We start from the raw sequence: 55,661 nt of genomic DNA, 5'->3' as shown, positions 1-55,661 counted from the left end.
CGATAAAGGGTGTGAAAAGCACCCTCGCCGAAAGCCCAAGGTTTCCTGCGCAACGTTCATCGGCGCAGGGTGAGTCGGCCCCTAAGGCGAGGCCGAAAGGCGTAGTCGATGGGAAACGGGTCAATATTCCCGTACCGATCACAGATGCGATGGGGGGACGGAGAAGGTTAGCTCAGCCGGGTGTTGGACGTCCCGGTTTAAGCGTGTAGGCGTGCTGTCTAGGCAAATCCGGACGGCTTAGCTGAGGCGTGATGACGAGGTCTCTTTGAGATCGAAGTGAGTGATACCCTGCTTCCAGGAAAAGCCTCTAAGCTTCAGTCTGTGACGACCGTACCGCAAACCGACACAGGTGGGCAGGATGAAAATTCTAAGGCGCTTGAGAGAACCCAGGAGAAGGAACTCGGCAAATTGATACCGTAACTTCGGGAGAAGGTATGCCCCGGTAGCTTGTAGGAGAACATCCGAAGGGCGATGGGGCCGCAGAGAATCGGTGGCTGCGACTGTTTAACAAAAACACAGCACTCTGCAAAGGCGAAAGCCGACGTATAGGGTGTGACGCCTGCCCGGTGCTGGAAGGTTAAGTGATGGGGTGCAAGCTCTTGATCGAAGCCCCAGTAAACGGCGGCCGTAACTATAACGGTCCTAAGGTAGCGAAATTCCTTGTCGGGTAAGTTCCGACCTGCACGAATGGCGTAACGATGGCCACACTGTCTCCTCTTGGGACTCAGCGAAGTTGAAGTGTTTGTGAAGATGCAATCTCCCCGCGGCTAGACGGAAAGACCCCATGAACCTTTACTGTAGCTTTGCATTGGACTTTGACGGGACTTGTGTAGGATAGGTGGGAGGCTGTGAGGCGTGGTCGCTAGATCGCGCGGAGCCAACCTTGAAATACCACCCTGGTGTCGTTGAGGTTCTAACCTGGGCCCCTGAATCGGGGTCGGGGACCGTGCATGGCAGGCAGTTTGACTGGGGCGGTCTCCTCCTAAAGAGTAACGGAGGAGTACGAAGGTCTTCTAGGTACGGTCGGACATCGTACTGATAGTGCAATGGCAAAAGAAGGCTTGACTGCGAGACCCACAAGTCGAGCAGGTGCGAAAGCAGGTCATAGTGATCCGGTGGTTCTGTATGGAAGGGCCATCGCTCAACGGATAAAAGGTACTCTGGGGATAACAGGCTGATTCCGCCCAAGAGTTCATATCGACGGCGGAGTTTGGCACCTCGATGTCGGCTCATCACATCCTGGGGCTGTAGCCGGTCCCAAGGGTATGGCTGTTCGCCATTTAAAGTGGTACGTGAGCTGGGTTCAAAACGTCGTGAGACAGTTTGGTCCCTATCTGCCGTGGGCGCTGGATATTTGAGAGGGGCTGCTCCTAGTACGAGAGGACCGGAGTGGACGTATCTCTGGTGGACCGGTTGTGACGCCAGTCGCATCGCCGGGTAGCTAAATACGGAAGAGATAACCGCTGAAAGCATCTAAGCGGGAAACTCGCCTCAAGATGAGATATCCCGGGGACTCGATCCCCCTGAAGGGTCGTCGAAGACCACGACGTTGATAGGTCGGGTGTGGAAGCGCAGTAATGCGTTGAGCTAACCGATACTAATTGCCCGTGCGGCTTGACCCTATAACCTTGAGTTACATTCAACTCGGGTGCAACACGCGCCAATCACCACCCAATTTACTTCTTCCAATTACGCGGCCCGGACCACAAAACCCAGGCCGCTTCCCTTTCAGTCTGGTGCCCATAGCGAGGCGGAACCACCCCTTCCCTTCCCGAACAGGACCGTGAAACACCTCCGCGCCAATGATAGTCGGTTAACCTCCGGCGAAAGTAGGTCAGCACCAGACTCCCCATTCAGGCCCCCTCCCGGCAGATTGCCGCGGAGGGGGTTTTCGTTTGTGCCACTGCCTATCCGGTAGAATTCGCGCCATGAAAACGACTTTTCTGGACTTCGAGCAGCCCATCGCCGAGCTTGAGGAAAAAATAGAACAGCTGCGCTTCGTGCAGGACGATTCCGCAGTCGATATCTCCGAGGAAATCAGCCGTCTCGAGGCGAAGGGCCTGACGCTGACCAAGGATATCTACGCCAAGCTGTCGCCCTGGCAGATCGCCCTTGTCGCACGCCATCCGCAGCGCCCCTACACTCTCGATTACATCCCGCACCTCTTCACCGATTTCGAGGAACTCCACGGGGACCGCGCCTTCGCCGACGACCATGCGATCGTCGGTGGCCTCGCCCGTTTCAACGGCCAGTCGTGCATGGTCATCGGCCACCAGAAGGGCCGCGACACCAAGGAAAAGATTCACCGCAATTTCGGCATGCCGCGGCCCGAGGGATACCGCAAGGCATTGCGGCTGATGAGGCTGGCGGAGCGCTTCGGCATTCCGATCTTCACCTTCGTCGACACACCGGGCGCCTATCCCGGCATCGATGCGGAAGAGCGAGGCCAGTCCGAGGCCATCGGACGAAATTTGTATGAGATGGCTGAACTCAAGGTTCCGTTTATCACGACCATCATCGGTGAGGGCGGTTCCGGCGGAGCGCTGGCGATCGCGGTCGGCGACGCCATGCTGATGCTGCAGTATTCGACCTATTCCGTCATTTCGCCGGAGGGCTGTGCATCCATCCTCTGGAAGAGCGCGGAACGCGCGGCCGATGCCGCCGAGACCATGGGGATTACGGCTGCGCGCCTGAAGACCCTCGGTCTGGTCGATCGCATCGTCAACGAGCCGTTGGGCGGTGCCCACCGCGACCACAAGGCGGCCGCCAATTCCTTGAAGAAGGCACTGCAGGACGCGCTCAAGCAGGTCGCGGCGCTTCCCGCCGACGAGCTCATCGAGCGCCGCTTCGAGCGCCTGATGGGCTATGGCAAGTTCAAGGAACAGCCAATCCACTGACGGCGTGCTGGCGACATGCGCCGCTGCGTTGGCCGCGCAGATCGCGCCGGGACAGCATCTGACGCTCGCTCTCTCCGGCGGCGTCGATTCGGTGACTCTGCTCCATCTATTGGCCAGTCTCGCTCCCATGGCCCAATTCGAACTGGCGGCCATTCACGTGAACCATGGTCTCAGCGAGAATGCCGAGCAATGGGCGGCGTTCTGCGCCATCCTGTGTCAGGCGAAGGGGATCCCCCTGACGATCGAGCGCGTTGTCGTCGATCGAGAGTCGCCGGATGGCCTCGAAGCGGCAGCCCGCCGCGCGCGCCACGCCGCGTTTGCGCATGCGAGCGGGGATTTCATCGTCCTGGGGCATCACCGAGGCGACCAGGCCGAGACGCTGCTGTTCAATCTCGTACGCGGGACCGGGTTGGCGGGTTCGGCTGCCATGGCGCCACGCCAGCGGCGACTGTTGCGGCCTCTGCTTACGGTGTCACGCGCGGAGATCGAGGCTTATGCGCGCGAGCAGGGCCTCGACTGGGTCGACGACGAAAGCAACCGCGATACCGGCTTCTCGCGCAACTTCCTGCGCCACGAGATCCTCGAGCCCCTCCATCGCCGTTTCCCTGCAGCCGAAAGGAATCTCGCTGCCGCCACAGGCCGGTTCAGTGAGGCGGTCACCCTGCTGGACGACCTGGCTCGAATCGATCTCGCCGACCAGCTCGATTTCCCCTTGGCGGTCGCGACGCTGGCAAGCCTGAGCGAGCCACGCGCGCGCAACGCCCTGCGTTACCTGCTCGCCCGACGCGGCATCGGCATTCCTAGCGAATCGCGTCTGGTCGAGGCACTGCGCCAACTACTTGCGGCCGGGCATGACCGCCATCCGCGGCAGCACTTCGGCGAATGGGACATCGTTCGTCGCCGGGGAAAGATCGATTTGGAACATGTTCGCTAGTTAACGCGACGCGGCGAGCAGCTGCGCCAACTCCACCGCGGACTTCACGCCCATTTTCTCGAAGATGCGAGCCCGGTGCACCTCCACCGTGCGCATCGCGATGCCGAGTTCGTCGGCGATGACCTTGTTGTACTTGCCGGCGAGTATCAGCTCCATCACTTCGCGTTCTCGACTGCTCAATGTCGAGAGTTTCACGGCCGTCAGCTCGGCACCGGCGTCAAGACGTTGCTGATCGTTGTCGAGCTGAAACGCCGCGAGCACGCGATCGACGAGTTCATTATCGTTGAATGGCTTCTCGATAAATTCGAACGCTCCCTTCTTGATCGCCTGCACGGCCAGCGGCACGTCGCCGTGACCGGTAAGGAAGATCGCGGGTAGCCGGCAGCCGATTTCGAGCAGTCGGTCGAACAGTTCCGGTCCGCCCATCCCGGGCATGCGGATGTCGAGGACCATGCAGCCGCGCATGCTGAAGTCGTAGTCGCCGAGGAAGGACTCCGCCGAGGACCAGGCGCGGGATGCGATGCCGCGCGAATTCAGCAGCCAGGCCAGCGCATCGCGGATCGCTTCATCATCGTCGACCAGATAGGCGAGACTCGTGCTCATGCCGAATTATGTATCCACCAGCGGCAGCTCGACATTGAAAATGCAGCCGCCGTCAGGACGGGCTTCGTGCCATAGCCTGCCGCGATGGGCCTCGACGACCGAACGGCAGATGTTGAGGCCCATGCCCATGCCCTCGGCCTTGGTGGTGCGGAATGGCTCGAACAGGTGAGCCAGGATCTCCGGCGCGATGCCGCCGCCGCGATCCGCGATGCTCAGTCGCAGGGTGGCATCTCCGCGCTTGCCTAGGATGGTCAATATCCGGCGTTCTGCCGGCATATGGGCCATCGCATCCATGCCATTGCGGACGAGGTTGAGCAGGGCCTGGGTCAATAACACGCGGTCGCCCAGCAGCGGGGGCAGTTCCGCGGGCAGATCGCGCAGGATGCGAATCTGCTGACGCCGGGCGTCGGCGTCAATCAGCCCCAGTACCTCGTCGACGATGGCGATCAAGTCGCAGGATTCCGCCCGGGGCTCGGCGCGACGGGCGAACTCGTAGATGCGATGGATGATGCGGCCGGCGCGCTGCGCCTGCTCGGCGCACTTCGCCAGCGGGGACTTCAATTGCGCCGCATCGCGCTGGCCGGAGTCGATCAGGTTGATGCAGCCCGTCGTGTAACTCGCGATCGCGGCGAGCGGCTGGTTGAGTTCATGGGCCAGGCTCGAGGCCATCTCTCCCATGGTGACAAGCCGCGCGGTCGCCTGCAGCCGCTGTTGTTGTTGCCTTTCCCGCTCCTCGGTACGCTTGTTTTCGGTGATGTCGACGATCGAACTCATCCAACCGGTGTGGTGACCGCGGGCATCGATCAGCGGTGCTTCGTGGATCAGTACGTCGAAGACCTCGCCAGTGCGGCGCTTGAGCTTGATTTCGAAACCCTCGAGCGGCCCCTTTCCGGCAAGGATACGATCATGCAGGGCCCGCGTCTCCTCGAGCAATTCATCGGCCCAGTAAGGCATCGGCGGCGAGCGTCCGATCAGTTCTTCCGCTGGCCAGCCGACCATGCGGCAGAAGGCGGGGTTGACGTAGGTAATGCGCCCTTCGAGATCGCGTGCGCGCAGTCCCGTCTGCAAAGAGTTCTCCATCGCCTGGCGGAAGGCATGCTCGCGCAGCAGGGCCTGCTCCGCAGCGAGCCGATGCGTCCAGTGCCGGCGCAGGGACCACAAGCTCCACAGGACCAGTGTGGCGAGCAGAATCAGGCTGGCGGTCAGCAGGCGCGGCGCCAGCGGCGCCTGGGTGCGGTAGGGCGCCGCATGCAGCATCAAGCCATGGCCGGGGGGTCGAACGGCAGCTGGTAGTCGAGGCGACGGGCGGTGCTGGCTTCGACCTTGGTGCGCGCGGCCAGCGTGACGCCGGAGTTGTCGATGACACGGATGCGATAGCGTTCGGTCAGCCACCACGGAACGGTCTGCTCGAGCATGCGCCGCATCGAATAGGCACCGACCACGACACCCGCGAGACGGCCGTCGCGGAATACCGGCACATGCACTTCGAACTGCCGGTCGTCATTGACCACCGGGTAGGGGGGGCTGTAGAAAGGCTTGCCGAGAGAGGCTGCAAGCCGGAAGGCGTTGTTTGCAGGCGCCGCATCGATGCCATCGCCAATCACGTAGCGATCCGTTTGGGCGGGCAGGGATTGGCGTACGCCGCCACCGGGATCGAGCCAGAAGACCTGTACCAGACCCGAGTTATTGGCGAGCAAGGCACGCGCATGCGGTTCGAAGCTGCCGGCACTGGCGGCATGCTGCGGCGTGATGAGGCCCAGCAGTTCCTCGTTTCGGGTCAGATGGAAACGCAGGTCCTGTTCGAGCCAGAGAATGTCGCTGATCAGGGTTGCGCGCTGCTCTTCGGCCTCGTTGCGGTCGGACAGCCAGAGCAGTGCCGCAACCGCCATGAGAAACAGCAAGAAGGCAAGGCGCGACAGCCACCACAGCCAGCGACTCGATGCGGCGGTGGCAGCGGGCAGGGTAGAAATTGGCGCAGTGGTCGAAGTGACGAAACTAACCATGGCTGGATGTTAGCTTGTCGCCACCGCACCGTCACGACTTGCGGAAAACCACAATGGCTCGACCGCACCGAGAGATCAACAATAGCGCCGGGCCTGATAACGGCTGCGGCTGCGCGACAGCCGGACAAAACAACGGAGGAGAAACCTGATCATGAAACTTCGCACGCTTGTCGCCGGTCTCGTGGCCGCGACCTTTTCCATGGCGGCGTTCGCCCAGCAGCCGATCGTCATCAAGTTCAGTCATGTTGTCGCCAACGACACGCCCAAGGGCAAGGGCGCCGAGTTCTTCAAGAAGAAGGCCGAGGAACTGACCAAGGGCCGCGTCAAGGTCGAGGTCTACGCGAACAGCACGCTCTACAAGGACAAGGAAGAGATGGAGGCGTTGCAGCTCGGCGCAGTGCAGATGCTCGCGCCGTCGCTCGCCAAATTCGGCCCGCTCGGCGTCAAGGAGTTCGAGGTCTTCGATCTGCCCTATATCTTCGATGGTTACGATTCTCTGCGCAAGGTCACGCTGGGCCCGGTCGGCCAGCAGATGCTGGGCAAGCTCGAGGCCAAGGGCATCAAGGGCCTGACCTACTGGGACAACGGCTTCAAGTCGTTCTCAGCCAACACACCGATCAATATGCCCGCCGACCTCAAGGGCAAGAAGTTGCGCATCCAGTCGTCCAAGGTGCTTGAAGAAGAGATTCGCGCCCTCGGTGCGCTGCCCCAGGTGATGGCCTTCTCTGAGGTCTATCAGGCGCTGCAGACCGGCGTGGTCGACGGCACCGAGAATCCGATTTCCAACCTCTATACCCAGAAGATGCACGAGGTGCAGAAGCACCTGGCGCTGACCGACCACGGCTATCTCGGCTATGCGGTGATCGTGAACAAGAAGTTCTGGGACGGGCTGCCGGCGGACATCCGCAAGCAACTCGACGACGCCATGGAACAGGCGACGCGCTACGCCAACCAGATCGCCAAGGTCGAGAATGACAATGCCCTGGAGATGGTGAAGAAATCGGGCAAGACCCAGGTCCACACGCAGACTGCTGCGGAGCGCTCGGCCTTCAAGAAGGCGCTGGTGCCGGTGCATAAGAAGATGGAGTCGCGCGTCGGCAAGGAGACCATCGACATGGTCTACAAGGCGACCGGCTTCGACCCCGCCAAGCTCTGACGCAACCCCGGCGCCCGCCCTTCCGGCGGGCGTTTTTTCTTGGATGGAGAGACATCGATGAAGGTACTCGATCATCTCGAGGAGTGGCTCATCACCTTCCTCATGGCGGCCGCGACGGTGATCATCTTCGCCTCGGTCATGCACCGTTACGCCACCGGCTTCGCCATCCCGGGCCTGCAGGACTGGCTGCTCGGGATCAACATGGGTTGGGCGCAGGAACTCACCATCATCATGTTCGTCTGGATGGCCAAGTTCGGCGCCGCTTACGGCGTGCGTACCGGCATCCACGTCGGCGTCGATGTGCTGATCAACCGGCTCGACGATCGCATGCGCGGCAAATTCATCATTTTCGGTTTGCTCGCCGGGGCGTTGTTCACCGGCATCGTCGGCACGCTGGGAGCACGCTTCGTCTGGGAAAACGGCATGCACTACTCCGTGTTCACCGCACTGGGCTTGCAACTTACCGACATCCCCGAGGGACCGACTACGCCCGACCTCGAATGGCCGACCTGGATCGTCTATTCGGCCGTGCCGCTCGGTTCCTACCTGATGTGTTTCCGCTTCCTGCAGGTGACGACGAGTTTCATCCGGACCGGGGAGCTGCCGCATCACGACCATGGCCACGTCGACGGCCTGGACGAAGAGGTACCGCCCAAGCCTGGCGAAGAGGACGAAATCTATCGCATGGATGATGGACTCCATCCCCACGACATGCGCAGGGGCGCCGATCGGCGAGGCAATGCCGACCGACGCGGCAATGCCGATCGGCGCAACCACGGAGACGATGCCGGAGGTGACCGGAAATGAACACCCTGCTCATCTTCGGGCTGCTGGTCGCCCTGATGTTGACCGGTATGCCGATCTCGATCTCGCTCGGCCTGACGGTGCTGTCCTTCCTCTTCCTGATGACTCAGGTGCCGATCGAATCGGTGGCGCTCAAGCTGTTTACCGGCATCGAGAAGTTCGAGATCATGGCGATCCCGTTCTTCATCCTCGCCGGCAACTTCCTGACCCACGGCGGGGTGGCGCGGCGCATGATCGCCTTCGCCACGTCGATGGTCGGCCACTTCCATGGCGGTCTCGGTCTCGGTGGCGTGGTCGCCTGTGCGTTGTTCGCGGCGGTGTCGGGGTCGAGTCCTGCGACGGTGGTGGCCATTGGCTCCATCCTGATGCCGGCGATGGTCAAGGCAGGTTTTCCCAATCGCTTCGGTGCCGGCGTCCTCACCACGTCGGGGGCGCTGGGCATCCTGATTCCGCCGTCGATCGTCATGGTGATGTACTCGGTGTCGACCAATACCTCGGTCGGCGCTCTGTTCATGGCGGGCGTGATTCCGGGCCTCGTACTGGCGACGATGCTCGGCCTGACCACCTGGTATCGCGCCTGGAAGAACGACTACCCGCGCCAGCCGAGGGCCTCGTGGCGGGAACGCTGGGTGAGCTTCCGCAAGGCGGTCTGGGGGCTCTTCCTCATCGTCGTGGTCATGGGCGGAATCTACACGGGTATGTTCACACCGACCGAGGCGGCTGCGATGAGCGCAGTCTATGCCTTCTTCGTCGCCGTATTCGTGTACAAGGACATGGGGATGAAGGATGTGCCGAAGGTGCTGCTGTCCTCGGCCAACATGAGCGCGATGCTGCTCTACATCATCACCAATGCGGTGCTGTTCTCCTTCCTCATGACGCACGAGAACATCCCGCAGGAGATGGCTGACTGGATGATGGGCACCGGCGTCGGCGTCATCGGCTTCCTGATTGTTGCCAACATCCTGCTGTTGCTGGCCGGCAATTTCATGGAGCCGTCCTCGATCGTGTTGATACTGGCGCCGATCCTGTTCCCCATCGCCATCAAGCTCGGCATCGACCCGGTGCATTTCGGCATCATCATGGTGGTGAACATGGAAGTCGGCATGTGCCACCCGCCGGTGGGCCTCAACCTCTACGTCGCGTCCGGCATCACCAAGATGGGCATCACCGAATTGACCATCGCCGTCTGGCCCTGGCTGCTCACCATGCTCGTGTTCCTGGTGCTCGTCACCTATTGGCCGACGATGTCGCTGTGGCTGCCACGGACGCTGGGCATGATTTCCTGAGGAGGAGCGCGCGGGGGTAGCCCCCGCGCGCTTGAAGCCCGGCCATGCGCGACATGGGCCGGGCTTTTTTTCGTCCCGCGGTCGGGGGCATGGCATCAATCTGCGATAAAATGGCCAGTTCTTTGATTTGCCTAGTCTTATTTGCCCAACCTTTCGCTGGAGAATGTAATGGCTGTCGAACGCACCCTGTCCATCATCAAGCCCGATGCCGTCGCCAAGAACGTCATCGGCAAGATCTATTCCCGCTTCGAGACCAACGGCCTCAAGATCGTCGCCTCCCGCATGGCCTGGCTGTCCGAGCGCGAAGCCGGCGGTTTCTACGCTGTGCACAAGGAGCGTCCCTTCTTCAAGGACTTGGTCTCGTTCATGAGCTCCGGCCCGGTGATGATCCAGGTGCTCGAGGGCGAGAACGCCATCGCCAAGAATCGCGAGCTGATGGGTGCCACCGACCCGAAGAAGGCCGACAAGGGCACCATCCGCGCCGACTTCGCCGACAGCATCGACGCCAATGCCGTGCATGGCTCGGACGGCCCGGACACCGCCAAGGTCGAGATCGCCTACTTCTTCCCGGCGCTGAACGTTTTCTAAACGTTCTCTGAACGCCGATTCAATGGTCAATCTGCTCGATTTCGACGTCGACGGCATCCAGGACTGGTTCGCGCAGCTGGGCGAAAAGGCCTTCCGTGCGCGCCAGGTGCTGCGCTGGATGCATCGTTTCGGCGAAGACGATTTCGAGCGGATGACCGACGTTGCCAAATCGCTGCGCGTCAAGCTCGCCGAGGAGGCCGAGATCCGCGGTCCGGTGCCGGTGCGCGACTCCATCGCCGCCGACGGTACGCGCAAGTGGCTGCTCGACGTGGGCAACGGCAATGCGGTCGAGACCGTCTTCATCCCCGAGGCCGGCCGCGGCACGTTGTGCATCTCGAGCCAGGTCGGCTGCGCACTCGACTGTTCCTTCTGCTCGACGGGCAAGCAGGGCTTCAACCGCAACTTGTCCACCGCCGAGATCATCGGCCAGCTCTGGCACGCCAACCGCGCGCTGGGCGCGGTCAAGATTCCGGGTGCCGCGGATGCCGGCGAGCGCGTCATCAGCAACGTCGTGCTGATGGGCATGGGCGAGCCGCTGGCCAACTTCGACAATGTCGTCGCCGCGCTGAAATTGATGCTCGACGACAACGCCTACGGCCTGTCGCGGCGGCGCGTCACGGTATCGACCTCCGGTATCGTTCCGGCGATGGATCGACTGCGCGACACCGTGCCGGTGGCGCTGGCCGTGTCGCTGCACGCGCCCAACGATGCGCTGCGCGATCAGCTGGTGCCGATCAACGCGAAATATCCGCTCAAGGAACTGATGGCCGCCTGTCGCCGCTATCTCGAAAAGGCGCCGCGGGACTTCATTACGTTCGAATACGTGATGCTCGACGGAGTGAATGACTCCGATGCCGATGCGCGCGCGCTGCTCGCGCTGACGCGCGACGTTCCGTGCAAGTTCAATCTGATCCCCTTCAATCCCTTTCCCGAGTCCGGTTATCGTCGATCCAGCCCGGCGCGCGTGCGCCGTTTCCAGGAAATCCTCATGGCGGCCAACATCGTGTCCACGGTGCGGAAGACGCGCGGCGACGACATCGACGCCGCCTGCGGCCAACTCGCCGGTCAGGTGCGGGACAAGTCGCGGCGCGCTGCCGCACCGCGCCACCCTGTGATCAAGGTCACGCCGACGACCGGCAATGTTGCGGGAACTCCGGAGGTCCACCGATGAAACGTGCCCTGTGCTTGGTTGGCCTGGTGGCCGGTATGCTTCTCGCGGGCTGCGGCGGCGGATCGGCCAGCCGCCCGAACGAGCCCTCTGCCCCCGCCAAGAGTGCCGGCGATGCCGCGCGCGAGCGCGCCCGGCTGCACACCGACCTGGGCATGGCCTATCTCTCGGGGGGCCAACTCACCACGGCATTCGACGAGGCGCGCATCGCCATCAATGCCGATGCCAATTATTCGCCCGCCTACAATCTGATGGGCCTGACCCTGATGCAGATGCAGGATTATCCGCGCGCCGAGGAGCAGCTCCAGCAGGCGCTCCGACTGGCTCCCGACGACGCCGAGACCAATGGCAACATGGGGTGGTTCCTGTGTCAAACGGGGCGCGAAACCACTTCGTTCGCCTATTTCGAGGTGGCGGCAAAGAACCCGATGTATGCGACGCCGGCCCGGCCGCTGATCAACGCGTCGCTGTGCGCCAGCCGCATCAGGGATTACAAGCGTGCTGAGGACTACGTGAACAGCGCGCTGCGCCGCGATCCGGGCAACGTCTATGGGCAGTACGTGCAGGCTGCGGTGCTCTACCAGCAGGGGCGTCTGCCCGAGGCGCGGGCGCGTCTCGCCGAGGTCCATCGCCAGGCCGAGCCCACGGCGGCGAGCACCTGGCTGGCGCTGCTGATCGAGCGCAAGAGCGGCGACCGCGAAGCGGAGTTGCGCTGGGCGACGCAACTGCAGCGCAAGTTCGCTGATTCGCCGGAATACAAGAAACTGACGCAGGGAAGCTTCGATTGAGCCAGACCGAAACCGAACAGTCCGACGACGCGGTCGCGGACCTGTCCGCCACCGTGGCGCTGACGCCCGCCGAGTTGCCGGGCCGGCGACTGCGCGAGGCCCGCGAGGCCCGCGGGCTGAGTCTGGCCGATGCCGCCAACGCGCTCAAGTTCAGTCCGCGTCAGATCGCGGCCCTCGAAGCCGACGACTTCCATGGTTTGCAAGGCGCGACCTTCGTCCGCGGTTTCATCCGCAGCTATGCGCGCTTCCTGAAACAGGCGCCGGAACCGCTGCTGGCCATGCTCGATGCCGGCACGGCCCTGCCGACGGCCGAGGTGCGGGCGCCGGAGGACACCGGTGCCGCGATGCCCCAGCCCGGCGAGCGCCGCTTGTCCGCCTGGGTGGCGGGCGCCATCGTCCTGGTGGTGATTGCGGCCAGCCTGATTGCCTGGCACCTGGTGTCGCCCGAGTCGGCACCATCCCTGCCGCGCGAACTGCCGCTAGCCAAGACAGAGCGCCCGGCGCAGCCCGCGGAGAAGCCGGTGGTGCAGCCGCCAGCGCCACGCATCGAAGCGGCGCCGGCTGACGCCGCAGGTAATCAGTCGGTCGCCCCGCCCGCCGCGACCGTCATTCCGCCCGACATGCGCCAGTTGATTCTGACGTTTTCCGACAAGTCCTGGGTCGAGATCAAGGACAGCAGCCAGCGCGTGATCCTCAGCGGCGAGTTTTCCGCTGGCGACCGTCAGGTCGCCAATGGCAAGCCGCCGTTCCAACTCTGGGTCGGCCGCGCCTCGGCCGTGCGCGTGCAGGACGGCGACCGCGAGGTCGATCTGAAGCCGCATGCCCGCGACGAGGTCGCGCGCCTCACGGTCGACTGACATGGCACCGGAGAAGGCCATTCCGCGCGGCCCGCTGCCGCGCCGCCAGACGCGCCGCGTCATGGTCGGAAAAGTCGGCGTTGGCGGCACGGCGCCGGTCGTGGTGCAGTCGATGACCAACACCGATACGGCCGACGACTTCGCCACGGCAATGCAGGTGGCCGAGCTCCATCGTGCCGGCTCCGAACTGGTGCGGATCACCGTCAATACCCGGGAGGCCGCCGCCGCCGTGCCCAAGATTCGCGAACGGCTGCTAGCGATGAACCTCGACGTGCCGCTGATCGGCGACTTCCACTTCAACGGCCATAAGCTGCTGGCGGAGCATCCGGCCTGCGCCGAGGCGCTGGCCAAGCTGCGCATCAATCCCGGCAACGTCGGCAAGGGGGCGAAGCGCGACGAACAGTTCGCGCAACTGATCGAGTTCGCCTGCAAGTATCGGAAGCCGGTGCGTATCGGCGTCAACTGGGGCAGCCTCGACCAGGCGCTGCTCGCCCGCGTCATGGACGAAAATGCGCGGCGCCCCCAGCCCAAGGACGCCACCGAGATCATGCGCGAGGCGATGGTCACCTCGGCGCTCGAATCCGCCGCGCGGGCCGAGGAACTCGGCCTGGCGCGCGACGACATCGTCCTTTCCTGCAAGGTCTCCGGCGTGCAGGACCTGATCGCCATCTACAGAGAGCTGTCGGCGCGCGGCGATTACGCCCTGCATCTCGGCCTGACCGAGGCCGGCATGGGCAGCAAGGGCATCGTCGCCTCGACCGCGGGCCTGGCAGTGCTGCTGCAGGAGGGCATCGGCGACACCATCCGAATTTCGCTGACGCCCGAGCCCGGCGGCAGCCGCACGCGCGAGGTCGTGGTGGCGCAGGAAATCCTCCAGACCATGGGGCTGCGGGCATTCACGCCGATGGTCGTCGCCTGCCCCGGCTGCGGCCGCACCTCCAGCACCACCTTCCAGGAACTGGCGCAGGACATCCAGGACTATGTCCGTGACCGCATGCCTGAATGGAAACTGCGCCACGCCGGCGTCGAGGACATGACGCTGGCCGTGATGGGCTGCGTCGTGAACGGCCCGGGCGAGAGCAAGCACGCCAACATCGGCATCTCGCTGCCGGGTACCGGCGAGGAACCGGTCGCGCCGGTTTACGTCGACGGCGAGCGCACCACCACGCTGCGTGGCGACAACATCGCCGCCGAATTCCGCAACATCATCGACGATTACGTCGTGCGCAAATACCAGCCGCGCGCCTGACCATGAGCACGACACTGCAAGCCATCCGCGGGATGAACGATATCCTGCCCGACGACGCCGAACTCTGGGAGGAGTTCGAGGATCTGGTGCGCGGCTGGCTGGCCGGCTACGGCTACCGCCCCATCCGCATGCCCATGGTCGAGCCGACGCCGTTGTTCGCACGTGCCATCGGCGAGGTCACCGACATCGTCGAGAAGGAGATGTATTCCTTCACCGACAGCCTCAACGGCGAGCCGCTGACCCTGCGGCCCGAGGGCACCGCGTCCTGCGTGCGCGCCGTGCTGCAGCACAATCTCCTCTACGACGCCCCGCGCCGGCTCTGGTACATGGGCCCGATGTTCCGCCATGAGCGGCCGCAGAAAGGCCGCTACCGCCAGTTCCATCAGGTCGGCGTCGAGGCCTTGGGCTTCGCCGGCCCCGATGTCGATGCCGAGCAGATCCTGATGTGCCAGCGGCTGTGGGACGATCTCGGCCTGGAGAACATCAAGCTCGAAATCAACTCCCTTGGCCAGTCCGAGGAGCGCGCCAAGCATCGTGCCGATCTGATCGCGTACCTCTCGGGTCACGCCGATATTCTCGACGAGGAGGCGAAGCGCCGCCTGCACACCAATCCGCTGCGCATCCTCGACACCAAGAACCCGGCGCTGCAGAGCGTGGTCGAAGGGGCGCCGAAGCTGATCGATTACCTCGGCGAAGCCTCGCTCAAGCACTTCGATGGCGTGCAGCAGCTGCTCAAGGATGCCGGCCTGCCTTATCGCATCAACCCGCGGCTGGTGCGCGGGCTGGACTACTACAACCTCACGGTCTTCGAGTGGGTGACCGACCAGCTCGGCGCCCAAGGCACGGTCTGTGCCGGCGGCCGTTACGACGGCCTTGTGCAGCAGCTCGGCGGCAAGCCTCAGCCAGCCTGCGGCTTCGCCATGGGCATCGAGCGGCTCCTGGCGCTCTGGCGCGACCAGGGCAACCAGCACGAGAAGCCGGCGCCCGACATCTATGTCGTGCATCAGGGCGAGGCCGCAGCACGTTTCGCCTTCCGTGTCGCCGAGGGCCTGCGCGACGCCGGTTTCGCTGTTCAACTGCATTGCGGCGGTGGCAGCTTCAAGTCCCAGATGAAACGCGCCGACGCCTCGGGCGCGCCGCTCGCCGTGATCATCGGCGACGACGAAGCCGAGGCCAACGAAGTTACCCTGAAACCCCTGCGCGAAACGGCCGAACAGCGCCGTGTCGCGGCCGATGAACTTGCCGACGCCGTGGGCGCCTGGCTGTTTGGAGACGAAGAAGATGGCGGTCTATGACCTCGAAGAACAGGAACAGCTCGACGAACTGAAGACCTGGTGGAAGGTGTACGGCAACCTGGTGACCGCCATCGTGGTGGCACTGGCACTGGCCGTGCTGGCGTGGCAGGGTTGGAACTGGTGGCAGCGGCAACAGGTGGCCGAGGCATCGCAGCTCTACATGGGCGTGCAGCGCGCCGCAGCGCAGAACGACGCCAAGCATGCACGCGAACTGGCCGGCGAGCTGATCGACAGGTATTCGCTGACCGCCTATGCCGGCATGGCGGCGCTGCTGTCCGGCAAGGCCCAGGCCGAGGCTGGTGATGTCAAGACGGCCAAGGCGCAGTTGCAATGGGCGGCCGACAATGCGAAGGATCCGGCGTTGCGCGACCTGGCGCGGCTGCGCCTGGCCGCCCTGCTGCTCGACGAGAAGGCCCATGACGAAGCGCTGAAGCAGGTGGCGGGCGAGCCCGCCGCCGCCAGCTTCGCACCGCGCTTCGGCGAGATGCGCGGCGACATCCTGGCGGAACAGGGCAAGCCTGCCGAAGCACGGGCCGCCTACGAGGCGGCGCTGGCCAAGCTCGCCCGAGCTTCCACTGACGTGGCGCAGCAGCAGGCACCCTACAAGGATGTGCTGCAGACCAAGCGCGATGCGCTGGGGACCGGCGGAGGCGCCAAGTGATGCGCCGCCGCGCCGGCCACCTGCTGCTGATGCTGGGAATGCTGGCCCTGACCGGCTGCTCGAGTGTCGACAAGATCAATCCCTTCGCTGCCGCACCCAAGGACAAGCCGGCGGAGCTCGGCGCGGTCCAGGGCGGCAGCGAGATGCGGGTGTTGTCGAGCAACAGCGTCGGCGATGCCGGCGAGTTCGTGTTCACCCCTGCGGTCGTCGGCGAACGCGTCTTCGCCGCCGGTCGCAACGGACGGATCTACCGTTTCGACAACGGCAAGCAGGTCTGGCGCGCCGATGCCGGCAAGGATATTTCCGGCGGTGTCGGCGCCGATGGCAAGGTCGTCGTCGTGGGCACGCTCAAGGGCGAGGTTCTGGCATTCGATGCCGACAGCGGCAAGCCGCTGTGGCAGGCGCGCGTCAGCTCGGAAGTCCTCGCCGCGCCAGCGGTGACCGATGGCCTAGTCGCGGTGCGCTCGGGCGATTCGCGCATCTTCGGTTTCGATGCCGCTTCGGGCTCGCGCCGCTGGGTATACCAGCGCAGTACGCCGGCGCTGTCGCTGCGTTCCAACGTCGGCGTGACGCTGCTCGACCGCGCCCTGATCGCCGGCTTCCCCGGCGGCAAGCTGGTGGCCATCGCCACCAACAACGGCGCGGCGATTTGGGAGAGCACCGTGGCCCTGCCCAAGGGGGCGACGGAGCTCGAGCGTGTCGCCGACGTCGCCAGTTCCGCCGTGGTGGCCGGGCGCGAGGTCTGCGCCGCCGCCTACCAGGGGCGCGTGACCTGCTTCGACCTCGCCTCGGGCAATGCCCTGTGGTCGCGCGATCTCTCGAGCCGCGCCGGCATCGACGTCGACGGCCGCCATGTCTATGTCAGCGACGACAAGGGCGTCGTGCATGCCCTGGATCGCAACAGCGGCAGCAGCGCCTGGAAGCAGGACAAGCTCGCCAATCGGCGCCTGTCGCGACCGGTCGCGCTCGGTAGTCTCGTCGCAGTCGCCGACTTCGAGGGTATGGTGCATTTCCTGCGTGCCGACGACGGCAATATCGTCACGCGCCAGAAGACCGACGGCAGCGAGGTGCTGGCCGAGCCGCAACGCATGGCCAGTGGCGTAGTGGTGCAGACGCGGAAGGGCGGCATCTACGCCCTCGGCGCGAACTGATATCGCACCGTCCCGCCACGAGTGCCAGCCCTTGAGTTCATGGTAGCGCCGACTTTTTGATGCCAAACGGCGTCGACTTCTTCGATCGCCAGTTCCGCGGCCAGATTGCGGCGGGCGATTTCGCGCTCAATCCCTTCGAGCAGGTGGCGTTGCCGCACCTTCGCGGCGACGTCCTGGATCTCGGCTGCGGTCTCGGCAACCTGGCGCTGGCCGCAGCGCGGGCCGGTTGTCGCGTCACCGCGTTCGACGGCAGCGCAACGGCCGTCGAACGGCTGGCGGCTGCGGCCGCCGCCGAGGGCCTGCCGGTCGTCGCGAGCCAGGCCGATTTCTCTTCCGCCCCGGTCAGCGGCGGTTACGACAGCGTGGTTGCCATCGGGCTGCTGATGTTCTTCCCGCGACCACGCTCGACCGACCTGCTGGCGGCCATGCAGAATGCCACACGACCCGGCGGTGTCGCCGTCGTGAATACGCTGATCGAGGGGTCGACCTACTTCGACCTCTTCGGCGATGGGCCCTACACGCTGTTCGGCCACGACGAAGTCGAGCAGGCCTTCGCCGGCTGGGAGATCCTGCGTTCGAGCCACGAGGAGTTTGCGGCGCCCGGCGCTACCCGCAAGAAATTCATTACTGTCATCGCGAGGAAGCCGGCATGATCCCCACCCTGGTCCTCGTCGGCCGCCCCAACGTCGGCAAGAGTACGCTGTTCAACCGCCTCACCAAGACGCGCGATGCGCTGGTGGCCGACTTGCCGGGCCTGACGCGCGACCGTCACTACGGCCACGGCCGCATGGGCAACCAGCCTTTCCTCGTCGTCGATACCGGCGGTTTCGAGCCGACGGCCAAGGACGGCATCGTGCACGAGATGGCGCGGCAGGCGGAGTCGGCCATTGCCGAGGCCGACGTGCTGCTGTTCATCGTCGATGGCCGCGCCGGCCTGACGCCGCAGGACCAGGCCATCGCCGACCGCCTGCGCAAGAGCGGCCGGCCGCTGCACCTCGTGGTCAACAAGGCCGAGGGCATGGTTCGCGCCATGGTGGCCGCCGAGTTTCACGAGATGGGCTGCGGCGATCCGCTGGTGATCTCGGCGGCTCACGGCGACGGCGTGCGCGAACTGGTCGAACTGGCGCTGGAGCCATGGGTCAATAAAGTCGGCGCTGACGAGACGGCGGCGGCCGGCGACGACTCGGCTGCCGTAGCCAAGGTGCCCAAGGTCGCCATCGCCGGCCGCCCCAACGTCGGCAAGAGCACGCTGATCAATACCCTGCTCGGCGAGGAGCGCGTGATCGCCTTCGACATGCCGGGCACCACCCGCGACGCCATTGAGGTACCGTTCGAAAAGAACGGCAAGCACTACACCCTGATCGACACCGCCGGCCTGCGGCGCAAGGGCCGTGTCTTCGAGACCATCGAGAAGTTCTCGGTGATCAAGACGCTGCAGGCGGTGGAGGAGGCCAACGTCGTCGTGCTGATGGTCGACGCTAGCCAGGACATCTCCGACCAGGACGCCCACATCGCCGGCTTCGCCATCGAGGCCGGCCGCGCGCTGGTGCTGGCGGTGAACAAGTGGGACGCCGTCGACGACTACCGCCGCGAACGCGTCAAGGTGGACATCGGCCGCAAGCTCAACTTCCTCGGCTTCGCCCGCGTCCATTACGTCTCGGCACTCAAGGGGCAGGGCATCGCCGGCATTCTCGGCTCGGTCGACAAGGCCTGGGCGGCAGCGATGAAGAAGATGCCGACGCCGCAGCTCACCCGCGTGCTCGGTGCCGCCGTGCAGAAGCAGGCGCCGCCGCGCCATGGCCTGTCGAGGCCGAAGCTGCGCTACGCCCACCAGGGCGGCAGCAACCCGCCGATCATCGTCATCCACGGCAACGCGCTCGACCACGTGCCGGCGTCCTACACCCGCTACCTGGAAGGCTGCTTCATGGAGGCCTTCAAGCTGCAGGGCACGCCGCTGCGCATCCAGTACAAGTCGAGCCGCAATCCGTTCGCCGACAAGGACTGAACGGGCCGCGCCAGCGCGACTCGCCGCTTAAATCCTGAGCAGATAGACCGCGGTCGCGACGCTGCCCGCCACCGCCGCCAGATAGAGGACGGTCGCGACGACTTTATCGGCGCGCAGGCCGAAGTCGAAGCAGGTGCAGCGCAGGCGATGCGCCGAACTCCACAGCGACAGGGCGACCACGGAAAAAATGACGAGCTTGCCGAGGGCGCCGGCGGCGAAGGCGTGCATCCGCTCGTAACCGAGCCCGTCCGGCACATGGCCCAGCGCTGCCATGGAGGTGAGCAGCACGATCACCGGGATGCAGAAGGCGATGACCGTGCCGCCGGCGGCGAACGGGAACCAGACGACCGGCTTGTGCGACTTGGCCATGGTCAGAACACTCCCGCCAGGAAGAGGACGACGAAAGACAGCACGACCCAGGCGACGTAGTGCGCGCCGGAAATCACGGTGCCGGGCAGGAAGTCCTCGCCAACCTGCACCGGCATGGCCTTCTGCGTGGCGTTGAACCAGGTGGCGGCGTGGTATACGGCGGCGACCAGTGCCAGCGCATGAAAGACGATGGACGCCGGGCTGCGCAGCGCCGCGAGGAACGCTTCGTAGCTGGCCTGCCCGGCGGCGAGGCGCTGCAGGCCGACCACCAGCAGCACGCAGTAGGCGCCGATGAATATGCAGGTGACTTCGCGTGCCATGTAGCGCAGATAGCGCGGATGGCGGAAGAACCAGGAGGTCGGCGGGACTTCGCGAACCAGGGGCCTGCGGCTCATTTGCTTCCCCACGGCATCAAATGTTCCTTGAGCCAGTCGATGGAACTGGAGATCTTCATCTGCTGCAGCGCGCTCGCCGGATCGACGTGCGCCGGGCACACCTCGGAACAGGCGCCGACGAAGGTGCATTCCCAGACCCCTTCGTGTGTGGCGGCGACTTCCTGGCGCTCGGCGCGGCCGGCGTCGCGCGAATCCTGGTTGTAGCGGTGCGCCAGCGTCAGGGCGGCCGGGCCGATGAACTTCGGCGTCAGTCCGTATTCCGGGCAGGCGGCGTAGCACAGCATGCAGTTGATGCACATCGAATACTGGCGGAACTTCATCAGCTGCGCTGGGGTCTGCCTGTTTTCGCCCTCGTCGAGCGATCTCTTCTGCTGCGGGATGAGGTAGGGCTTGACGCGCTTGAGCTTCTCCATGAAGTCGTCGGGCGCGGTCACCAGATCGCGCTCGATCGGAAAATGCGCCAACGGCTCGATGCGGATGACGCCTTCGTAATCGCGCAGGAAGGCGTGGCAGGCCAGCTTGGGTTCGCCGTTGATCATCATGCCGCAGCTGCCGCAAACGGCCATGTGGCAGGACCAGCGGTAGTTGAGCGTGGGGTCGATGCTTTCCTTGACCTTGTTCAGCGCATCCAGCACCACCCATTCGTCCTGGCAGACCACTTCGTAGCGCTGGAAACTGGCCTCGCTGTCCGTGTCCGGGTTGTAGCGCAGGACTTCCAGCTGGACCAGGCGCTGCTTCATTTGTGATCCCCCGAGTAGTCGCGCACGCCCGGCGGCGACTTGGTGATCACCACGTCGAGGTAGTCGACGCGAGGGGCTTCCTGGCCTTGGCGGTAGACCATCGTGTGGCGCAGGTAATTCTTGTCGTCGCGCTCGACGTGATCGAGGCGTTGATGCGCACCGCGCGACTCCTTGCGCGCCAGCGCCCCGACGGTGACCGCTTCGGCGCAATCGAGCATGGAGCCGAGTTCGAGCACCTGGAACAGGTCGGTGTTGAAGACATTGGTCTTGTCGGTGAGGATGACGCGGCGATAGCGCTCGCGCAGCTCGTGGATCTTGGCGACGCCTTCCTGCAGGCCTTCCTCGTTGCGGTAGATGCCGACGTTCTTCTCCATGGTGTCCATCATCTCCTTGCGCAGGCCGGACATCGATTCGGTGCCGTCGCTGCGCGAGAACAGTTCGCGGATGCGCATCTGCGTTTCCTCGGCGCGGGCATTCAGCGCGGCGGTGTCGGCGGCGGGCAGGCCCTGGATGTGCTCGATGGCGGAGAGTGCGGCGCTGCGCCCGAACACCAGCAGTTCGACCAGCGAGTTCGAGCCGAGGCGATTGGCGCCGTTGAGGCTGACGCAGGCGCACTCGCCGGCGGCGAACAGGCCGGGGAGGGGCGTGGCGGCCCGGGTGTTGGTGGAAATGCCGCCCATCATGTAATGCACCACGGGGCGGATCGGCACCGGCTCCCTGACGATGTCCACGCCGAGGTAGCTGGCCGCCAGTTCCTGCACCAGCGGCAGGCGCTCGTGGATTTTCCTTTCGCCGAGGTGCCGCATGTCGAGCAGCACGCATTCGCCCCACTGGGTCGATACCGTGTTGCCCTTCTGCAGTTCGTGCCAGTAAGCCTGGCTGAGGCGATCGCGCGGGCCGAGCTCCATGGTCTTGAGCTGCGGCTGGCCCACCGGCGTCTCCGGCCCCATGCCATAGTCCTGCAGGTAGCGGCGGCCGTGCTTGTTGACCAGGATGCCGCCTTCGCCGCGACAGGCCTCCGTCAGCAGGCTGCCAGTGTTGGGCAGGCCGGTCGGGTGATACTGGATGAACTCCATGTCCTTCAATGGCGCCCCGGCGCGGTAGGCCATGGCCATGCCGTCGCCGGTCTTGATGGCGCCGTTGGTGGAGAAGGGGAACATGCGGCCGGCGCCGCCGCCGGCGATGATCACTGCCTTGGCGTGGAACTGCCGCAGCTGGCCGCTGCGCATTTCCATCGCGGTCACCCCCTGGCAGCGGCCATCGTCGACCAGCAGGTCGAGCGCGAAATATTCGTCGTAGCGGGTGATCGAGGGAAACTGCAGCGAAGTCTGGAACAGGGTGTGCAGGATATGGAAGCCGGACTTGTCGGCGGCAAACCAGGTGCGCTGCTTCTTCATGCCGCCGAAGGGCCGCACCGCCACCGAGCCGTCCGCCGCGCGGTTCCACGGGCAGCCCCAGTGTTCCAGCTGCAGCAGTTCCTTGGGCGCTTCCTTGACGAAGTATTCGACGCAGTCCTGGTCGGACAGCCAGTCGCCGCCGCCCACGGTATCGTGGAAGTGAAAGTCGAAGCTGTCGTCAGGCTTGATCACGCCGGCCGCGCCGCCCTCGGCGGCGCAGGTGTGGCTGCGCATCGGGTAGACCTTCGAGATCAGCGCGATGCGCAAAGTGGGATCGGTTTCCGCCAGGGCGATGGCTGCACGCAGGCCCGCGCCTCCGGCACCGATGATTGCAACATCGGTCGATATCGTTTCCATTGCGACCATCCATGAGGTGACCGCGACAGTATCGGCTGTTTGGCCGGGGTGCTATTGACTTGTGTCAATGATGGCTGGCGCGTCAATCATCAAACCGGAAAGGACCGGCGGTGGCGGCCGGCGCCAAAATCCATTACAGTAGCGCGCTCATTCAACCCCGAGCGTCATATAAGAGAGGCCAACCATGAGCAACAAAGGGCAGATGCTACAAGACCCGTTCCTGAACGCGCTGCGGCGGGAGCATATTCCGGTCTCCATCTATCTCGTCAACGGCATCAAGCTGCAGGGTCAGGTCGAGTCCTTCGACCAGTACGTCGTGCTGCTGAAGAACACCGTCACCCAGATGGTCTACAAGCACGCGATCTCGACCGTGGTGCCGGCGCGTCCGGTCAGCATCACCCAGGAAAACGACGGCGAGTGATTTTCCGCATGCGCCGGGCAGGGCTGGCGTGTTGACGTCGCCGCTGCCGCCTCCCGCAGTTCCCACCGATGTTTGACAGGCCTTCGGCCGGCAACCGGGCGATTCTCGTCCAGCTCGACTTCGGCGAGCGCGACTTCGACGAGCGTCTCGACGAATTCCACATGCTGGCGGAAAGTGCCGGTGCCGTGCCGCTGGCCGTGATCAAGGGCAAGCGCGGCAGCCCCGATCCCAAGACATTCGCGGGCCGCGGCAAGGTGGTCGAGATCGGCCAGGCGGCGCAGGCCGAGGAGGCCGATATCGTCATCTTCAATCACGAGCTTGCGCCCGGCCAGCAGCGCAACCTCGAGCGCGAACTCGAGTGCCGCGTCATCGACCGCAGCAGCCTGATCCTCGACATCTTCGCCCTGCGCGCCAAGAGCCACGAGGGCAAGCTGCAGGTCGAGCTGGCGCAGTTGCAGCATCTTGCCACGCGGCTGGTGCGCGGCTGGAGCCACCTTGAGCGGCAGAAGGGCGGCATCGGCCTGCGCGGCCCCGGCGAGAAGCAGCTCGAGACCGACCGCCGCCTGCTGGGCAAACGTGTCGCCCTGCTCAAGGAGCGATTGAAGCAGCTGGAGCGGCAGCGCAAGGTGCGTCGCCGCGCCCGCAGCCGCGCCGAAGTGCTGTCGGTGTCGCTGGTCGGCTACACCAACGCCGGCAAGAGCACGCTGTTCAATGCCCTGACCAAGGCCGGGGCCTATGCCGCCGACCAGCTCTTCGCCACGCTCGATACCACCGCGCGCCGCCTCTACATCGAGGGTGCCGGGCAGATCGTGCTGTCCGACACCGTCGGCTTCATCCGCGACCTGCCGCACTCGCTGGTCGCCGCCTTCCGCGCCACTCTCGAAGAAACGGCGCAGGCCGACCTGCTGCTGCACGTCGTCGATTCGGCCAGCCCCGACCGCGACCAGCAGATGCGGGCTGTGCACGAGGTGCTGGGCGAGATCGGGGCGGCCGAGGTGCCGCAGATCGTGGTGTGGAACAAGATCGACCTTACCGCCGCCGGGCCCGGGGTCGAGCGCGACGACTGTGGTAGACTCGCGCGCGTTCGTGTCAGCGCCAGAAGCGGCGCGGGTCTCGACCTGTTGCGGGACGCGCTGGCGGAGATCGCCCGCGACAGCGTCCGTCAGGACGAATCCGCCACGCAGCCCGACGCGGCTTGAAACCCAACCTCCCCGACATCACATCCAGTCCATGATTACAGGCATCTTCATGTCCCTCAACGACCACGGCTGGGGCAACGACCCCAATCGCGGCAACAAGGGTGGCAATCAGGGCCCACCCGATCTGGAGGAGTTGTGGCGCGATTTCAACCGTCGCCTCGCCGGCATGTTCGGCAGGAAGGGCGGCGGCAGCGGCGATGGCGGCGGTGGCATGCCGACACTGTCGCCGCGGCAGTTCGGCGGCGGCATCGGCATTCTCGGCGTCCTCGTCGCCGTGGTCTGGCTGGGCAGCGGTTTCTACATCGTCGATGCCAGCCAGCGCGGCCTGGTGCTGCAGTTCGGCAGCTACAAGGAGACCACCGACCCCGGCCTGCGCTGGCGCCTGCCGTGGCCCATCCAGAGCCACGAGGTGGTCAATCTTTCGGGTGTGCGCACCGTCGAGGTCGGCTACCGCGGCACGGAAAAGAACAAGGTGCTGAAGGAAGCGCTGATGCTGACCGACGACGAAAACATCGTCATGGTGCAGTTCGCCGTGCAGTACCTGCTCAAGGACCCCAAGGACTACATCTTCAAGAACCGCCATCCCGACGATGCGGTCATGGGCGCGGCCGAAACGGCGATCCGCGAGGTCGTGGGCAAGAACAAGATGGACTTCGTCCTCTACGAGGGCCGCGACGTGGTCGCCGCCAACACCCAGAAATTGATGCAGGACATCCTCGATCGCTATGTCACCGGCATCCAGATCCGCGCCGTCACCATGCAGAGCATCCAGCCGCCGGAGCAGGTACAGGCGGCCTTCGACGATGCGGTCAAGGCCGGCCAGGACCGGGAGCGCCACAAGAACGAGGGCCAGGCCTACGCCAACGACGTCATTCCGCGGGCCCGCGGCACCTCCTCGCGCCTGTTCGAGGAGGCCAACGGCTACAAGAGCCGCATCATCGCCACCGCCGAGGGCGATGCCTCGCGCTTCAAGCAGATTCTCGTCGAATACAACAAGGCGCCCGAAGTGACGCGTTCCCGCATGTACCTGGAGACGGTGCAGCAGGTTTATTCCAGTACCAGCAAGGTGATGATCGATGCCAAGGGTCAGGGCAACCTGCTCTATCTGCCGCTCGACAAGCTGATGGCCGCCGCCGGCGCCACCGTGGCGTCCGGGGCGGCGGTGACGGCCGAGCCGGCTGCCGCCGTCCGCAGCGAGCCGGTCGCCGGCGCATCCAGTGTGGTGCCGCCGCAGCTTGAAAAGAACGCACCCGATGGCCAGTCCGGCATGTTCGGCATGACCGGGCGCACGCGCGACACCACGCTCACTCGCGAAAGGGGGGCGCGCTGATGGCCCGTCACCTTCCCTTTATAGGCTCGGCCTTCATGGCCGCGCTGGTCGTCGCCGCCATGACGCTGTTCACCGTCGATCAGCGCCAGTACGCCATCATCTTCCAACTCGGCGAGGTCAAGGAAGTCATCCGCGAGCCGGGTCTCGCCTTCAAGTGGCCGATGATCCAGAACGTGCGTTTCTTTGACAAGCGCATCCTGACGCTGGACACGGCCGAACCCGAGCGCTTCCTCACCGCCGAGAAGAAGCCGGTGCTCGTCGATTCCTACGTCAAGTGGCGCATCCACGACGTCAAGCAGTACTACATCTCGGTCGGCGGCGACGAGACGGTGGCCAAGACACGACTGGCACAGACGGTGAACTCCGGCCTGCGCGAGGAGTTCGGCAAGCGCACCGTGCATGACGTCGTTTCCGGTGCCCGCGACAAGATCATGGCCGACGTGCAGAAGAAGGCCGACGCCGACATGCGCGCCATCGGCGTCGAGATCGTCGATGTCCGCCTGAAGCGCGTCGATTATCCGATCGACGTCTCGGAATCGGTCTATCGCCGCATGGAAACCGAACGCAAGCGCGTCGCCAACGAACTGCGCTCGCAGGGTGCCGCCGAGGCCGAGAAGATCCGCGCCGATGCCGACCGCCAGCGCGAGGTCATCGTCGCCGAGGCCTACCGCGATGCGCAGAAGACCAAGGGCGAGGGCGATGCCAGGGCGGCATCGATCTACGGCCAGGCCTTCGGCCAGAACGCCGAGTTCTACTCCTTCTACCGCAGCCTCGAAGCCTATCGCGGCAGCTTCAAGAACAAGAGCGACGTGCTGGTGGTCGAGCCGAATTCCGATTTCTTCAAGTATCTGAAGAGCCCTGGCAAGGGCGGCGGAAAGTAACGTCGCCGTGGTGCAAATCTTTCTGTTGGCGTTCGCGCTGATGTTGGTGATCGAGGGCCTGATGCCCTTTGTCGCACCGCGGGTATGGCGCGAGACGTTTCGCCGCGTCACCGAACTCGCCGACGGCCAGGTGCGCTTCCTCGGTCTTGGCTCGATCGTCGTCGGTTTGATCCTGATGGTGATCGTCAAATGACATCGTCGACCACACCGCGCTGGCTGCTGCCCGAAGCGATCGAGGATCTGCTGCCGGCCGAGGCTGCCCTGGTCGAACGCCTGCGCCGTCGCCTGCTCGACGAATATGCGCGGCACGGCTATGAACTGGTGGCGCCGCCGCTGCTCGAGTACGTCGAGTCGCTGCTGACCGGCAGCGGCCGCGACCTGGACCTGCGCACCTTCAAGCTGGTCGATCAACTGTCCGGCCGCACGGTCGGCGTGCGTGCCGACATCACGCCGCAGGTGGCGCGCATCGATGCCCATCTGCTCAATCGCAAGGGCGTGACTCGCCTGTGCTATTGCGGCAGCGCGCTGCATGCGGTTCCGGCCAGCCTGCTCGCCTCGCGCGAGCCGCTGCAGATCGGCACGGAACTCTATGGCCATGCCGGGCTCGAGGCCGACATCGAGATCGTCCGCCTGCTGGCGCGTTCGCTCGCGCTGTGCGCGGTGCCGGCGGTCCGCATCGACCTCGGCCATGTCGCTATATTCAGGGCCATGGCGGGCGCTGCGCAACTCTCGTCGGAGCGCGAGCAGGCCGTTTTCGCGGCCCTGCAGGCAAAGGACGTGCCGGCGCTGCGCGAACTGGTCGGCGACATCGCCGAGCCGGTGCGCAGTGGCCTGCTGGCGCTGCCTGAACTCTATGGCGATCGGCAGGTGCTCGATCGCGCCGCGGCGCTGCTGCCGACTTTTTCCGAGATCGGCCAGGCGCTGGCCGAATTGCGCCGCCTCGCCGACGCGCTCGCCGGGCTGCCGCTCTCTTTCGATCTGGCCGATTTGCGGGGCTACCATTACCACAGCGGCATCGTCTTCGCCGCCTATGCCGACGGCAACCCCGGTGCCGTGGCGCTCGGCGGGCGCTACGACAAGGTGGGGCAGGCCTACGGCCGTGGTCGCGCGGCGACGGGCTTCTCGATGGACCTGCGCGAAGTTGCGCAACTGGCACCGCCCGAAACACCGGGCGGTGCGATACTGGCTCCCTGGCCAGAGGATGATGCGCTGCACGCGGAGACCGAGCGCCTGCGGGCCCAGGGCGTAACCGTCGTGGCGGCACTGCCCGGGCACGACGGGACGTGGCGGGAAACCGGCTGCGACCGCATTCTGGTGCGGCGTGGCGACGAATGGATCATTGAAAGCTTGAAGGAAGATTGATCATGGCAAAGAACGTAGTCGTTGTCGGGACGCAGTGGGGCGATGAAGGCAAGGGCAAGATCGTCGACTGGCTCACCGACCACGCCCAGGCCGTCGTGCGCTACCAGGGCGGTCACAACGCCGGCCACACGCTGGTCATCGGTGGCAAGAAGACGGTGTTGCACCTGGTCCCATCGGGCATCCTGCGCGAAGGCGTCACCTGTTACATCGGCAATGGCGTGGTGCTGTCGCCCGACGCGTTGGTCAAGGAGTTGGACGAACTCAAGGCCGCCGGCGTCAATGCCGACGAGCGCCTGAAGATTTCCGAGGCCTGCCCGCTGATCCTGCCCTACCACCAGGCGCTCGACATCGCGCGCGAGGCGGCCAAGGGAGCGAAGAAGATCGGCACCACCGGTCGCGGCATCGGCCCGGCCTATGAAGACAAGGTTTCGCGCCGCGGCCTGCGCGTGCAGGATCTGCTGCGTCCGAAGCGTTTCGCCGAAAAACTCGGCGAGGTGCTCGACTATCACAACTTCGTGCTCAAGAATTATCTCGGTGCCGAAGCTGTCGATTTCCAGAAAGTGCTCGACGGCGCCATGGCGCTGGCGCCGCGCCTGACAAAGATGATCGCCGACGTGCCGCGCTCGCTCTACGAGGCGCACAAGGCCGGCGCCAACATCCTGTTCGAGGGTGCGCAGGGCACGCTGCTCGACATCGATCATGGCACCTATCCCTTCGTCACCTCGTCGAATTGCATCGCCGGCGGCGCCTGCACCGGCGCCGGTGTCGGTCCGGGCATGCTGCACTATGTGCTCGGCATCACCAAGGCTTACACCACGCGCGTCGGCAGCGGCCCCTTCCCGACCGAGCTCTACGACGCTCTCGACAAGCAGGACCCGTCCGGCAAGCACATGGCGACCAAGGGTCACGAGTTCGGTGCCACGACCGGTCGCGCCCGCCGCTGCGGCTGGTTCGATGCGGCCGCTTTGAAGCGCTCGATCCAGATCAATGGCGTCTCCGGCTTGTGCGTGATGAAGCTCGACGTGCTCGACGGCCTCGAGGAGATGAAGCTGTGCACGGGGTACAAGCTCGACGGCCACTTCACCGACATCCTGCCGGTCGGCGCCGACGATCTCGAGCGTTGCGAGCCTGTCTACGAATCGATGCCGGGCTGGAGCGACAGCACCGTCGGTGTCAAGACCTTCGATGCGCTGCCGAAGAGTGCGCAGAATTACATCAAGCGCATGGAAGAACTTTGCGGCGTGCCGGTCGATATGGTCTCGACCGGCCCCGATCGCGAGGAAACCATCGTTCTGCGCCATCCGTTCAAGTAGCGGCTGCGGCATCCCATTCCCGTAGACAGGGCGGCGGAGTCATGCCACTGCCGCTCTGTTTTGCGCATTGCGGAACGTGTGAAGCAGGGGCATTCCCTCTGGCGGATAAACGATAATATCGACATTTCCGCTATAATTCCTTTCATGGCAGGTAGCGTTCGGCGCTGCAACGCCCGGAGGCGTCGGAAGGATGCAGTCCTATGGAATTCTGCTGGTGGACGACGAGCCGGTCCAGCGTCGGCTCGAGCGCGAAATTCTCGAAGTCTCGAACTTGAATTGCGAGGTCGAGGAGGCCCGCAACGGCCGCGAGGCCTTGGAGTGTCTGCGCAGATTCCCATTCAACCAAGAGGAGCCGGCCATCAGTTTCCAGGCCGGAGCTACAGATTTCATCGCCAAGCCCGATACGCCGCTGGAGTTGATGAGGAGTGGACAATCTGCGCCAGCATACCCATATCGGCGCACACCTCTGCGTAGGGCTGGCGACGATGCGCGACGTAGTACCGATCATCCGCCATCATGCCCGAGGAAATGGATAGGGGCTGGCGCGATCCGGTGTTGATGGAAGGCTTCATCGCCATCGTCGAACAGCGGTCGGGCGAGCTGCGCCTAAGCCCGCGGCACGCGACGACAGTCGATGAACTCGCATTCGATGCGATCATGGCGACCGGGGCAATCGAATGGGAAGGGCAGGAACAATACACCGGTGCGGGGGCTATGCGACGGGTGCGAGACTCCGCTGAGACGGCTTTGCTTAAGGGGCGACAGCGATGAAACGTGTATTGATTGTCGACGACGAGGCGCAGATGCGCGGATTGCTCGAGGACGTTTTGGGCGAGGACTACGAGGTGATGATTGCCTGCGACGGCGCCGAGGCCCTGCAAAAGCTGGCGCAGGATGGCGCCGAACTTATCATCACCGACGTCGTCATGCCGAAGATGAACGGCCTTGACCTGATGGTGGCGGTACGCAAGCAGTATCCGGCGCTCAAGGTCATTGCCATTTCCGGCGGCGGCAACATCGGCCGCCTCGACTATCTGCCGATTGCCAGTCTGCTCGGTGCGGCGCGGGTGATTCACAAGCCGTTTGCCGTGGCCGAGATGCACACTGCGGTGCGCGAATTGCTTGCCGCGTGATCGGCATGGGCGCTGCGGGCAGCGGAGAAGCCGTGTTTGGGAAAGTGGCGGTGGTGCTGGGGTTGGCGATGCTGTTGCTGGGCGGCAAGGCTCGCGCCGAAGCGACCGCATTCAATTTCAGCGTGCTCAACCAGCGCAGCGCGGCCCTGACGGCCCAGTACTGGAATCCGATCCTGAGCTACGTCTCGCGCAAGAGCAGGGTGGAGCTGCGGCTCAAGATCGGCAAGACGGCGCCGGAGACGACCGAGTTGACGGTTCGCGGCGAAGCCCAATTCGCCTTCACCAACCATTTGTTTACGCCCGAGCGGACCAAGCTGGGCTGGAAGGTCATCGCCGCCAGCGACGAGCCGGCCATGCGCGGAATCATCGCCGTGCCGGCCGACAGCGGCTTGCGCCAGCTCAAGGATCTGTCGGGGCAGCGGGTGGCGTTCCCCTCGCCGGAAGCGTTTCTGGGCTACAAGGTGCCGCTGGACGCGTTGACCAAGCAGGGCGTAGCGGTGGCAGCCGTCTTCTCGGGGAATCAGGAGGGGGCGATGGGGCAGCTGAAGCTGGGACGGGTCGCCGCCGCCGGCGTCAACGCGAGCGTGATGGAGACCTATGCTCATCGTGAAGGCATGGCCTACCGGGCGCTCTGGCAGTCCGAGCCCTTCCCCGGGCTGGCCGTGATGGTGGCGCCCGGCGTACCGGCGCCCGTCGTCAAGGCGGTGCGCGACGCCCTGGTCGGCATGGGCGCCGACCCGGAGGGCAGGGAGATCCTCGCTCAGGGGGCCGCCTTGCTCAAGGCGGAGCATCCGGTCGCATTCAAGGAGGCCACGGACGCGGACTACCGAAGCTATCTGCAGTTCTATCGCCAGGCCGTGGTGACTCCATAGCCGCTCATGGCCCAATGAAGCCGTTTTCCCTCCTGCTGCGACTGAATCTGGTCGGACGCCTGTTCCTCGCGATCCTGGCGATTCTTTCTCTCTCCTTCGCCGGGGTGCTGCTGGTCTACCTGCAGCAGAGTACGGCGATGCATCGCGCCGTTGTCGCCGATCAGACCCGCCTCGCCCTCAACATGCTCGAGCCCCGCGTGGCCGAGCAGGTGGTGGTCGGAGATTACGAGGCGCTCGAACAGATACTGGACAACGCCGTAGCCCAGGGTCACTTCACGGCGGTTTCTTTCCTCGACGCGGAAAGCCAAAAGATCCTTGAGGGGCGTTATCGCGAGCCGCGGGCGGACTATCCCGAGTGGTATGGCCGCTGGCTGGTGCCGGATACGGCCCCCGCCACGACGCATGTCGTGGTCGGCAACCGCGACTACGGCACGCTGAGCCTGCTGCCGTCCTACGAAATGTTCATCGGCCGCCTGTGGCAGAACACCCTGCTGTTCTTCGAGGTCGGCCTGGTGGCGATGCTGCTGATCGGCGCCACCAGCGGCTGGGTGCTGCGGAAGGGCCTGCAGCCATTGCGTGCCATGCACCAGGCGGCGGAACGACTGTTTGCCACGGGGACCGCGGCGATTCTGCCGGTATCGCGCTTCGATGCGCCGGAGATCCGCAGCACCGTGGTCGCCTTCAACGGCGTGTCCGAGCGGGAGGCGCGGGCGCGGGCGATTCTCGAAGGCACGACAGATGCCTATCTCGAGGTCGATCGGGGCTGGCGACTGACCTACATCAACGAGCCTTCGGTCAAGCTGTTCGGACTCGACATGGTGGCGGATCTGAATACGACATTATGGGAACGCCTGCCCCACCTGGCGCCGGCGTTCTTCGAAACCCTGGCAGATGCCTTCGTTCGTCACAGCAGCCTGGAAGCGGAAGCCTACGTCGCCGTACCGGGAAAATGGCTCGAGGTCCACACCTATCCGACGGCGGAAGGCCTCTCCATCTACTTTCGCGACGTCAGCGACCGTCGTTCCGCGCAGCAGGCGACCCGGCGCAACGAGGAGCGCCTCAGCGCCGTTCTCGGTACGGCCGCCGAGGGCATCATCATGTTCGATGCCCGCGGCACCATCCAGACCTACAACCGTGCGGCCGAGCAGCTGTTCGGCCATCCGGTCGCCGACGCCATCGGTCGCCACGTCAGTTTGCTGATGCCGCTGGCCTTCTCGGCTGACCAGGCGCCCGGTGAGCAGCCGCTGCCGATCGGGCCGCGTGAAACCGTGGGTCGTCAACGCGACGGGCGCCGCTTTTCGATCGAAGCGACCATCGCCGAGACCACGTTCCTGCAGGATCGCGTTTTCGTCGCCGTGGTGCGTGATATCAGCGAGCGCAAGTGGCTGCAGCAGCTGAACCAGTCTCGTATCGAGATCCTCGAGCAACTGGCCCAGGGCGGGAAGCTGTCGACAATCCTCGATCGCATCGTGCGTGTCATCGAGCGCGGCGTTCCCGGCGCGATCGGTGCCGTGGTGATGGCCAGCGAAGGCAGCGGCAAGCTGCGGTTCCATGCCGCACCGAGCCTCACTCCCGCCATGCGCGAGCGGCTGGAGGTCTATGCGTTGGGGAACGACCAATGCAGCTGCAAGGCGGCGATCGCGACGGGGCAGCGTGTGGTGGTCGAAAACGTCCTTACCCACCCGTCGTGGGCCGGCATGATCGATGTCGCCCTGCAACTCCACATCGGGTCCTGCTGGGCCGAGCCGATCATGGCCAGCAGCGGGTCGGCCCGGGGTACCTTCGTCGTCTTCCGCGCCGAGGCGCGGCCGCCGAGCGAGCAGGAAGTGCAACTCAGCCAGATGGCGGCGAGTTTCGCCAGCCTGGCCATCGAGCGAGCGCTCGCCGACGAGGCGGTCGACCGCGAGAGTCGTCGTGCCCAGGCCTACCTCAACCTGTCGCCCTCGATCGTTCTGGCCTTCGATCGCGACGCCAACATCACGCTGATCAACGAACGTGGCTGTTCCATTCTCGAGTGCGCGCGGGAAGCCGTCCTCGGCAAGAATTTCTTCGACACCTTCTTGCCCGAGGCCTCGCGCGATCAGGTGCGTCTGCTCTTCCAGCGCATGATCGAAGGTGGCGTCGACACGCTGGGCGACGTCGACGACACGGCCGTGGCCGTCGGCGGTCGCGAGAAGTTCGTCCGCTGGCGCCACACCGTGATCCGCGACGAGACGGGTGCGGTCACGGGGGTTCTCAGCTCGGGACAGGACATGACCGGCCGCAAGCAAGCGGAGGATGCACTGCTGGCCAGCGAGGAACGCCTGACGCTGGCACTCGAGGCCACCCATACCGGCCTGTGGGAGTGGAACATCGGCCATGGTCGCGTCTTCTACAGCGACCAGTGGTGGCGCCTGCAGGGCTATCCGACGTCGACCGTGGCCGCGCGGCCGTCGTGGTCGTCGATGATCCATCCCGACGACCTCGAGGGCGTGCTCGATCGCATCAATGGCCACCTCGACGGCATCACGGATCGTTACATCAGCGAACATCGCAAGCGCGACGCGAGCGGCACCTGGAACTGGGTGATCGATTCGGGCCGCGTCGTGGAGCGCGACGGTCACGGCAACCCGCTGCGCATGATCGGCACCCTGCAGATCATCAACGATCGAAAGGCGGCGGAAGTGCGCGAAGCGGAGCTGCATCGCCAGTTGCTGCAGTCGTCGAAGATGGAGGCGATCGGTCATCTCACGGCGGGCATCGCCCACGACTTCAACAACATTCTCGGGGCGGTGATGGGTTACGCCGAACTGACCAAGGCGCTGGTCAGCGCGGACACGCCCAAGGCGCCGAAATTCGAGCGCTATCTCGAGGAAGTCCTCGCCGGCAGCCGGCGCGCGCGCGACCTGATCGCGCAGATGCTGATCTTCAGCCGTCTGACGCCGGATGACGGAAAGGAGGCGCCGCCGCCGGTTCTGTTGCAGCCGGTGATCAAGGAAGTGGTGCAGCTGGTGCGCTCGTCGATCCCGACCACCATCGAACTCGGCTACCAGACCGAGGAGCCGACGCTGCAGGCCGCCGTCCATCCGGTACAGCTGCACCAGATCCTGATGAATCTCTGCATCAACGCCCGCGACGCGATTCACGATTACGGCTCGATCCGGGTCACGTTGCGTCGCCACCCGGCCGGCGCAAGCTGCGTTTCGTGCAAGCAGGCACCCGTCGGCGAAATGGTCGAGATCATGGTCGCGGACACGGGCCACGGCATCCCCGTCCAACATTTGGGCAAGATCTTCGACCCCTTCTTCACCACCAAGGACGTCGGCAAGGGCTCGGGCATGGGATTGTCGGTGGTCCATGGCCTGGTGCACGGCCTCGGCGGACACATCGTGCTCGAGACCCGGGAGGGCGTTGGCACCACCATCGGCATCCTGCTGCCGCTGGCGAGCCAGCCGACCGAGCAACTGGATCGCAATGCCGCCAACGCCACCGTCCAGCTGCCGCTCTCGGGCTGCCGCATCATGGTCGTCGACGACGAGCAGTCCGTGGCTTCGATGCTGCAGGAGCTGTTGATCCTCAAGGGGGCGTCGGTGGTCACCTTCGACAACGGCCAGGAGGCGCTGGCGGCTTTCATCGCCTATCCGGACAGCATCGATCTTGTCGTCACCGACGAGACCATGCCGGGCTTGCGCGGTTTCGAGATGGCGCGGCAGATGCTGGCGCAGCGGCCGCAACTGCCGATCATCCTCTGTTCGGGCTACAGTCCCCATGTCACCCCGGAAATCGCCCAACAGGCGGGCATCCGGGCATTCATGGCCAAGCCGATCGAGGTCGACAGCCTGGTCAACGCCATACACCATGCCCTCGCACCCCAGACAACCGACGTCGCCTAGTGCCGGCGCGACCGCCGACGGGGAACTGCTGAGCCCCGCCGAGGTGGCGAAGATGATGGGCGTATCCCCCATCACCGTGCGTTCGTGGGTCAATCGCGGCTGGCTGCCCGCCACGACGACGCCCGGCGGTCACCGCCGCTTCATCCGTCAGGACGTGCTCGCTCTGGCAGGTCAGCAACGCAGCCACCGGCCTGCGGGCGGGCGGCCGCTGCGGCTGCTGGTGGTCGACGACGATCCGCAGTTCCGCGGCTATATGCTGGAGTTGCTGGGCGAACTGCTGCCGGACGCCGAAATCGAAGCGGCGGCCGATGGCTTCGAGGCCGGCGTCAAGGTCGTGGAATTTCTGCCCGATATCGTCCTGCTCGACCAGAGCATGCCCGGGCTCGATGGCGCCAGCGTCTGCCGCCGCATTCGCGGCGTGCCGCAGCTCGCAGCGATTCGCGTGATCGGCATCACCGGCCACCTCGACCGCCGCGTCGAACGGGATATGCTGGCGGCAGGCGCGGAATGCGTGTTGCACAAGCCGCTTGACGTTGCCGCCCTGCGCCAGGCGCTGGGCGCGAAAAACGTGGCGGCACGCGCGGGGCAGGTGCTGACGGCGGGGTAGAATGCCGGGCGAGGCGCGGCCGGAGGGGCGCTCCGAAAAAACAAAGGCCCTGAATGCTCAGGGCCATGTCTTTCGCGATTGCGCCGGTAATTCAAAGCTGGTGCCCAGGAGAGGACTCGAACCTCCACGGTGTTACCCGCTAGTACCTGAAACTAGTGCGTCTACCAATTCCGCCACCTGGGCAGGCGCGAAACGAGGCGCGAATTCTAAAGGAAATAACCGAATTGTCAAACAAGCCGAAGAAGCCCGAGAAGCTCTCCAAGATTCGCCGCGCCGATCCGATGTTCGAGCGCGAGATCGCCACCTATGAGCACCCGTTGCCGAGCCGCGAGTACGTGCTGCAGATGCTGGCGGAGCAGGGCGTGCCGATTCCGTTCGAACGAATCTGCGAACTGCTCGATGTCGCCGATTTCGAACTCGCGCATTTCAGCCGCCGTCTCGGTGCCATGGCGCGCGACGGCCAGCTGCTGCAGAACCGCCGCGGCGACTGGCTGATCCCGGACAAGGCCGATCTGATCCGCGGCCGCGTCGAGGGCCACGCCGACGGCTTCGGCTTTCTCGTGCCCGACGACGGTGGCGCCGACCTGTTCCTGTCGACCAAGGAGATGGACAAGGTGCTGCATGGCGACCACGCCATCGCCCGCGTCGTCGGCACGGATCGCAAGGGTCGTCCCGAAGGCAAGATCGTCGAGGTCACTGAGCGTGCCAACAGCAGTTTGGTCGGTCGCGTCTTCGAGGAACACGGTGTCTGGTACGTCGTCGCCGAGAACAAGCGCATCAGCCAGGACATCCTGATCGCCCCGCCGGCGAAGGGGGAGCGGAAGGCGCTGAAGCCCGCGGACGGCCAGGTGGTGATGATCGAGATCATCGAGCAGCCGAGCAAGCAGAAACAGCCGATCGGTCGCATCATCGAGATTCTCGGCAACTACGCCGACCCCGGCATGGAGATCGAGATCGCGCTGCGCAAGCACGAGCTGCCCTTCGAGTTCTCGAAGGAGGTGCTGGCGGAAGCGAAGAAGCTGCCGGACGAGGTCAGGAAATCCGACTGGAAGGGCCGCGAGGACGTCACCGCCCTGCCATTGGTCACCATCGACAGCGAGACGGCGAGGGATTTCGACGACGCCGTCTATTGCGAACGCCAGGGCAAGGGCTATCGCCTGGTGGTCGCGATCGCCGACGTCTCGCACTACGTCGAGGCCGGCTCCGCGCTCGACCGCGATGCGGAAGATCGCGGCAATTCGGTGTATTTCCCGCGCCGCGTGATCCCGATGCTGCCGGAGAAGCTTTCCAACGGCCTGTGCTCGCTCAACGCCCAGGTGCATCGCCTGTGCATGGTCTGCGACATGACCATCTCGGCCGGCGGCGACATCAAGGGCTACCGCTTCTACCCGGCCGTTATGTGGTCGCACGCGCGCCTCACCTACACCGAGGTCGCCGCGGCGCTCTACGACAAGGATGCCGCTGCCCGCGACAAGCTCGACGCACTGCTGCCGCATCTGGAAAATCTAGATGCGCTGTTCCGCGTGCTGGTGAAGGCGCGCGCCAAGCGCGGCGCCATCGACTTCGAGACGATCGAGACGCGCATGGTCTTCGACGACAATGGCAAGATCTCCCGCATCGAACCCTACGAGCGCAACGACGCCCACCGCCTGATCGAGGAGTGCATGCTCGCCGCCAACGTCTGCGCCTCGGATTACCTGCACGAGAGCAAACACCCGGCGCTCTACCGCGTGCATGAAGGGCCGACGCCGGAGCGCCTGGAGAAGCTGCGCGACTTCCTCGGTACCTTCGGCCTGCAGCTCGGCGGCGGCGACGAGCCGCACGCCAAGGACTACGCCGCCCTGCTCGAGAAACTTCAGGGCCGCCCCGACAAGCAGTTGCTGCAGACGGTGATGCTGCGCTCGCTGCGGCAGGCGATCTACAGCCCCGACAACGTCGGGCATTTCGGTCTGGCGTACGAGAGCTACACCCACTTCACCTCGCCGATCCGCCGCTATCCCGACCTGCTGATCCACCGCTCGATCAAGTCGGCGCTGAAGGGACGGCGCTACGAGCTGCGCGACGGCGGTGCAGGCGGTGACTGGGAGCAGATCGGCCTGCACTGTTCGCAGACGGAGCGCCGCGCCGACGAGGCGACGCGCGATGTCGACGCCTGGCTCAAGTGCTACTACATGCAGGACCGCATCGGCGAGGAATTCGCCGGCAGCATTTCCTCGGTGGTGCCCTTCGGCATTTTCGTCGCCCTCGACGACGTCTTCGTCGAGGGCTTGGTGCATGTCTCCGAACTCGGCGCCGACTACTTCCATTTCGACGACAAGGCGCATGCCATGGTCGGCGAGCGCAGTGGTCGCCGCTTCCGCCTGTCCGACCGCGTGCGCATTCAGCTGGTCCGCGTCGACATGGAGCAGAACAAGATCGACTTCCGCCTGGTGGAGGGCGGGGGAGCCGACGCGGCGATTGCGGCACCGAAGAAGCGCGGCAAGCGCGGCTGACGCCGATGTTGGAACGACGCGCCCACCCCCGCTATCAGCTGATACCGCCGCTGCGCGGCCGCGCCTTCATCGACGCGATCGGGCAGTTCGAGGCGCAACTGCTCGATGTCTCGGTCGATGGTGTGCGTCTGCTGCTGCACATGAGCAATCCCGACGATCTCGCGCGCTTTTTGGTGGCCACCGAAAAGAGCATCACCGCCACCTTTGGGCGACCCGAGGGCGAACCGTGGAAATTCGCGCTGCTGCACACGCGCATGACGACGCTCGATGCTGCGGGCAGCGCCGGTGCCCAGTGCTTGATCGCCAGCCGTTTCGTCACGGTGCCTAACTTCACCGTCGCCGATCTCGAACGGCTGGTGGCGGAAAGGCAGGCGGCGCGGGTATGAGCGAGCTGCGGCTGATCCATGGCTTCCACGCCATCACCGCCAAGCTGCGCCATGCGGCCGAGGACATCAAGGAGATTTATGTCGCCGCCGGGCGCCAGGATTCGCGCGCGCGCGACCTGGTGAAGCTGGCCGAATCACGTGGCGTGCGCGTGTTGCCGACCGATGCCTTGCGACTCGACGGCCTTTCCGGCGGGGCGAGGCATCAAGGCGTCGTCGCGCGCGTCGCCGCGACGCAAAGGCATGTCACTCTGGACGATGTGCTCGACGAACTCTCCGAGCCGGCGCTGCTGCTGGTGCTCGACGGCGTCACCGATCCGCACAACCTCGGTGCCTGCCTGCGCGTGGCCGACGCCGCCGGCTGTCATGCCGTGGTGGCGCCTAAGGACCGCGCCTGCGGCCTCAACGCCACGGCGATCAAGGTGGCCTCCGGTGCCGCCGACACCGTTCCCTACATCATGGTGACCAATCTCGCCCGCAGCCTGCGCGAGATCAAGGAACGCAACGTCTGGGTGATCGGCGCCGCCGGCGAGGCGCAGAAGGATCTCTACGCCATCGAGCAGAAGGGGGCGGTGGCCTGGGTCCTCGGCGCCGAGGGCGAGGGCCTGCGGCGGCTGACGCGCGAGACCTGCGACGAGATCGCGAAGATCCCGATGCACGGCTCGGTCGAGAGCCTCAACGTCTCCGTCGCCTCCGGCATCTGCCTGTTCGAGGCGCGCCGCCAGCGCGCCTGATTCAGCCCTTTACCAGAGCTTCCACCACGGCTCGCTGCGGTTGAGGCCGCGCTTGTAGTACTCGCTGTTCGGGAAGTTTTTCTTCATCACCCGCTCGGAGTCGTCGCGCAAGTCGTTGAGGCCGAGCGCGTCGTAGGCCTTGACCATGATGAACAGCGCCTCCTCGTTGGCCGGCGCGTCGGCGTAGGTCTTGACCGCGAACTGGGCGCGGTTGGCGGCGGCGATATAGGCGCCGCGCTTCATGTAGTAGCGCGCGACATGCACCTCGTGCGCGGCCAGCGCATTCACCAGGTACTTCATGCGCGCCGTCGCGTCGGGCGTGTACTTGCTGTCGGGGAAGCGCGTCACCAGTTCCTTGAAGGCCTCGAACGATTCCCTTGCCGCCTTGGGGTCGCGTTCGGTGAGGTCCTGGTTCGCGACATAGCCGAGGACACCGAGATCCTCGTTGAAATTCACCAGGCCCTTGAGGTAGTAGGCGTAGTCCACGCTGGGGTGGGTGGGGTGCAGGCGGATGAAGCGGTCGCAGGCGGCGACGGCCGAGGCCGGCTCCTGCTGCTTGTAGTAGGCGTAGGCGACCTCGAGCTGGGCCTGCTGGGCGTAGCGGCCGTAGGGGTAGCGCGCCTCGAGCTTCTCGTAGTACTTGATGCCCCTCTCGAAATTGCCGTCGGCAATGGCGTTCTTCGCCTCGGTGAAGAGCTTGTTGGCCGACCAGCCGGTGGTTTCGTCCGCCTGGTCGAGCAGCGAGGCGCAGCCGGAGGTGAGCAGGGCGAAGGTGAGCAGGGCTACAGCGGCTAAACTACGCATGATGAACGCTTCCGTGAATGAGTCGGGCGATTATAGCGGCACGGTCCCGGCGGATTGCGCCGGGCTGCGCTTGGATGCGGCACTGGCGCGGATGTACCCCGAGCATTCACGCAGCCGGCTCCAAGCCTGGTTGAAGGCGGGGCTGATTCGTCTCGATGGTGCGGCAGGGGATGCCAAGCGCAAGGTACTCGGGGGAGAACGCATCGACTTCCGCGCCGTCCCGCCGGCGCCGATTTTTGCGGCCGCGGAGGACATCGCCTTGTCCATCGTCTTCGAGGACGACGATCTGATCGTCATCGACAAGCCGGCGGGGCTGGTGGTGCATCCGGGCAATGGCAACGAATCCGGCACGCTGATGAACGCGCTGCTGCACCACGCGCCGCAGCTCGCCGCCGTGGCGCGCGCCGGCATCGTGCATCGCCTCGACAAGGAAACCAGCGGCCTGCTGGTCGTGGCGAAGACGTTGCCGGCGCAGACCGATCTGGTGCGCCAACTGCAGGCGCGCACGGTCAAGCGCCACTACCTTGCTCTGGCGCTGGGGCGGGTCGAGCGCGACGGCAGCGTCGATGCGCCGATTGGCCGCCATCCGGTGCAACGCGTCAAGATGGCGGTCGTTCGCGGCGGCAAGGACGCGCGCACCCACTACCATGTCGTCGAACGCTTCGAGCGAGCGACGCTGCTCGAATGTCGGCTCGAGACCGGCCGCACGCACCAGATCCGGGTGCATCTCGCCAGCATCGGCCATCCGCTGGCCGGCGATCCGGTCTATGGCAAGGCCCGGAGCGGCGATTCGCGCCTCGATGCCTTCCGCCGCCAGGCGCTGCATGCGTGGCAGCTGGCGCTGCGCCATCCGCGCAGCGGCGCCGAATTGGCTTGGGAGGCGCCGCTGCCGGCCGATTTCTCGACGTTGCTCGACATCCTGCGCGCCGGCAATACATCGTGAGCGAATTCATCGTTCCCGACTGGCCTGCACCGCCGCGGGTACGCGCCCTGGTGACGACGCGCGCCGGCGGGGTCAGCGGCGAGCCCTATGCGAGTCTCAATCTTGGCGACCATGTCGGCGACGACCCGGCGGCGGTGGCGAAGAACCGCGCCATCCTGCGATGTCGGCTCCCGGCCGAGCCCTTGTGGTTGCGCCAGGTCCACGGCACGCGCTGCGTCCTGGCGGAAGCATCCACGCCAGGCGTCGAAGCCGATGCCAGCGTGAGCTTCCGTCCGGCCGCGGTGTGCGCGGTGCTGACCGCGGACTGCCTGCCGGTCTTGTTGTGCGACGTCGGCGGCACTGTGGTGGCCGCGGTGCATGCCGGCTGGCGAGGCCTGGCGGCGGGCGTGATCGAGTCCGCCGTCGCGGCGATGCACCGATCGAATGACGAACTGATGGCCTGGCTCGGCCCGGCGATCGGGCCCGCGGTCTTCGAGGTCGGCGACGAGGTGCGGGCGGCCTTCGTCGCGCAGGATGCCGCCGCCGGCGCCTTCGTACCGCACGGTGCGGGCAAGTGGCTCTGCGACATCTACGAACTGGCGCGGCAGCGGCTCGCTGTGCTCGGCGTGGGCAGCGTCGACGGCGGTGGCTTGTGCACAGCCAGCGCCGCGGATCGTTTCTACTCCTATCGACGCGACGGCGCGACCGGCCGCATGGCCAGCCTCATCTGGCTGGAGGATGCGCCGGCCGTATAATCCGCACCCTAATGTCCGTTCTCGGCTGGATTCTCCTTGCCTCGCTGGCTGGCGGCGCCCTTTCGGTGGTCGCCGCGGGCGTTTTCGCGCTCAACGCCCGCGCCCATTGGGTGCATTGGCTGATCAGCTACGCGATCGGCGCGCTGCTCGGCGCGGCCTTCCTCGAGGTGTTGCCGGCGGCAGTCACCGCCAGCGCCGACGCCACCACGACCAGTGCCATCGTGCTCGGCGGCATCCTCGTCTTCTTCGTCCTCGAAAAGCTGGTGATCTGGCGTCACTGCCACATCGAGGCCTGCGAGGGCCACGAGCCGCACGTGCATGTCCACGGCCACGATCATGGCCGCTCCGGCCTGTTGATCCTCGTCGGCGACACCTTTCACAATTTCGTCGACGGCGTGTTGATCGCGGCGGCCTTCATGGAGGACGTTCGCCTCGGCGCCGTGACGGCGCTGGCGATCATCGCCCACGAGATCCCGCAGGAGGTCGGCGACTTCGTCATTCTGCTGCATTCCGGCTACTCGAAGGCCAGGGCGCTGGCCTACAACCTGCTCTCGAGCCTGGCCACGCTGGTCGGCGGCCTGCTCGCCTACTACGGCTTGTCGGCGGCGCAGGGCGCCGTGCCGGTGATGCTGGCGCTGGCGGCGGCGAGCATGATCTACGTCGCCGTGGCCGACCTGATTCCCGGCCTGCACAAGCGCACGGAACTACGCGCGACCATCGCGCAGGTCGTGTTGATCCTTCTCGGCATCGGCTCGGTCATCGGCGGCCACCACCTGGTCGACCACTTCATCGGCCACTGATCCCGTCGACTCCTGTTCCGCCCGCTCCCGGGCGCGCATGCGCCGCCGCCGTTCCGGCGTCCCAAACAGCCACAGGAACAGCGACAGCGGCGCCACGCCGTATAAGACAAATGTAAGGATTCCGGCCGTAATATTTGGCTCGGTCGCTGCCATCAGCAGCGTGACGTATACCCAGGCGATCGCGATGACATACATGGTGCGATTGTGCCACGGCACCCCCGACCTGCCTTGACAGGCCGGGATGCTGCAATGCACAATGCGCAGGATTTTTCGGCCTCCCCGGGGCCGGCTCAAGGAGCAGTGAATGCCTGCAACACCTGAATCTCCAAACTCTTTCCCCCACCCGGACATGCAGGCCTTCTTCCAGCAAGGCCAGGCGATGGCACAGGGCTTTATGCAGTTCATGGCGCAGCAGCAGGCGACGATGCAGCGCAACGCCCAAGCCCAGGCCCAGAGTGTGCCGCTGGGACAGATCAACGTGCCGAACTGGATTCCCAACGACGAACAGACTGCGGCATTGCGCCAGGAGTGGTTGCAACGCCACGCCGAGCTGTGGCAGCACATGGTCCAGCGCAAGGCCGGCGAGGCCGCCGCGCCGCTGGTGCAGCCCGAGGCCGGCGACAGGCGCTTCGATCACCCGGCCTGGGCCGAAAGCCCGGTGTTCGACTACGTCCGTCAGGCCTATCTGCTCAATGCCAGCTATCTCAAGCAGATGGCTGAGAAGGCACCAGTGCCCGAGGGGCTGGCCAAGAACCGCCTGCGCTTCGTCACGCGCCAGTATGTCGACGCGATGGCGCCGAGCAACTTCGTCGCCACCAACCCCGAGTTCGTCAAGACCGCGCTCGAGACCAAGGGCGAGAGCATCACCCGCGGCATCCAGAACCTGATCGGCGACCTGCAGAAGGGCCGCATCACCATGACCGACGAGGCCCAGTTCGAAGTCGGTCGCAACCTCGCCATCACGCCGGGTGCGGTGGTGTTCGAGAACGAGCTGATGCAGCTGATCCAGTACGCACCGCTGTCCGACAAGGTGGCCAAACGGCCCTTCGTCATGGTGCCGCCCTGCATCAACAAGTACTACATCCTCGACCTCCAGCCCGAAAATTCCTTCATTCGCTATGCGGTGGAGCAGGGCCACACGGTGTTCCTCGTGTCGTGGCGCAACGTCCGGCCCGAGCAGGGATATCTGACCTGGGACGACTACATCGACAAGGGTCCGCTGACCGCCTTCAATGTCGCGCGCGAGATCTGCGGCACCGAGCAGGTGAACGCGCTGGGCTTCTGCGTCGGCGGCACCATCATCACCTCGGCGCTGGCGGTGGCAAAGGCACGCGGCGAGGACCCGGCGGCATCGTTGACGCTGCTGACCACGTTGCTCGACTTTTCCGACACCGGCGAGATCGGCTACTTCGTCGACGAGGCCGCGGTGGTCACGCGCGAGCAGACCATCGGCAAGGGCGGCATCCTGCCTGGCCGCGAGCTCTCTTCCGTGTTCTCCAGCCTGCGCGCCAACGACCTGATCTGGCAATACGTCGTCGGCAACTACCTCAAGGGCAACAAGCCGGTGCCCTTCGACCTGCTCTACTGGAACTCCGACTCGACCAACCTGCCCGGCCCCTTCCTCGCCTGGTACCTGCGCAACCTCTACCTCGAGAACAGCCTGCGCGTGCCGGGCAAGCTGGAGATGGGCACGGAAAAGGCGGGACGCGTCAAGGTCGATCTCGGCCGCGTCGACATGCCGACATTTATCCTCGCCACGCGCGAGGATCACATCGTGCCGTGGAAGAGTTCCTATCTCGGCCGCGGCCTGCTCGGCGGCAAGAGTACCTTCGTCCTCGGTGCCTCCGGGCACATCGCCGGCGTCATCAATCCGGCGGCGAAGAACAAGCGCAGCTACTGGATCAACGACAGCGATACCGCCAACCCGGACGAGTGGTTGGCCACCGCCACCGAGGCCAAGGGCAGTTGGTGGCCGCGCTGGGCCGAATGGCTCAAGGGCTTCGCCGACGGCGAGATTCCCGCGCGCGGCCGGCTCGGCAGCGCCGCCTACGAGGCGGGCGAGCCGGCGCCTGGCCGCTACGTCAAGGAACGCGCAGAATAGCGCGACTGATCCCCACTCGGAGAGGAGAGAGACGATGAGCGCGACGCAACGGGTGGCACTGGTGACGGGCGGCATGGGGGGGCTCGGCGAGGCGATCTGCATCAAGCTCGCGGCGCTCGGCGACAAGGTGGTGACCACCTACAGCCCCAGCAACAACAAGGCGCAGGACTGGCTGCGCAAGATGAACGACATGGGCTACGGCTTCAAGGCCTATCCCTGCGACGTCACCGACTTCGATTCCGCGAAGCAGTGCGTCGCCGACATTACCCAGGATCTCGGCCCGGTCGACGTGCTGGTGAACAACGCCGGCATCACGCGCGACATGACGTTCAAGAGGATGACCAAGTCCGACTGGGATGCGGTGATCCACACCAACCTCGACTCGGTGTTCAACATGACCAAGCAGGTGATGGATGGCATGGTCGAGCGCGCCTGGGGCCGCGTCATCAACATCTCCTCGGTCAACGGCCAGAAGGGCGCCTTCGGCCAGACCAACTACTCGGCGGCCAAGGCCGGCATGCATGGCTTCACCAAGGCGCTCGCGCTCGAGGTCGCCAAGAAGGGCGTCACCGTCAACACCATCTCGCCGGGCTACATCGGCACGCGCATGGTGATGGCGATTCCGCAGGACGTGCTCGAGGGCAAGATCCTGCCGCTGATCCCGATGTCGCGGCTGGGCAAGCCCGAGGAGGTGGCGGGACTGGTGGCCTATCTCGCCTCGGAGGAGGCGGCCTTCGTCACCGGCGCCAACATTTCGATCAACGGCGGCCAGCACATGTATTGAGCGGGTCGCATTTCGCTTCTCAACGTTAAGAGGGAGTACAAAATGACTCAACGCGTCGCTTTCGTCACCGGTGCCATGGGCGGTCTTGGCACCGCCATCTGCCAGGCCTACGCCAAGGATGGCTACAAGGTCGTCGCCGCCTACCACCCGCAGTTCGACAACAAGGACGAGTGGCTGAAGGAAATGGAAGCCGCCGGCTTCAAGGGCTTGGTCTGCGTCGCCGGCGACGTCTCCTCGCTCGAGGACTGCCAGAAGATGGCGGCCGAGGCCGAGGCCAATGCCGGCCCCATCGACATCCTGGTCAATAACGCCGGCATCACCCGCGACCGCATGTTCGCCAAGATGGACAAGGACCAGTGGGATGCGGTGATCTCCACCAACCTCACCAGTCTGTTCAACATGACCAAGCAGGTTTCCGCCAAGATGGCCGAGCGCGGCTGGGGCCGCATCATCAACATCTCCTCGGTCAACGGCGTCAAGGGCCAGGCCGGACAAAGCAACTATTCGGCCGCCAAGGCCGGCGTCATCGGCTTCACCAAGGCGCTGGCGCAGGAACTCGCCACCAAGGGCGTGACGGTCAATGCCATCGCCCCCGGCTACGTCGCCACCAAGATGGTGATGGCGATCCGCGAGGACATCCTCAAGAGCATCGTCGACACCATCCCGATGAAGCGCCTGGCCAAGCCGGAAGAGATGGGCGCACTGTGCTCCTACCTGGCCTCCGATCTCGCCGGCTACATGACCGGCGCGACGCTCAACATCAACGGCGGCCTCTACCTGCAGTAAGTCCTCCGCGGCGCTTCCAGGGCAAGCCCCCGCTACGGCGGGGGTTTTGTTTTATAATTGATGCACTGCCGCAATGACGGCAGAAGGGAGGCAGCCATGGCCGAGCAACTTCGTCTCATCAAGAAATATCCGAACCGCCGTCTTTACGACACGCGGACCAGCACCTACATCACGCTCGCCGACGTCAAGGAACTCGTGCTGCACCACGAGGAGTTCCAGGTCCTCGACGCCAAGAGTGGAGAGGATCTGACGCGCAGCATCCTGCTGCAAATCATCCTCGAGGAGGAGAGCGCGGGCGCGCCGATGTTCACCTCCGACATCCTCGCCCAGATGATCCGTTTCTACGGCAATGCCATGCAGGGCATGATGGGCAAGTACCTCGAGAACAACCTCAGGGCCTTCACCGACATCCAGCACAAGCTGCAGGACCAGGCCAAGGCCCTCTACGGCGACAACACCGGCAAGAACCAGGAGGTGTGGACGCAATTCCTCAACTTCCAGGGGCCGGCCATGCAGGGCGTGATGGGAACCTACGTCGAGCAGAGCGCCAAGGTGTTCCAGCAGATGCAGGAAAACATGCAGGAGCAGACCCGCAAGCTTATGGGCGGTTTCCCATTCCCCGGCTTCCCGCCCGACAAGACCGCCGAGAAGGCGGGCGACAAGAAATAGCCGGTGGCGCGGAAGAAAAAGCCGCCATCGGTCGGCTTCGTTTCCCTCGGCTGCCCCAAGGCCAGCGCCGATTCCGAGCAGATCCTGACGCGCCTGCGCGCCGAGGGCTATGACATCTCCGGCAGCTACGCCGGTGCCGATCTGGTCGTCATCAACACCTGCGGTTTCATCGACGCGGCGGTCGAGGAATCGCTCGACGCCATCGGCGAGGCGCTCGCCGAGAACGGCAAGGTCATCGTCACCGGCTGCCTCGGCGCCAAGGGCGACATCGTCCGCACCACGCATCCCAAGGTTCTCGCCGTCACCGGCCCGCACGCGACGCAGGAGGTGATGGAGGCGGTGCATGCGCATCTGTCGCCGCTGCACGATCCCTTCGTTGACCTGGTGCCGCCCGAGGGCATCCGCCTCACCCCGGCGCACTATGCCTACCTGAAGATTTCCGAGGGGTGCAACCACCGCTGCACCTTCTGCATCATCCCCGCGCTGCGCGGCGACCTGGTGTCGCGCCCGATCGGCGAGGTGCTGCGCGAGGCCGAGATATTGGCAAAGGCGGGCGTGAAGGAAGTGCTCGTGATCTCGCAGGACACCAGCGCCTACGGCGTCGACGTCAAGTACCGCACCGGCTTCCACGGCGGCAAGCCCGTGAAGACCAAGCTCTACGACCTGTGCAAGGCACTGGGCGAACTCGGCCTGTGGGTGCGGCTGCACTATGTCTATCCCTACCCCAGCGTCGACGACCTGATGCCGCTGATGGCCGAGGGCAGGATCCTTCCCTACCTCGACGTGCCCTTCCAGCACGCCAGCCCGCGCATCCTCAAACTGATGAAGCGGCCGGGCGACGTCGAGCGCGTTCTCGACCGCATCAAAGCCTGGCGCCGTGCCGTGCCCGACCTCACCATCCGCTCCACCTTCATCGCGGGTTTCCCGGGCGAGACCGAGGCCGAGTTCAACGAGCTGCTGGACTTTCTCGATGAGGCCGAACTCGATCGCGTCGGCTGCTTTGCCTATTCGCCGGTCGAGGGCGCCAGCGCCAACGACCTGCCCGGTGCCTTGCCCGAGGCCGTGCGCGAGGAACGGCGCATGCGCCTGATGCAGCACCAGGAAGACATCAGCACGCGCCGGCTCGAGGCGAAAATCGGCCGGCGCATCACGGTGATCGTCGATGACATCGAAGAAGACGGCGCCGTCGCGCGGTCCATGGGCGACGCGCCGGAAATCGACGGCCTCGTCTACATCACGGACGGCGAGGACCTGGAAATCGGCGAATTCGCCGAGGTGACTGTCACCGATTGCGACGTGCACGACCTGTACGCCGCACTCAACCCGACCCCGGCATGAAACCCAGGCTGGGCCTGGTGCTCGGCAGCGGCTCGGCGCGCGGCTGGGCCCACATCGGCATCATCCGTGCGCTGGAGGAAGCGGGCATCCGCCCCGACATCGTCTGCGGCTGTTCCATCGGCGCCTTCGTCGGCGCGGCCTATGCCGACGGCGACCTCGACAAGCTGGAAAACTGGGTCACGACCTTGAGCTGGCAGGACGTCCTCGGTCTCATGGACGTCGGCCTCAACGGCGGCCTGATCAAGGGCGAGAAGCTGATGGCCTTCTTCGAAAGCCACTTCGTCGATGTCGACCTGCAGGCCCTGCCGCTGCCCTTCGCCTGCGTCGCCACCGACCTCGAGTCCGGGCGCGAGATCTGGCTGCGCGAGGGATCCGTCGCCGCCGCCGTGCGCGCCTCGATTGCGCTGCCCGGCCTGTTCGCGCCGGTGGCGCGTGATGGCCGCCTGCTGGTCGACGGCGGCTTGGTGAATCCGGTGCCGGTATCGCTGGCGCGGGCGCTCGGCGCCGACGTGGTGATCGCCGTCGACCTCGGCTCGGACATGGTCGGCAAGGCGTTGCGCACGGCGAGCGGCGGGCGCGAGCAGGGAAGTGCCGCGGGGTGGACGCAGCGACTGCTGACCACCCTCGGCCTCGGGCGCCAGGGCGACCTGCCGCCGCTCGGCAGTGTCCTCGCCACCAGCATTCACATCATGCAGACGCGCATCGCCCGCAGCCGCCTGGCGGGGGAACCGGCCGACGTCCTGCTGGCGCCGCGCCTGGCACAGCTCGCCCTGATGGACTACCATCGCGCGGCCGAGGCCATCGCCGAAGGCCGCGCGACCGTTGCCCGCATGATGCCCGCGATCGAATATGCCCTCTCTGCCTGAAGCCCTCGCCGCCATCGTCGGCGCGCCGCATGTCCTGAGCGCTGCGGCCGATACGGCGCCTTACTGCACGGACTGGCGCGGCCGCTACGTCGGCAGCGCGCTGTGCGTCGTGCGTCCGGGCAGCACGGCCGAAGTGGCGGCGGTGGTCAAAGCCTGTGCCGCTGCGGGCGTCGCCGTCGTGCCGCAGGGCGGCAACACGGGGCTGTGCGGCGGCGCGACGCCGACGCAGGGCGAGGTGGTGGTGAGCCTGGTCCGCCTCAACCGCATCCGTGCCATCGACAGCGCCAACAACACCCTGACCGTCGAGGCCGGCTGCACCCTGGCGGCGGTGCACGAAGCGGCAGCAAGCGCCGGCCGCCTGTTCCCGCTGTCGCTGGCCGCCGAGGGCACTGCGACCATTGGCGGCAATCTGTCCACCAATGCCGGCGGCGTGCAGGTTCTGCGCTACGGCAATGCGCGCGAACTGTGCCTCGGCCTCGAGGTGGTGCTGCCCGACGGCCAGGTCTGGGATGGCTTGCGCGGCCTGCGCAAGGACAACACCGGCTACGACATGAAGCACCTGTTCATCGGCGCCGAAGGCACGCTGGGCCTGATCACCGCGGCGGTGCTCAAGCTCTTCTCGCGGCCGCGTCAGACGGCGACGGCCTGGGCGGCGGTGGCCGATCCCGCCGCCGCCGTGGCGCTGCTGACGCGATTGCGCGAACACATCGGCGGCCGCGTCACCGCCTTCGAACTGGTGGCCCGCCCCGCGCTCGATCTGGTGCTCAAGAACGTTCCGGGCAGTCGCGATCCGCTGGCCGGCCGGCCGCCTTGGCAGGTGCTGATCGAACTCTCCGACACCATGGACTTCGATCTGGCGGCGCCGCTCGAAGTCGTGTTGGCGGCCGCGATGGAGGACGGCGCAGTGAGCGACGCGGTGGTCGCGCAGAGCGATGCGCAGGTGAGGGCGCTGTGGGCGCTGCGCGAGAACATCTCCGAAGCGCAGAAGATCGAGGGCGTCTCGATCAAGCACGACATCTCCCTGCCGGTGTCGCGCATCGCCGAGTTCATCGCGCGCGCCGACGCGGCGCTCGAAGCCGCCTTCCCCCACGTGCGCATCGTCTGCTTCGGCCATGTCGGCGACGGCAACCTCCATTACAACCAGTCGAAGCCGGCGGCACAGGACAACGTCGCCTTCATCGCACAGACCGATGCCGTCAATCGGCTGGTGCATGACCTGGTGCATGAACTCGGCGGCTCGATCTCTGCCGAGCACGGGCTTGGTCAGCTCAAGCGCACGGAAATCCTGCGCTACAAGAGCGCGACCGAGATGGAAATGATGCGCGCCATCAAGCAGGCGCTCGATCCGCGCGGCCTGATGAACCCCGGCAAGGTGCTCTAAAAAAGTCTGGCAAATCGCTTTACAGCCTGGCGGGGCCTCCGTATAATGCGCGCTCTCTTGTGGGGGTATAGCTCAGCTGGGAGAGCGCTTGCATGGCATGCAAGAGGTCCGCGGTTCGATCCCGCGTACCTCCACCAAAGATTTTGTCCCTATCGTCTAGAGGCCTAGGACAATACCCTTTCACGGTATGAACCGGGGTTCGAATCCCCGTGGGGACGCCAAGTTTCAAGAGTGCGGAGTGGTAGTTCAGTTGGTTAGAATACCGGCCTGTCACGCCGGGGGTCGCGGGTTCGAGTCCCGTCCACTCCGCCAACCATCACGAAAGGCGTTCCCGCGGGAACGCCTTTTTTCTTGCGGGGGTTCGCATGTCCTTTCTGGGATTCCTTGCTCCGCTTCTGCTCGGACTGGCCGTGGCCGCTGGTGTCCGCGCCGAGGCGCTGCCGCTGATAGAGCTGACTGCCGGCATCCATCGCGTCGAGGCCGAAGTCGCCTATACGCAGGAGACGCGCATGACCGGCCTGATGCATCGCCGCACCATGCCGCCGCAGCGCGGCATGCTGTTCGTCTTCGACGAGGCGCGCACCCATTGCATGTGGATGAAGAACACCTACATCCCGCTCTCCGTCGCATTTCTCGATGACGGCGGACGCATCATCAATGTCGCGGACATGCAGCCGCATTCCGAGGACAACCACTGCGCCTTGCGGCCTGCGCGCTTTGCCCTTGAAATGAATAGCGGCTGGTTCAGGAGCCGCAACCTCGGGCCGGGAACGGCACTCGGCGGCATCGACCGCGCCCCCGCACCGCGCTAGCTAGTTAGCGGCTGTCGCGTCCCACGTCCTTGGCGCGGTACATCGCGGCGTCGGCGTTTGCGAGCAGCGTGATGGCATCGGTGCCGTCCGCGGGATGGATGGCGATACCGATGCTGCAGCCAATGTGGACATCGTTGCCGCCAACGAGGAACGGCTGCTTGAACGCAGCGATGATCTTGCTGGCGAGGCTGTCGGCGGCATCGCGGCTGGCGCCATTTTCCATCAGCACGACGAACTCGTCGCCGCCGAGGCGGGCGACCGTGTCGGCGCGCCGCACCAGTCCTTTCAGCCGTTTCGATGCCTGGATCAGCAACTGGTCACCGACGTGGTGGCCGAGCGTGTCGTTGATGTTCTTGAAGCGGTCGAGGTCGATGAACAACAGCGCGAGCGCGTCACCGTCGCGACGGACCCGGTCGATCGCGTGATCCAGCCGGTCACCGAACAGCAGGCGGTTCGGCAGCTCGGTTAGGACGTCGTGGTGGGCGAGGAAATCCAGCCGCGCCTGCCTTTCCTTGATGGTGGAGATGTCCGCCATGACGGCGATGTAATGGCTGATGCGGCCATCGCCATCGCGTACCGCGCTGATCGTCTGCAGCAGGGGGATGACGCGACCGTCGCGGGTGCGATCGAATATCTCGCCCCGCCATCGACCGTGCGTATTCAGCTGCCGCCACAACTCCGCAAAGAAGGACTGATCGTGCAGGCCCGACTTGAGGCTGCTCGGCATCGCGCCGATGAGTTCCTCCCGGCTATAGCCGAGAATGTCCGAGACGGCGGCATTGACTTCGACGATGCGCGTCTCGGCATCGGTGATGAGGATGCCCTCGCCGACCTGTCTGAATATCTTGGAGTAGAGCCTGAGGCTGCGCTCGGTCTCCTTCTGCACCGTGATGTCGGTGAACAGCATCACCGTTTTTGCCTGCCGACCGTTCTCGTCGAAGATCTTCGAGGCAACGATCTGGACATCGCGACCATGCAGGTTGGCGTTGTGGCTGCTCCGGTCCGCGATTTGGCGGATGTCGGCGATGGCATCGGCACAGGCGCAAACATCGTTCGCCGCCTGCCCGATGATCGTCTCGCGGGCGGCGCCGCCGAAGAACCATTCGATCGCGATGCGGTTGCAGTCCTCGACGCGGTCGTTCGAGTCGAGGACTACCACCGCGGCACCGAGGGTGTCGAGGATGGTACGGATTTCGCCGGTGGCGAGCGAAAGCCTGTGGTTGGTCTCGTTGAGGTGGGCGATGACCTGGTGGAAGGAATCGGCAATGATGCCGATGGGATCGATCTCGAGCAAGGTCGCATCGTCGAGCTCCTCGGGGCGCAGCGGCAGCGTACCCATGACGCCGAGAAGCTGGTCGATCTTGGCGCGGATGTAGCGCAGTGCTTCCTGTTGCGTGAGGGCCGTGGACACCGTTAGCCGCGGCTCCCCCTAGCCGGTGCCGAAAATGCGAATGCGGTAGCCGCCGTCGAGTCGGCTGACCTCGGTCCTGAAGCCCATCCGGTCGGCGGTCGACGGAATGGTCGCCGTCGCCTGACGGTCGTCGGTGGTGACGACGATTTCCGTGCCGCCGCCGCGGATTGCCGCGGCGTGGCGGTTCAGTTCCTTGAGGGTGAGCAGCAGGCAGGAGGGGCAGATCTGGCCGCGGATGTCGAGGTCGATGGTCTGTGCCATGGGCATTACCGTACCACGAAGCGCGTCAGCAGGCGAGCGCCGACCCAGGTGCCGGGGACGAGACCCGCGACGAAGAGCAGGCTCTGCATGGCGAGGATGGGCACGCCGCCCCAGAGGTGCCAGACGTTGCACGCGGGCGCCATGCGCGCCGCCAGTCCAAGCAGGATGCCCCCGGCCAGTGCCGAGGCGAACTGGCGTGGCGGCAGCCGCCACTGCAGGCGGAACTCGCCCAAGTGCAGCGCCGAGAACAGCGCGCCGCCGACGATGCCGAGGATCAGCGGGTACTGGAGGGCGGCGATCGCGTCGAGTTGCGGGCCGGGTCCGCCGCTGATGGTGCGGTCGGTAAAGGGCGGTGTGTAGTTGAGCGGCATTGTCGAAGCGTAGGCGAGGCTTCCGACATGCTCGGGGGCGAACAGCGATTCGATCGCCAGGCCGAGCTTGGAGTACGTGGTGGTGATGCCCAGCGGCATGCCGACCAGCACATAGGAGGCGAAGCCGAGCAGCGCCAGGACCACCGCGGCGCGCCACGGCGCGAGATGGCTGGCGGCGAAGGCGGGGCGGACCATGCGGCCGGCGCGAAACTCGCGCCACAGCCAGAAGCCGAGAGCAGTGGCGAGCGGCAGCAGCAGTATGGTCGGTGGCAGTTCGAGCCATTGCGCCAGGGTGACCCTCTTGTCGACCAGCACCGTGGCTTTGGCGAAGGCCGCCCATTGCGGATGGATCTCGGCGTAGAAGGTCGAGCCGGCGATCATGCCGCCGACCGCGAGCAGGCTCGCCGCGCTGCCGGCGCCGAACTTGAACAGGCTGCCGCAGACGCAGCCGCCGGCGAGCACCATGCCGATGCCGAAGACGAAGCCGCCGATGGCATTGACCAGGGTCGGCGCGCCGAGCAAGGGAAAGGGGTGAATCGTGATGATGCCGACGAGTCGCCCGAACTCGAACAGCACCATGCTGACGGCGATCAGCAGCACCATCTGCCGCATCAGGAAGAAGTCGCGGAACAGGAACATGTCGCGGAACGAGGCGGTCACGCAGAAGTCGGAACGGTGCATGACGAAGCCGGCGACGAGGCCGATGGCGAGCGAACTGACGACGATCAGCAGGTAGGGTTGTTCGAACATCGAGGGCAGGCTTCCGTCATGGCCGACCGGCGCAGGATATCCGCATCCGTCAGCCGCCGCCTTTTTGCGGGCGAAAAAAAGCCCGGCTTGCGACCGGGCTTTTCGGGTATGTCTTACGCTCAGGCGAAGTTCTTCGCGGCGAAGTCCCAGTTCACCAGATTGCCGAGGAAGGTCTCGACGAATTTGGGACGCAGGTTGCGGTAGTCGATGTAGTAGGCGTGCTCCCACACATCGACGCAGAGCAGCGCCTTATCGCCGGTGGTCAGCGGGGTGCCGGCGGCGCCCATGTTGACGATGTCGACCGAGCCGTCGGCCTTCTTCACCAGCCAGGTCCAGCCCGAGCCGAAGTTGCCGACGGCGGAGGTCTGGAAGGCCTTCTTGAACTCGTCGAGCGAGCCCCACTTCTTGTTGATGGCGTCGGCCAGCGCGCCGGTCGGGGCGCCGCCGCCGTTCGGTTTCATGCAGTTCCAGAAGAAGGTGTGGTTCCACACCTGGGCGGCGTTGTTGTAGACGCCGCCGGCCGGGGCCTTCTTGACGATGGCTTCGAGGTCGAGGGCTTCGTACTCGGTGCCCTTGATCAGGTTGTTGAGGTTGGTGACGTAGGCCTGATGGTGCTTGGCGTAGTGGTACTCGAAGGTTTCCTTCGACATGTGCGGCGCCAGGGCGTCCATGGCGTAGGGCAGGGCGGGCAGGGTATGTTCCATGTGGGTTCTCCGTTCTTGGGTTGGTTTGATTTTGAATGCCCGACCATTTTAGTCGGGAAATGTCTTTGTGACAATAGCTGCGGCTGAACCGGTCTCGAACTGCAGCCTGATGCCGGCAGCGGGTGCGAGTCGGGCGGCGTCGCGGACGATGGCGCCCGCCTCGTCGCGGACGATGGCGAAGCCGCGCGCCAGTGTCGCCTGCGGGTTGAGCGCGGCCAGGGCGGAATTCAGGCGGGCCAGTTGTGTCGAGCGCAGCGCATGTGCAGCGGCGAAGGCGCGGCCGAGGCGATTGCCCAGATGCTCGAGTCGCCGCCGTTGCTCGGCCAGCGGCGGCGGGCGCAGGCGCAATTGCAGACCCTGCAGGCGGCTGCTTCGACGGTGGCTGCCGGTGCGCCCGGCGGCGGAGAGTCGCGCGGCGAGATGGTCGAGGCGCTGACCGAGCGTAGCCAGTCGCTGCGCCGGATGGACCAGGCGATGGCGGATCAGGTCGAGGCGCTGCATCAGCGCCTCGATGCGGTCCTCCATGGTGTCGCTCAGCGCGCTGGCCAGTGCGGCGAGTTCCCCCGCGGCGGCGAACCAGCCGGCGCTGGCGAGTTCGGCGGCCGCCGTGGGCGTTGCGGCGCGGCGGTCGGCGACGTAGTCGGCGATGGTGGTGTCGGTCTCGTGGCCGACACCGGAAATAGTCGGCGCTGGCGACACGGCGATCGCACGCGCGACGGCCTCGTCGTTGAAGGCCCAGAGATCCTCGAGGCTGCCGCCGCCACGAACGACCAGCAGCAGCTCGCATTCCCGCCGCCGTGTCGCGGCTTCCAGCGCGGCGACGATGGCGGCTGGGGCCTCCGTG

At 65.3% G+C, this 55,661-nt stretch carries 55 protein-coding genes, 4 tRNA genes and 2 rRNA genes (2 of these 61 only partly in view); 46 read left to right on the top strand and 15 right to left on the bottom strand.

What is annotated here, in order from left to right:
- From EJE94_RS14510 to tilS, 4 genes are all read left to right on the top strand, one after another.
- Positions 1-1,622: ribosomal RNA gene (locus EJE94_RS14510) — 23S ribosomal RNA — on the top strand; it begins 1,259 nt to the left of the window's first position.
- A gap of 110 nt (positions 1,623-1,732) precedes the next feature.
- A 5S ribosomal RNA gene (gene rrf / locus EJE94_RS14505) occupies positions 1,733-1,846 on the top strand.
- Positions 1,847-1,928: 82 nt separating this feature from the next.
- Positions 1,929-2,897: an acetyl-CoA carboxylase carboxyltransferase subunit alpha gene (locus EJE94_RS14500; protein WP_121243191.1), complete on the top strand. Its 969-nt coding sequence runs from the start codon at positions 1,929-1,931 to the stop codon at positions 2,895-2,897.
- A 28-nt stretch (positions 2,898-2,925) separates the two neighbouring features.
- Complete coding sequence (gene tilS, locus EJE94_RS14495; protein ID WP_165904849.1) at positions 2,926-3,831, top strand: tRNA lysidine(34) synthetase TilS; 906 nt, start codon at positions 2,926-2,928, stop codon at positions 3,829-3,831.
- Here tilS and EJE94_RS14490 read toward each other — a convergent pair whose 3' ends face one another.
- Genes EJE94_RS14490 through EJE94_RS14895 form a run of 3 tightly spaced genes read right to left on the bottom strand, consistent with a single transcriptional unit; the run spans position 3,832 to position 6,437 of the window.
- A complete protein-coding gene (locus EJE94_RS14490) occupies positions 3,832-4,434 on the bottom strand; it encodes a response regulator transcription factor (protein ID WP_121243189.1) in 603 nt (200 codons plus the stop codon). It abuts the gene before it with no gap.
- A 6-nt stretch (positions 4,435-4,440) separates the two neighbouring features.
- Complete coding sequence (locus EJE94_RS14900) at positions 4,441-5,691, bottom strand: two-component system sensor histidine kinase NtrB (protein ID WP_243642641.1); 1,251 nt, start codon at positions 5,689-5,691, stop codon at positions 4,441-4,443.
- Entirely contained in the window at positions 5,691-6,437 is a 747-nt protein-coding gene (locus EJE94_RS14895; RefSeq protein WP_243642629.1) for a PDC sensor domain-containing protein, read from the bottom strand. Before EJE94_RS14895 ends, EJE94_RS14900 begins: the two co-directional genes overlap by 1 nt.
- Before the next feature lie 151 nt (positions 6,438-6,588).
- Between EJE94_RS14895 and EJE94_RS14480 the strand changes: the two genes are divergently transcribed.
- The 13 genes from EJE94_RS14480 to der all read left to right on the top strand — a co-directional run bounded on the left by EJE94_RS14480 (position 6,589) and on the right by der (position 19,445).
- Complete coding sequence (locus EJE94_RS14480; RefSeq protein ID WP_121243187.1) at positions 6,589-7,593, top strand: TRAP transporter substrate-binding protein; 1,005 nt, start codon at positions 6,589-6,591, stop codon at positions 7,591-7,593.
- 57 nt (positions 7,594-7,650) lie between these two features.
- A complete protein-coding gene (locus EJE94_RS14475) occupies positions 7,651-8,400 on the top strand; it encodes a TRAP transporter small permease (protein ID WP_121243186.1) in 750 nt (249 codons plus the stop codon).
- Positions 8,397-9,683 (top strand): TRAP transporter large permease, encoded by a 1,287-nt coding sequence (locus EJE94_RS14470; RefSeq protein ID WP_121243185.1) that lies wholly within the window; start codon positions 8,397-8,399, stop codon positions 9,681-9,683. Before EJE94_RS14475 ends, EJE94_RS14470 begins: the two co-directional genes overlap by 4 nt.
- Positions 9,684-9,851: 168 nt before the next feature.
- The gene (gene ndk, locus EJE94_RS14465) at positions 9,852-10,271 is read left to right on the top strand and encodes a nucleoside-diphosphate kinase (RefSeq protein ID WP_121243184.1); all 420 of its coding nucleotides are present in this window, start codon (positions 9,852-9,854) and stop codon (positions 10,269-10,271) included.
- 22 nt (positions 10,272-10,293) lie between these two features.
- Positions 10,294-11,442, top strand: a complete 1,149-nt coding sequence (gene rlmN / locus EJE94_RS14460; protein ID WP_121243183.1) for a dual-specificity RNA methyltransferase RlmN — start codon at positions 10,294-10,296, stop codon at positions 11,440-11,442.
- Positions 11,439-12,227, top strand: a complete 789-nt coding sequence (pilW, locus tag EJE94_RS14455) for a type IV pilus biogenesis/stability protein PilW (RefSeq protein ID WP_121243182.1) — start codon at positions 11,439-11,441, stop codon at positions 12,225-12,227. Before rlmN ends, pilW begins: the two co-directional genes overlap by 4 nt.
- Entirely contained in the window at positions 12,224-13,084 is an 861-nt protein-coding gene (locus tag EJE94_RS14450; RefSeq protein ID WP_121243181.1) for a helix-turn-helix domain-containing protein, read from the top strand. Before pilW ends, EJE94_RS14450 begins: the two co-directional genes overlap by 4 nt.
- Position 13,085: 1 nt before the next feature.
- A complete protein-coding gene (gene ispG / locus EJE94_RS14445) occupies positions 13,086-14,333 on the top strand; it encodes a flavodoxin-dependent (E)-4-hydroxy-3-methylbut-2-enyl-diphosphate synthase (protein WP_121243180.1) in 1,248 nt (415 codons plus the stop codon).
- Between the two features lie 2 nt (positions 14,334-14,335).
- The gene (gene hisS / locus EJE94_RS14440; RefSeq protein ID WP_121243179.1) at positions 14,336-15,628 is read left to right on the top strand and encodes a histidine--tRNA ligase; all 1,293 of its coding nucleotides are present in this window, start codon (positions 14,336-14,338) and stop codon (positions 15,626-15,628) included.
- The gene (locus EJE94_RS14435) at positions 15,615-16,289 is read left to right on the top strand and encodes a tetratricopeptide repeat protein (protein WP_121243178.1); all 675 of its coding nucleotides are present in this window, start codon (positions 15,615-15,617) and stop codon (positions 16,287-16,289) included. The genes hisS and EJE94_RS14435 overlap by 14 nt, the downstream gene beginning before the upstream one ends.
- The gene (gene bamB / locus EJE94_RS14430) at positions 16,289-17,440 is read left to right on the top strand and encodes an outer membrane protein assembly factor BamB (RefSeq protein ID WP_121243177.1); all 1,152 of its coding nucleotides are present in this window, start codon (positions 16,289-16,291) and stop codon (positions 17,438-17,440) included. Before EJE94_RS14435 ends, bamB begins: the two co-directional genes overlap by 1 nt.
- 59 nt (positions 17,441-17,499) lie before the next feature.
- Positions 17,500-18,093: a methyltransferase domain-containing protein gene (locus tag EJE94_RS14425; protein ID WP_121243176.1), complete on the top strand. Its 594-nt coding sequence runs from the start codon at positions 17,500-17,502 to the stop codon at positions 18,091-18,093.
- Positions 18,090-19,445 carry a ribosome biogenesis GTPase Der gene (gene der / locus EJE94_RS14420; RefSeq protein WP_121243175.1) on the top strand — a complete coding sequence of 452 codons (1,356 nt, stop codon included), beginning with the start codon at positions 18,090-18,092 and terminating at the stop codon, positions 19,443-19,445. The genes EJE94_RS14425 and der overlap by 4 nt, the downstream gene beginning before the upstream one ends.
- A gap of 27 nt (positions 19,446-19,472) precedes the next feature.
- Here der and frdD read toward each other — a convergent pair whose 3' ends face one another.
- Genes frdD through frdA form a run of 4 tightly spaced genes read right to left on the bottom strand, consistent with a single transcriptional unit; the run spans position 19,473 to position 22,703 of the window.
- On the bottom strand, positions 19,473-19,814 hold the full coding sequence (gene frdD, locus EJE94_RS14415) for a fumarate reductase subunit FrdD (RefSeq protein WP_121243174.1): 342 nt from the start codon (positions 19,812-19,814) through the stop codon (positions 19,473-19,475).
- A gap of 2 nt (positions 19,815-19,816) precedes the next feature.
- Positions 19,817-20,209, bottom strand: a complete 393-nt coding sequence (locus EJE94_RS14410) for a fumarate reductase subunit C (RefSeq protein ID WP_121243173.1) — start codon at positions 20,207-20,209, stop codon at positions 19,817-19,819.
- Positions 20,206-20,949, bottom strand: coding sequence for a succinate dehydrogenase/fumarate reductase iron-sulfur subunit (locus EJE94_RS14405; protein ID WP_121243172.1), 744 nt, complete (start codon positions 20,947-20,949; stop codon positions 20,206-20,208). Before EJE94_RS14405 ends, EJE94_RS14410 begins: the two co-directional genes overlap by 4 nt.
- Positions 20,946-22,703 (bottom strand): fumarate reductase (quinol) flavoprotein subunit, encoded by a 1,758-nt coding sequence (frdA, locus tag EJE94_RS14400; RefSeq protein ID WP_121243171.1) that lies wholly within the window; start codon positions 22,701-22,703, stop codon positions 20,946-20,948. Before frdA ends, EJE94_RS14405 begins: the two co-directional genes overlap by 4 nt.
- A gap of 184 nt (positions 22,704-22,887) precedes the next feature.
- On the opposite strand from frdA, the gene hfq reads away from it, so the two are divergent.
- The 7 genes from hfq (at position 22,888) to EJE94_RS14365 (ending at position 29,209) form a co-directional block, all read left to right on the top strand.
- Entirely contained in the window at positions 22,888-23,124 is a 237-nt protein-coding gene (hfq, locus tag EJE94_RS14395; RefSeq protein WP_121243170.1) for an RNA chaperone Hfq, read from the top strand.
- Positions 23,125-23,192: 68 nt separating this feature from the next.
- Positions 23,193-24,323 (top strand): GTPase HflX, encoded by a 1,131-nt coding sequence (gene hflX, locus EJE94_RS14390; protein WP_121243169.1) that lies wholly within the window; start codon positions 23,193-23,195, stop codon positions 24,321-24,323.
- 49 nt (positions 24,324-24,372) lie between these two features.
- Positions 24,373-25,653, top strand: coding sequence for an FtsH protease activity modulator HflK (gene hflK, locus EJE94_RS14385; protein WP_121243209.1), 1,281 nt, complete (start codon positions 24,373-24,375; stop codon positions 25,651-25,653).
- Complete coding sequence (hflC, locus tag EJE94_RS14380) at positions 25,653-26,534, top strand: protease modulator HflC (RefSeq protein ID WP_121243168.1); 882 nt, start codon at positions 25,653-25,655, stop codon at positions 26,532-26,534. Before hflK ends, hflC begins: the two co-directional genes overlap by 1 nt.
- Before the next feature lie 7 nt (positions 26,535-26,541).
- The gene (locus EJE94_RS14375; protein WP_121243167.1) at positions 26,542-26,727 is read left to right on the top strand and encodes a DUF2065 domain-containing protein; all 186 of its coding nucleotides are present in this window, start codon (positions 26,542-26,544) and stop codon (positions 26,725-26,727) included.
- Positions 26,724-27,896, top strand: a complete 1,173-nt coding sequence (locus EJE94_RS14370) for an ATP phosphoribosyltransferase regulatory subunit (protein WP_121243166.1) — start codon at positions 26,724-26,726, stop codon at positions 27,894-27,896. The genes EJE94_RS14375 and EJE94_RS14370 overlap by 4 nt, the downstream gene beginning before the upstream one ends.
- Before the next feature lie 2 nt (positions 27,897-27,898).
- A complete protein-coding gene (locus EJE94_RS14365) occupies positions 27,899-29,209 on the top strand; it encodes an adenylosuccinate synthase (RefSeq protein ID WP_121243165.1) in 1,311 nt (436 codons plus the stop codon).
- Positions 29,210-29,351: 142 nt separating this feature from the next.
- On the opposite strand, the gene EJE94_RS14690 is transcribed toward EJE94_RS14365, so the two are convergent.
- On the bottom strand, positions 29,352-29,642 hold the full coding sequence (locus EJE94_RS14690) for a hypothetical protein (RefSeq protein ID WP_165904848.1): 291 nt from the start codon (positions 29,640-29,642) through the stop codon (positions 29,352-29,354).
- An 83-nt stretch (positions 29,643-29,725) separates the two neighbouring features.
- Here EJE94_RS14690 and EJE94_RS14355 point away from each other — a divergent pair, with 83 nt between their 5' ends.
- The 5 genes from EJE94_RS14355 to EJE94_RS14335 are packed head-to-tail and all read left to right on the top strand — an operon-like array spanning position 29,726 to position 35,693.
- The gene (locus tag EJE94_RS14355) at positions 29,726-29,980 is read left to right on the top strand and encodes a hypothetical protein (RefSeq protein WP_124962475.1); all 255 of its coding nucleotides are present in this window, start codon (positions 29,726-29,728) and stop codon (positions 29,978-29,980) included.
- Positions 29,977-30,342, top strand: a complete 366-nt coding sequence (locus EJE94_RS14350; RefSeq protein ID WP_121243162.1) for a response regulator — start codon at positions 29,977-29,979, stop codon at positions 30,340-30,342. The genes EJE94_RS14355 and EJE94_RS14350 overlap by 4 nt, the downstream gene beginning before the upstream one ends.
- Positions 30,343-30,347: 5 nt before the next feature.
- Positions 30,348-31,214, top strand: a complete 867-nt coding sequence (locus tag EJE94_RS14345; RefSeq protein ID WP_243642640.1) for a phosphate/phosphite/phosphonate ABC transporter substrate-binding protein — start codon at positions 30,348-30,350, stop codon at positions 31,212-31,214.
- A gap of 14 nt (positions 31,215-31,228) precedes the next feature.
- Positions 31,229-35,086: a PAS domain S-box protein gene (locus EJE94_RS14340; protein WP_121243160.1), complete on the top strand. Its 3,858-nt coding sequence runs from the start codon at positions 31,229-31,231 to the stop codon at positions 35,084-35,086.
- Entirely contained in the window at positions 35,052-35,693 is a 642-nt protein-coding gene (locus EJE94_RS14335; RefSeq protein WP_133372257.1) for a response regulator, read from the top strand. Before EJE94_RS14340 ends, EJE94_RS14335 begins: the two co-directional genes overlap by 35 nt.
- A 98-nt stretch (positions 35,694-35,791) precedes the next feature.
- On the opposite strand, the gene EJE94_RS14330 is transcribed toward EJE94_RS14335, so the two are convergent.
- Positions 35,792-35,876 (bottom strand) — tRNA-Leu (locus tag EJE94_RS14330).
- Positions 35,877-35,974: 98 nt separating this feature from the next.
- Between EJE94_RS14330 and rnr the strand changes: the two genes are divergently transcribed.
- The 3 genes from rnr to rlmB are packed head-to-tail and all read left to right on the top strand — an operon-like array spanning position 35,975 to position 39,302.
- A complete protein-coding gene (rnr, locus tag EJE94_RS14325; RefSeq protein WP_121243208.1) occupies positions 35,975-38,185 on the top strand; it encodes a ribonuclease R in 2,211 nt (736 codons plus the stop codon).
- A gap of 5 nt (positions 38,186-38,190) precedes the next feature.
- Entirely contained in the window at positions 38,191-38,571 is a 381-nt protein-coding gene (locus EJE94_RS14320) for a hypothetical protein (RefSeq protein WP_124962474.1), read from the top strand.
- Positions 38,568-39,302 carry a 23S rRNA (guanosine(2251)-2'-O)-methyltransferase RlmB gene (gene rlmB / locus EJE94_RS14315; RefSeq protein WP_121243157.1) on the top strand — a complete coding sequence of 245 codons (735 nt, stop codon included), beginning with the start codon at positions 38,568-38,570 and terminating at the stop codon, positions 39,300-39,302. The genes EJE94_RS14320 and rlmB overlap by 4 nt, the downstream gene beginning before the upstream one ends.
- Positions 39,303-39,311: 9 nt before the next feature.
- Here the strand turns inward: rlmB and EJE94_RS14310 are convergent, their stop codons facing one another.
- Entirely contained in the window at positions 39,312-40,106 is a 795-nt protein-coding gene (locus EJE94_RS14310) for an outer membrane protein assembly factor BamD (RefSeq protein WP_121243156.1), read from the bottom strand.
- On the opposite strand from EJE94_RS14310, the gene rluD reads away from it, so the two are divergent.
- The 14 genes from rluD to EJE94_RS14235 all read left to right on the top strand — a co-directional run bounded on the left by rluD (position 40,105) and on the right by EJE94_RS14235 (position 51,320).
- Positions 40,105-41,049, top strand: a complete 945-nt coding sequence (gene rluD / locus EJE94_RS14305) for a 23S rRNA pseudouridine(1911/1915/1917) synthase RluD (RefSeq protein ID WP_121243155.1) — start codon at positions 40,105-40,107, stop codon at positions 41,047-41,049. The genes EJE94_RS14310 and rluD overlap by 2 nt on opposite strands.
- The gene (gene pgeF / locus EJE94_RS14300; protein ID WP_121243154.1) at positions 41,046-41,783 is read left to right on the top strand and encodes a peptidoglycan editing factor PgeF; all 738 of its coding nucleotides are present in this window, start codon (positions 41,046-41,048) and stop codon (positions 41,781-41,783) included. The genes rluD and pgeF overlap by 4 nt, the downstream gene beginning before the upstream one ends.
- A gap of 11 nt (positions 41,784-41,794) precedes the next feature.
- A complete protein-coding gene (locus EJE94_RS14295) occupies positions 41,795-42,583 on the top strand; it encodes a ZIP family metal transporter (RefSeq protein WP_121243153.1) in 789 nt (262 codons plus the stop codon).
- Positions 42,584-42,962: 379 nt separating this feature from the next.
- Entirely contained in the window at positions 42,963-44,684 is a 1,722-nt protein-coding gene (gene phaC / locus EJE94_RS14285; protein WP_121243207.1) for a class I poly(R)-hydroxyalkanoic acid synthase, read from the top strand.
- Between the two features lie 34 nt (positions 44,685-44,718).
- The gene (gene phbB / locus EJE94_RS14280) at positions 44,719-45,468 is read left to right on the top strand and encodes an acetoacetyl-CoA reductase (RefSeq protein WP_121243151.1); all 750 of its coding nucleotides are present in this window, start codon (positions 44,719-44,721) and stop codon (positions 45,466-45,468) included.
- A gap of 42 nt (positions 45,469-45,510) precedes the next feature.
- Positions 45,511-46,254, top strand: a complete 744-nt coding sequence (locus EJE94_RS14275) for a beta-ketoacyl-ACP reductase (protein ID WP_121243150.1) — start codon at positions 45,511-45,513, stop codon at positions 46,252-46,254.
- Positions 46,255-46,350: 96 nt separating this feature from the next.
- Positions 46,351-46,923: a polyhydroxyalkanoate synthesis repressor PhaR gene (gene phaR, locus EJE94_RS14270; RefSeq protein ID WP_121243149.1), complete on the top strand. Its 573-nt coding sequence runs from the start codon at positions 46,351-46,353 to the stop codon at positions 46,921-46,923.
- 3 nt (positions 46,924-46,926) lie between these two features.
- Positions 46,927-48,261 (top strand): 30S ribosomal protein S12 methylthiotransferase RimO, encoded by a 1,335-nt coding sequence (gene rimO / locus EJE94_RS14265; protein ID WP_121243148.1) that lies wholly within the window; start codon positions 46,927-46,929, stop codon positions 48,259-48,261.
- Positions 48,258-49,127, top strand: coding sequence for a patatin-like phospholipase RssA (rssA, locus tag EJE94_RS14260; RefSeq protein WP_121243147.1), 870 nt, complete (start codon positions 48,258-48,260; stop codon positions 49,125-49,127). Before rimO ends, rssA begins: the two co-directional genes overlap by 4 nt.
- Positions 49,111-50,508, top strand: a complete 1,398-nt coding sequence (locus EJE94_RS14255; RefSeq protein ID WP_121243146.1) for an FAD-binding oxidoreductase — start codon at positions 49,111-49,113, stop codon at positions 50,506-50,508. Before rssA ends, EJE94_RS14255 begins: the two co-directional genes overlap by 17 nt.
- 61 nt (positions 50,509-50,569) lie before the next feature.
- A tRNA-Ala gene (locus tag EJE94_RS14250) sits at positions 50,570-50,645 on the top strand.
- Positions 50,646-50,653: 8 nt separating this feature from the next.
- Positions 50,654-50,729 (top strand) — tRNA-Glu (locus tag EJE94_RS14245).
- Positions 50,730-50,743: 14 nt separating this feature from the next.
- Positions 50,744-50,820: transfer RNA gene (locus EJE94_RS14240), tRNA-Asp, on the top strand.
- Between the two features lie 53 nt (positions 50,821-50,873).
- Positions 50,874-51,320 (top strand): DUF192 domain-containing protein, encoded by a 447-nt coding sequence (locus tag EJE94_RS14235; protein ID WP_121243145.1) that lies wholly within the window; start codon positions 50,874-50,876, stop codon positions 51,318-51,320.
- A gap of 4 nt (positions 51,321-51,324) precedes the next feature.
- On the opposite strand, the gene EJE94_RS14995 is transcribed toward EJE94_RS14235, so the two are convergent.
- From EJE94_RS14995 to xseA, 5 genes are all read right to left on the bottom strand, one after another.
- Complete coding sequence (locus EJE94_RS14995; RefSeq protein WP_121243144.1) at positions 51,325-52,731, bottom strand: diguanylate cyclase domain-containing protein; 1,407 nt, start codon at positions 52,729-52,731, stop codon at positions 51,325-51,327.
- 18 nt (positions 52,732-52,749) lie between these two features.
- On the bottom strand, positions 52,750-52,992 hold the full coding sequence (locus tag EJE94_RS14225) for a sulfurtransferase TusA family protein (protein WP_121243206.1): 243 nt from the start codon (positions 52,990-52,992) through the stop codon (positions 52,750-52,752).
- Positions 52,993-52,997: 5 nt separating this feature from the next.
- The gene (locus EJE94_RS14220) at positions 52,998-54,113 is read right to left on the bottom strand and encodes a YeeE/YedE family protein (RefSeq protein ID WP_121243143.1); all 1,116 of its coding nucleotides are present in this window, start codon (positions 54,111-54,113) and stop codon (positions 52,998-53,000) included.
- Positions 54,114-54,232: 119 nt separating this feature from the next.
- Positions 54,233-54,817 carry a superoxide dismutase gene (locus tag EJE94_RS14215; RefSeq protein ID WP_121243142.1) on the bottom strand — a complete coding sequence of 195 codons (585 nt, stop codon included), beginning with the start codon at positions 54,815-54,817 and terminating at the stop codon, positions 54,233-54,235.
- A 48-nt stretch (positions 54,818-54,865) separates the two neighbouring features.
- Positions 54,866-55,661, bottom strand: partial view of an exodeoxyribonuclease VII large subunit gene (gene xseA / locus EJE94_RS14210; RefSeq protein ID WP_121243141.1) — the 3' portion only. 521 nt of this gene lie beyond the right edge of the window; only the last 796 of its 1,317 coding nucleotides appear in the window; its start codon lies beyond the right edge, outside the window; its stop codon occupies positions 54,866-54,868.

The sequence above is a fragment of the Sulfurisoma sediminicola genome, from assembly GCF_003865015.1.
In the GTDB taxonomy this organism is placed as follows: Bacteria; Pseudomonadota; Gammaproteobacteria; order Burkholderiales; family Rhodocyclaceae; genus Sulfurisoma; species Sulfurisoma sediminicola.
The sequence above is the reverse complement of the archived record's forward strand: the minus strand, read 5'-3'. Positions and strand labels throughout refer to the sequence as shown.

Excerpts from the sequence above, each read along its gene's own strand:
- EJE94_RS14340 (WP_121243160.1), top strand. The coding sequence starts at position 31,229 with ATGAAGCCGTTTTCCCTCCTGCTGCGACTGAATCTGGTCGGACGCCTG.
- ndk (WP_121243184.1), top strand. The coding sequence starts at position 9,852 with ATGGCTGTCGAACGCACCCTGTCCATCATCAAGCCCGATGCCGTCGCC.
- hisS (WP_121243179.1), top strand. The coding sequence starts at position 14,336 with ATGAGCACGACACTGCAAGCCATCCGCGGGATGAACGATATCCTGCCC.
- EJE94_RS14405 (WP_121243172.1), bottom strand. The coding sequence starts at position 20,949 with ATGAAGCAGCGCCTGGTCCAGCTGGAAGTCCTGCGCTACAACCCGGAC.
- rlmB (WP_121243157.1), top strand. The coding sequence starts at position 38,568 with ATGAGCGAGCTGCGGCTGATCCATGGCTTCCACGCCATCACCGCCAAG.
- EJE94_RS14425 (WP_121243176.1), top strand. The coding sequence starts at position 17,500 with ATGCCAAACGGCGTCGACTTCTTCGATCGCCAGTTCCGCGGCCAGATT.
- phaR (WP_121243149.1), top strand. The coding sequence starts at position 46,351 with ATGGCCGAGCAACTTCGTCTCATCAAGAAATATCCGAACCGCCGTCTT.
- EJE94_RS14235 (WP_121243145.1), top strand. The coding sequence starts at position 50,874 with ATGTCCTTTCTGGGATTCCTTGCTCCGCTTCTGCTCGGACTGGCCGTG.
- frdD (WP_121243174.1), bottom strand. The coding sequence starts at position 19,814 with ATGGCCAAGTCGCACAAGCCGGTCGTCTGGTTCCCGTTCGCCGCCGGC.
- EJE94_RS14410 (WP_121243173.1), bottom strand. The coding sequence starts at position 20,209 with ATGAGCCGCAGGCCCCTGGTTCGCGAAGTCCCGCCGACCTCCTGGTTC.
- der (WP_121243175.1), top strand. The coding sequence starts at position 18,090 with ATGATCCCCACCCTGGTCCTCGTCGGCCGCCCCAACGTCGGCAAGAGT.
- EJE94_RS14365 (WP_121243165.1), top strand. The coding sequence starts at position 27,899 with ATGGCAAAGAACGTAGTCGTTGTCGGGACGCAGTGGGGCGATGAAGGC.
- EJE94_RS14335 (WP_133372257.1), top strand. The coding sequence starts at position 35,052 with ATGCCCTCGCACCCCAGACAACCGACGTCGCCTAGTGCCGGCGCGACC.
- EJE94_RS14480 (WP_121243187.1), top strand. The coding sequence starts at position 6,589 with ATGAAACTTCGCACGCTTGTCGCCGGTCTCGTGGCCGCGACCTTTTCC.
- EJE94_RS14470 (WP_121243185.1), top strand. The coding sequence starts at position 8,397 with ATGAACACCCTGCTCATCTTCGGGCTGCTGGTCGCCCTGATGTTGACC.
- EJE94_RS14310 (WP_121243156.1), bottom strand. The coding sequence starts at position 40,106 with ATGCGTAGTTTAGCCGCTGTAGCCCTGCTCACCTTCGCCCTGCTCACC.
- hflX (WP_121243169.1), top strand. The coding sequence starts at position 23,193 with ATGTTTGACAGGCCTTCGGCCGGCAACCGGGCGATTCTCGTCCAGCTC.
- rssA (WP_121243147.1), top strand. The coding sequence starts at position 48,258 with ATGAAACCCAGGCTGGGCCTGGTGCTCGGCAGCGGCTCGGCGCGCGGC.
- rnr (WP_121243208.1), top strand. The coding sequence starts at position 35,975 with ATGTTCGAGCGCGAGATCGCCACCTATGAGCACCCGTTGCCGAGCCGC.
- EJE94_RS14350 (WP_121243162.1), top strand. The coding sequence starts at position 29,977 with ATGAAACGTGTATTGATTGTCGACGACGAGGCGCAGATGCGCGGATTG.
- EJE94_RS14500 (WP_121243191.1), top strand. The coding sequence starts at position 1,929 with ATGAAAACGACTTTTCTGGACTTCGAGCAGCCCATCGCCGAGCTTGAG.
- EJE94_RS14255 (WP_121243146.1), top strand. The coding sequence starts at position 49,111 with ATGCCCTCTCTGCCTGAAGCCCTCGCCGCCATCGTCGGCGCGCCGCAT.
- EJE94_RS14215 (WP_121243142.1), bottom strand. The coding sequence starts at position 54,817 with ATGGAACATACCCTGCCCGCCCTGCCCTACGCCATGGACGCCCTGGCG.
- frdA (WP_121243171.1), bottom strand. The coding sequence starts at position 22,703 with ATGGAAACGATATCGACCGATGTTGCAATCATCGGTGCCGGAGGCGCG.
- ispG (WP_121243180.1), top strand. The coding sequence starts at position 13,086 with ATGGCACCGGAGAAGGCCATTCCGCGCGGCCCGCTGCCGCGCCGCCAG.
- EJE94_RS14900 (WP_243642641.1), bottom strand. The coding sequence starts at position 5,691 with ATGCTGCATGCGGCGCCCTACCGCACCCAGGCGCCGCTGGCGCCGCGC.
- EJE94_RS14220 (WP_121243143.1), bottom strand. The coding sequence starts at position 54,113 with ATGTTCGAACAACCCTACCTGCTGATCGTCGTCAGTTCGCTCGCCATC.
- hflK (WP_121243209.1), top strand. The coding sequence starts at position 24,373 with ATGTCCCTCAACGACCACGGCTGGGGCAACGACCCCAATCGCGGCAAC.
- phaC (WP_121243207.1), top strand. The coding sequence starts at position 42,963 with ATGGCACAGGGCTTTATGCAGTTCATGGCGCAGCAGCAGGCGACGATG.
- hfq (WP_121243170.1), top strand. The coding sequence starts at position 22,888 with ATGAGCAACAAAGGGCAGATGCTACAAGACCCGTTCCTGAACGCGCTG.
- bamB (WP_121243177.1), top strand. The coding sequence starts at position 16,289 with ATGCGCCGCCGCGCCGGCCACCTGCTGCTGATGCTGGGAATGCTGGCC.
- EJE94_RS14295 (WP_121243153.1), top strand. The coding sequence starts at position 41,795 with ATGTCCGTTCTCGGCTGGATTCTCCTTGCCTCGCTGGCTGGCGGCGCC.
- pilW (WP_121243182.1), top strand. The coding sequence starts at position 11,439 with ATGAAACGTGCCCTGTGCTTGGTTGGCCTGGTGGCCGGTATGCTTCTC.
- EJE94_RS14275 (WP_121243150.1), top strand. The coding sequence starts at position 45,511 with ATGACTCAACGCGTCGCTTTCGTCACCGGTGCCATGGGCGGTCTTGGC.
- EJE94_RS14370 (WP_121243166.1), top strand. The coding sequence starts at position 26,724 with ATGACATCGTCGACCACACCGCGCTGGCTGCTGCCCGAAGCGATCGAG.
- EJE94_RS14490 (WP_121243189.1), bottom strand. The coding sequence starts at position 4,434 with ATGAGCACGAGTCTCGCCTATCTGGTCGACGATGATGAAGCGATCCGC.
- phbB (WP_121243151.1), top strand. The coding sequence starts at position 44,719 with ATGAGCGCGACGCAACGGGTGGCACTGGTGACGGGCGGCATGGGGGGG.
- EJE94_RS14435 (WP_121243178.1), top strand. The coding sequence starts at position 15,615 with ATGGCGGTCTATGACCTCGAAGAACAGGAACAGCTCGACGAACTGAAG.
- EJE94_RS14475 (WP_121243186.1), top strand. The coding sequence starts at position 7,651 with ATGAAGGTACTCGATCATCTCGAGGAGTGGCTCATCACCTTCCTCATG.
- rluD (WP_121243155.1), top strand. The coding sequence starts at position 40,105 with ATGATGAACGCTTCCGTGAATGAGTCGGGCGATTATAGCGGCACGGTC.
- EJE94_RS14225 (WP_121243206.1), bottom strand. The coding sequence starts at position 52,992 with ATGGCACAGACCATCGACCTCGACATCCGCGGCCAGATCTGCCCCTCC.
- rlmN (WP_121243183.1), top strand. The coding sequence starts at position 10,294 with ATGGTCAATCTGCTCGATTTCGACGTCGACGGCATCCAGGACTGGTTC.
- hflC (WP_121243168.1), top strand. The coding sequence starts at position 25,653 with ATGGCCCGTCACCTTCCCTTTATAGGCTCGGCCTTCATGGCCGCGCTG.
- EJE94_RS14320 (WP_124962474.1), top strand. The coding sequence starts at position 38,191 with ATGTTGGAACGACGCGCCCACCCCCGCTATCAGCTGATACCGCCGCTG.
- EJE94_RS14345 (WP_243642640.1), top strand. The coding sequence starts at position 30,348 with ATGGGCGCTGCGGGCAGCGGAGAAGCCGTGTTTGGGAAAGTGGCGGTG.
- EJE94_RS14355 (WP_124962475.1), top strand. The coding sequence starts at position 29,726 with ATGCCCGAGGAAATGGATAGGGGCTGGCGCGATCCGGTGTTGATGGAA.
- EJE94_RS14895 (WP_243642629.1), bottom strand. The coding sequence starts at position 6,437 with ATGGTTAGTTTCGTCACTTCGACCACTGCGCCAATTTCTACCCTGCCC.